52 protein-coding genes and 1 pseudogene (2 of these 53 cut by a window edge) are annotated in these 56,333 nt (G+C 63.6%); 30 read left to right on the forward strand and 23 right to left on the reverse strand.

Annotated features, from left to right (window positions below; translation table 11 throughout):
• The 4 genes from IB274_RS20165 to alr form a co-directional block, all read left to right on the forward strand.
• Positions 1–512, forward strand: the 3' portion of a protein-coding gene (locus tag IB274_RS20165) for a hypothetical protein (protein WP_192434109.1). It extends 358 nt beyond the left edge of the window; the window shows 512 of its 870 coding nt (coding positions 359–870); its start codon lies beyond the left edge, outside the window; its stop codon occupies positions 510–512.
• Between the two features lie 21 nt (positions 513–533).
• Positions 534–980: a 50S ribosomal protein L9 gene (gene rplI / locus IB274_RS20170; RefSeq protein ID WP_015479134.1), complete on the forward strand. Its 447-nt coding sequence runs from the start codon at positions 534–536 to the stop codon at positions 978–980.
• Between the two features lie 143 nt (positions 981–1,123).
• Positions 1,124–2,518 carry a replicative DNA helicase gene (gene dnaB / locus IB274_RS20175; RefSeq protein ID WP_192434111.1) on the forward strand — a complete coding sequence of 465 codons (1,395 nt, stop codon included), beginning with the start codon at positions 1,124–1,126 and terminating at the stop codon, positions 2,516–2,518.
• 68 nt (positions 2,519–2,586) lie between these two features.
• On the forward strand, positions 2,587–3,663 hold the full coding sequence (alr, locus tag IB274_RS20180) for an alanine racemase (RefSeq protein WP_192434113.1): 1,077 nt from the start codon (positions 2,587–2,589) through the stop codon (positions 3,661–3,663).
• Here the strand turns inward: alr and IB274_RS20185 are convergent, their stop codons facing one another.
• On the reverse strand, positions 3,664–5,556 hold the full coding sequence (locus IB274_RS20185) for a diguanylate cyclase domain-containing protein (protein WP_192434123.1): 1,893 nt from the start codon (positions 5,554–5,556) through the stop codon (positions 3,664–3,666).
• Between the two features lie 208 nt (positions 5,557–5,764).
• Here IB274_RS20185 and IB274_RS20190 point away from each other — a divergent pair, with 208 nt between their 5' ends.
• Positions 5,765–8,014 (forward strand): YgiQ family radical SAM protein, encoded by a 2,250-nt coding sequence (locus tag IB274_RS20190; protein WP_192434125.1) that lies wholly within the window; start codon positions 5,765–5,767, stop codon positions 8,012–8,014.
• 34 nt (positions 8,015–8,048) lie between these two features.
• Here IB274_RS20190 and IB274_RS20195 read toward each other — a convergent pair whose 3' ends face one another.
• On the reverse strand, positions 8,049–8,459 hold the full coding sequence (locus IB274_RS20195; RefSeq protein WP_192434127.1) for a bacteriohemerythrin: 411 nt from the start codon (positions 8,457–8,459) through the stop codon (positions 8,049–8,051).
• A gap of 177 nt (positions 8,460–8,636) precedes the next feature.
• Here IB274_RS20195 and IB274_RS20200 point away from each other — a divergent pair, with 177 nt between their 5' ends.
• The 3 genes from IB274_RS20200 to IB274_RS20210 all read left to right on the forward strand — a co-directional run bounded on the left by IB274_RS20200 (position 8,637) and on the right by IB274_RS20210 (position 11,967).
• On the forward strand, positions 8,637–9,884 hold the full coding sequence (locus IB274_RS20200; RefSeq protein ID WP_192434129.1) for a parallel beta-helix domain-containing protein: 1,248 nt from the start codon (positions 8,637–8,639) through the stop codon (positions 9,882–9,884).
• Positions 9,881–11,005, forward strand: coding sequence for an SO2930 family diheme c-type cytochrome (locus tag IB274_RS20205; protein ID WP_412548438.1), 1,125 nt, complete (start codon positions 9,881–9,883; stop codon positions 11,003–11,005). The genes IB274_RS20200 and IB274_RS20205 overlap by 4 nt, the downstream gene beginning before the upstream one ends.
• A gap of 110 nt (positions 11,006–11,115) precedes the next feature.
• Positions 11,116–11,967, forward strand: coding sequence for a mechanosensitive ion channel family protein (locus tag IB274_RS20210; RefSeq protein WP_192434131.1), 852 nt, complete (start codon positions 11,116–11,118; stop codon positions 11,965–11,967).
• A 42-nt stretch (positions 11,968–12,009) separates the two neighbouring features.
• Here the strand turns inward: IB274_RS20210 and IB274_RS20215 are convergent, their stop codons facing one another.
• The 5 genes and pseudogenes from IB274_RS20215 to IB274_RS20230 form a co-directional block, all read right to left on the reverse strand.
• On the reverse strand, positions 12,010–12,897 hold the full coding sequence (locus IB274_RS20215; RefSeq protein WP_192434133.1) for a hypothetical protein: 888 nt from the start codon (positions 12,895–12,897) through the stop codon (positions 12,010–12,012).
• Between the two features lie 148 nt (positions 12,898–13,045).
• The gene (locus IB274_RS20220) at positions 13,046–13,654 is read right to left on the reverse strand and encodes a hypothetical protein (protein WP_192434135.1); all 609 of its coding nucleotides are present in this window, start codon (positions 13,652–13,654) and stop codon (positions 13,046–13,048) included.
• Positions 13,655–13,778: 124 nt separating this feature from the next.
• Positions 13,779–14,147 carry an XAC2610-related protein gene (locus tag IB274_RS30175; RefSeq protein ID WP_412548439.1) on the reverse strand — a complete coding sequence of 123 codons (369 nt, stop codon included), beginning with the start codon at positions 14,145–14,147 and terminating at the stop codon, positions 13,779–13,781.
• Positions 14,148–14,380: 233 nt separating this feature from the next.
• Positions 14,381–16,675, reverse strand: a complete 2,295-nt coding sequence (locus IB274_RS20225) for a M23 family metallopeptidase (protein WP_192434137.1) — start codon at positions 16,673–16,675, stop codon at positions 14,381–14,383.
• Positions 16,676–16,696: 21 nt separating this feature from the next.
• Positions 16,697–19,069: pseudogene (locus tag IB274_RS20230) on the reverse strand (type VI secretion system Vgr family protein).
• Positions 19,070–19,575: 506 nt separating this feature from the next.
• Between IB274_RS20230 and IB274_RS20235 the strand changes: the two are divergent.
• The 6 genes from IB274_RS20235 (at position 19,576) to IB274_RS20260 (ending at position 25,644) form a co-directional block, all read left to right on the forward strand.
• Positions 19,576–19,869 carry a LasR-specific antiactivator QslA gene (locus IB274_RS20235; RefSeq protein WP_192434139.1) on the forward strand — a complete coding sequence of 98 codons (294 nt, stop codon included), beginning with the start codon at positions 19,576–19,578 and terminating at the stop codon, positions 19,867–19,869.
• A gap of 241 nt (positions 19,870–20,110) precedes the next feature.
• Positions 20,111–20,584 (forward strand): type IV pilus modification protein PilV, encoded by a 474-nt coding sequence (gene pilV / locus IB274_RS20240; RefSeq protein ID WP_192434141.1) that lies wholly within the window; start codon positions 20,111–20,113, stop codon positions 20,582–20,584.
• Between the two features lies 1 nt (position 20,585).
• Entirely contained in the window at positions 20,586–21,524 is a 939-nt protein-coding gene (locus IB274_RS20245) for a PilW family protein (RefSeq protein WP_192434143.1), read from the forward strand.
• 13 nt (positions 21,525–21,537) lie between these two features.
• Complete coding sequence (locus IB274_RS20250; protein ID WP_192434145.1) at positions 21,538–21,993, forward strand: PilX N-terminal domain-containing pilus assembly protein; 456 nt, start codon at positions 21,538–21,540, stop codon at positions 21,991–21,993.
• 47 nt (positions 21,994–22,040) lie between these two features.
• Positions 22,041–25,241 carry a pilus assembly protein gene (locus IB274_RS20255; RefSeq protein ID WP_192434147.1) on the forward strand — a complete coding sequence of 1,067 codons (3,201 nt, stop codon included), beginning with the start codon at positions 22,041–22,043 and terminating at the stop codon, positions 25,239–25,241.
• A gap of 1 nt (position 25,242) precedes the next feature.
• Positions 25,243–25,644: a type IV pilin protein gene (locus tag IB274_RS20260; RefSeq protein WP_192434149.1), complete on the forward strand. Its 402-nt coding sequence runs from the start codon at positions 25,243–25,245 to the stop codon at positions 25,642–25,644.
• A 7-nt stretch (positions 25,645–25,651) separates the two neighbouring features.
• Here IB274_RS20260 and IB274_RS20265 read toward each other — a convergent pair whose 3' ends face one another.
• Complete coding sequence (locus IB274_RS20265; RefSeq protein WP_192225241.1) at positions 25,652–26,239, reverse strand: TIGR00730 family Rossman fold protein; 588 nt, start codon at positions 26,237–26,239, stop codon at positions 25,652–25,654.
• 368 nt (positions 26,240–26,607) lie between these two features.
• Here IB274_RS20265 and azu point away from each other — a divergent pair, with 368 nt between their 5' ends.
• Positions 26,608–27,054 (forward strand): azurin, encoded by a 447-nt coding sequence (gene azu / locus IB274_RS20270; RefSeq protein WP_045216277.1) that lies wholly within the window; start codon positions 26,608–26,610, stop codon positions 27,052–27,054.
• Between the two features lie 125 nt (positions 27,055–27,179).
• Positions 27,180–27,806, forward strand: a complete 627-nt coding sequence (gene trhA / locus IB274_RS20275) for a PAQR family membrane homeostasis protein TrhA (protein ID WP_192434151.1) — start codon at positions 27,180–27,182, stop codon at positions 27,804–27,806.
• A gap of 52 nt (positions 27,807–27,858) precedes the next feature.
• On the opposite strand, the gene nadE is transcribed toward trhA, so the two are convergent.
• From nadE to IB274_RS20290, 3 genes are read right to left on the reverse strand one after another with little or no spacing between them, the layout of a single operon-like run.
• Positions 27,859–28,686: an ammonia-dependent NAD(+) synthetase gene (nadE, locus tag IB274_RS20280; RefSeq protein WP_192434161.1), complete on the reverse strand. Its 828-nt coding sequence runs from the start codon at positions 28,684–28,686 to the stop codon at positions 27,859–27,861.
• 32 nt (positions 28,687–28,718) lie between these two features.
• A complete protein-coding gene (pncB, locus tag IB274_RS20285) occupies positions 28,719–29,918 on the reverse strand; it encodes a nicotinate phosphoribosyltransferase (protein ID WP_192434163.1) in 1,200 nt (399 codons plus the stop codon).
• 2 nt (positions 29,919–29,920) lie between these two features.
• A complete protein-coding gene (locus IB274_RS20290) occupies positions 29,921–30,568 on the reverse strand; it encodes a nicotinamidase (RefSeq protein ID WP_192434166.1) in 648 nt (215 codons plus the stop codon).
• A gap of 167 nt (positions 30,569–30,735) precedes the next feature.
• On the opposite strand from IB274_RS20290, the gene IB274_RS20295 reads away from it, so the two are divergent.
• A complete protein-coding gene (locus tag IB274_RS20295) occupies positions 30,736–31,428 on the forward strand; it encodes an NUDIX hydrolase (protein WP_192434168.1) in 693 nt (230 codons plus the stop codon).
• Between the two features lie 10 nt (positions 31,429–31,438).
• Here IB274_RS20295 and IB274_RS20300 read toward each other — a convergent pair whose 3' ends face one another.
• Entirely contained in the window at positions 31,439–32,332 is an 894-nt protein-coding gene (locus IB274_RS20300; RefSeq protein ID WP_192434170.1) for a LysR family transcriptional regulator, read from the reverse strand.
• Between the two features lie 120 nt (positions 32,333–32,452).
• On the opposite strand from IB274_RS20300, the gene IB274_RS20305 reads away from it, so the two are divergent.
• The 9 genes from IB274_RS20305 to IB274_RS20345 all read left to right on the forward strand — a co-directional run bounded on the left by IB274_RS20305 (position 32,453) and on the right by IB274_RS20345 (position 43,281).
• On the forward strand, positions 32,453–33,943 hold the full coding sequence (locus IB274_RS20305; RefSeq protein WP_318652901.1) for an aldehyde dehydrogenase family protein: 1,491 nt from the start codon (positions 32,453–32,455) through the stop codon (positions 33,941–33,943).
• Between the two features lie 113 nt (positions 33,944–34,056).
• Positions 34,057–35,340 carry an NAD(P)/FAD-dependent oxidoreductase gene (locus IB274_RS20310; RefSeq protein WP_192434174.1) on the forward strand — a complete coding sequence of 428 codons (1,284 nt, stop codon included), beginning with the start codon at positions 34,057–34,059 and terminating at the stop codon, positions 35,338–35,340.
• 419 nt (positions 35,341–35,759) lie between these two features.
• Positions 35,760–36,896: a branched-chain amino acid ABC transporter substrate-binding protein gene (locus IB274_RS20315; RefSeq protein ID WP_192434176.1), complete on the forward strand. Its 1,137-nt coding sequence runs from the start codon at positions 35,760–35,762 to the stop codon at positions 36,894–36,896.
• Between the two features lie 134 nt (positions 36,897–37,030).
• Positions 37,031–37,945 (forward strand): ABC transporter permease subunit, encoded by a 915-nt coding sequence (locus IB274_RS20320; protein WP_192434177.1) that lies wholly within the window; start codon positions 37,031–37,033, stop codon positions 37,943–37,945.
• Positions 37,946–37,950: 5 nt separating this feature from the next.
• Positions 37,951–39,252, forward strand: a complete 1,302-nt coding sequence (gene livM / locus IB274_RS20325; RefSeq protein ID WP_192434179.1) for a high-affinity branched-chain amino acid ABC transporter permease LivM — start codon at positions 37,951–37,953, stop codon at positions 39,250–39,252.
• Positions 39,249–40,124, forward strand: coding sequence for an ABC transporter ATP-binding protein (locus IB274_RS20330; RefSeq protein WP_138524199.1), 876 nt, complete (start codon positions 39,249–39,251; stop codon positions 40,122–40,124). Before livM ends, IB274_RS20330 begins: the two co-directional genes overlap by 4 nt.
• Positions 40,121–40,837 (forward strand): ABC transporter ATP-binding protein, encoded by a 717-nt coding sequence (locus IB274_RS20335; protein WP_192434181.1) that lies wholly within the window; start codon positions 40,121–40,123, stop codon positions 40,835–40,837. Before IB274_RS20330 ends, IB274_RS20335 begins: the two co-directional genes overlap by 4 nt.
• 240 nt (positions 40,838–41,077) lie before the next feature.
• Positions 41,078–42,007 (forward strand): ornithine cyclodeaminase family protein, encoded by a 930-nt coding sequence (locus tag IB274_RS20340; RefSeq protein ID WP_192434183.1) that lies wholly within the window; start codon positions 41,078–41,080, stop codon positions 42,005–42,007.
• 509 nt (positions 42,008–42,516) lie between these two features.
• Positions 42,517–43,281, forward strand: coding sequence for an SDR family oxidoreductase (locus IB274_RS20345; protein WP_192434185.1), 765 nt, complete (start codon positions 42,517–42,519; stop codon positions 43,279–43,281).
• Positions 43,282–43,542: 261 nt separating this feature from the next.
• Here the strand turns inward: IB274_RS20345 and IB274_RS20350 are convergent, their stop codons facing one another.
• The 5 genes from IB274_RS20350 to IB274_RS20370 all read right to left on the reverse strand — a co-directional run bounded on the left by IB274_RS20350 (position 43,543) and on the right by IB274_RS20370 (position 46,782).
• Entirely contained in the window at positions 43,543–44,115 is a 573-nt protein-coding gene (locus IB274_RS20350) for a HupE/UreJ family protein (RefSeq protein ID WP_192434187.1), read from the reverse strand.
• Between the two features lie 58 nt (positions 44,116–44,173).
• Positions 44,174–44,788, reverse strand: coding sequence for an urease accessory protein UreG (ureG, locus tag IB274_RS20355; RefSeq protein ID WP_192434189.1), 615 nt, complete (start codon positions 44,786–44,788; stop codon positions 44,174–44,176).
• A 10-nt stretch (positions 44,789–44,798) separates the two neighbouring features.
• Positions 44,799–45,467 carry an urease accessory protein UreF gene (locus IB274_RS20360; RefSeq protein WP_192434191.1) on the reverse strand — a complete coding sequence of 223 codons (669 nt, stop codon included), beginning with the start codon at positions 45,465–45,467 and terminating at the stop codon, positions 44,799–44,801.
• Entirely contained in the window at positions 45,464–45,964 is a 501-nt protein-coding gene (ureE, locus tag IB274_RS20365) for an urease accessory protein UreE (protein ID WP_192434193.1), read from the reverse strand. The genes IB274_RS20360 and ureE overlap by 4 nt, the downstream gene beginning before the upstream one ends.
• Positions 45,965–46,146: 182 nt before the next feature.
• On the reverse strand, positions 46,147–46,782 hold the full coding sequence (locus IB274_RS20370; protein WP_192434195.1) for a TetR family transcriptional regulator: 636 nt from the start codon (positions 46,780–46,782) through the stop codon (positions 46,147–46,149).
• Between the two features lie 154 nt (positions 46,783–46,936).
• On the opposite strand from IB274_RS20370, the gene IB274_RS20375 reads away from it, so the two are divergent.
• Both IB274_RS20375 and IB274_RS20380 read left to right on the forward strand, forming a co-directional pair.
• Positions 46,937–48,037, forward strand: a complete 1,101-nt coding sequence (locus IB274_RS20375; protein WP_192434196.1) for a ferredoxin reductase — start codon at positions 46,937–46,939, stop codon at positions 48,035–48,037.
• A gap of 11 nt (positions 48,038–48,048) precedes the next feature.
• A complete protein-coding gene (locus tag IB274_RS20380) occupies positions 48,049–49,140 on the forward strand; it encodes a fatty acid desaturase family protein (protein WP_412548440.1) in 1,092 nt (363 codons plus the stop codon).
• Between the two features lie 6 nt (positions 49,141–49,146).
• On the opposite strand, the gene IB274_RS20385 is transcribed toward IB274_RS20380, so the two are convergent.
• On the reverse strand, positions 49,147–49,362 hold the full coding sequence (locus IB274_RS20385; protein ID WP_192434200.1) for a hypothetical protein: 216 nt from the start codon (positions 49,360–49,362) through the stop codon (positions 49,147–49,149).
• Positions 49,363–49,474: 112 nt separating this feature from the next.
• Positions 49,475–49,717 carry a DUF6868 family protein gene (locus IB274_RS20390; RefSeq protein WP_192434202.1) on the reverse strand — a complete coding sequence of 81 codons (243 nt, stop codon included), beginning with the start codon at positions 49,715–49,717 and terminating at the stop codon, positions 49,475–49,477.
• Between the two features lie 219 nt (positions 49,718–49,936).
• Here IB274_RS20390 and IB274_RS20395 point away from each other — a divergent pair, with 219 nt between their 5' ends.
• A complete protein-coding gene (locus IB274_RS20395) occupies positions 49,937–51,247 on the forward strand; it encodes an MFS transporter (protein ID WP_192434204.1) in 1,311 nt (436 codons plus the stop codon).
• Between the two features lie 81 nt (positions 51,248–51,328).
• On the opposite strand, the gene IB274_RS20400 is transcribed toward IB274_RS20395, so the two are convergent.
• From IB274_RS20400 to IB274_RS20410, 3 genes are all read right to left on the reverse strand, one after another.
• Positions 51,329–51,760, reverse strand: coding sequence for a phage infection protein (locus IB274_RS20400; protein ID WP_192434206.1), 432 nt, complete (start codon positions 51,758–51,760; stop codon positions 51,329–51,331).
• Between the two features lie 330 nt (positions 51,761–52,090).
• Positions 52,091–52,696 carry a hypothetical protein gene (locus tag IB274_RS30180; protein ID WP_192434209.1) on the reverse strand — a complete coding sequence of 202 codons (606 nt, stop codon included), beginning with the start codon at positions 52,694–52,696 and terminating at the stop codon, positions 52,091–52,093.
• Positions 52,697–53,030: 334 nt separating this feature from the next.
• The gene (locus IB274_RS20410) at positions 53,031–53,564 is read right to left on the reverse strand and encodes a ferritin-like domain-containing protein (RefSeq protein WP_192434211.1); all 534 of its coding nucleotides are present in this window, start codon (positions 53,562–53,564) and stop codon (positions 53,031–53,033) included.
• Positions 53,565–53,859: 295 nt separating this feature from the next.
• Between IB274_RS20410 and IB274_RS20415 the strand changes: the two genes are divergently transcribed.
• Positions 53,860–55,944 carry an AsmA family protein gene (locus IB274_RS20415; protein ID WP_192434213.1) on the forward strand — a complete coding sequence of 695 codons (2,085 nt, stop codon included), beginning with the start codon at positions 53,860–53,862 and terminating at the stop codon, positions 55,942–55,944.
• A 101-nt stretch (positions 55,945–56,045) separates the two neighbouring features.
• Here IB274_RS20415 and IB274_RS20420 read toward each other — a convergent pair whose 3' ends face one another.
• Positions 56,046–56,333 carry the 3' portion of a GyrI-like domain-containing protein gene (locus IB274_RS20420; protein WP_192434215.1) on the reverse strand. It continues 168 nt past the right edge of the window, so 288 of the gene's 456 nt are visible here — the last part of the coding sequence; the start codon falls outside the window, past its right edge — the gene reads right to left on this strand; its stop codon occupies positions 56,046–56,048.

A 56,333-nucleotide genomic window follows, 5' to 3' on the forward strand; every position in this document is an offset into this window, starting at 1 on the left:
CCGATGCATTCGGCAAGGCCCTGCCGCAGGTTCTGGCCGAAGCGAAGCTTTCGTCCGAACAGATGGCCGCCCTGCAGGCGGAGATGGTTCCGACCATCACCGGCCTGATGGCAGCCTCGCTGCAGACGATCAGCCTGTTGTGCCTGATGCTGGCGCGTTATTGGCAAGCGGTACTGTTCAACCCGGAAGGGTTTGGCCGCGAGTTCCGTGCACTGCGCCTGTCGCCGGGCACGGCTTTGGCGCTGCTGGTCGGCGTTGTGGCACTGCCCTTCGCAGGACCCGCGGCCACCATGCTGGCGCCGCTGTGCATGATCCCGCTGCTGTTTGCCGGGATCGCACTGGGGCACGGCCTGGCCGCGCTGAAGAGGCTTCCGGGCTTCTGGCTGGCACCGCTGTACCTGCTGGTATTCGTACTGGGCAATGTGATCTGTCTTGTCGCCGTAGTCGACAGTCTGTTTGATTTTCGCGGTCGCCTGGCCAAGCGCCAGAAAGCTGCGAACGGTGAAGGTTAAAAGTTAAGAGGTAAGACTCAAATGGAAGTCATCCTGCTGGAAAAGATCGCCAAACTGGGCAACCTGGGCGACAAGCTGAACGTAAAGGGCGGTTACGCTCGTAACTACCTGCTGCCGCAGGGCAAAGCCACCGCTGCCACCGCTGCCAACGTCGCTGCTTTCGAAGAGCGCCGTGCAGAGCTGGAAAAAGCCGCTGCTGAGAAAAAAGCCGCTGCTGAAGCTCGTGCTGCCCAGCTGGCCGAACTGATCGTGACCATCGGCGCCCACGCTGGCGACGAAGGCAAGCTGTTCGGTTCGATCGGCACCCGTGACATCGCCGACGCCGTTTCGGCTGCCGGCTACCCGCTGGAAAAGAGCGAAGTTCGCCTGCCCGACGGCGCCCTGCGCGCTGTAGGCGAATACAACATCGAAGTGCAACTGCACATGGATGTTGATGCAACCCTGCACGTGGTTGTAGTCGCCGAGTAAGCGATCCGTCGCTAGGACGATTCACACGGCTTGCCTGGGTGAATCAGTCCTATAACAATGGGCACGGTACCGATCCTCGGTCCGTGCCCTTTGTTTTTTCCGCCGTTTAATTCTCTCCTACGAAGAGCCGACACGAAGAGCCCATGAACGACATCACCATCCCCGAGCAATACGACCTGCAGACCGCTTCCCTCAAGGTGCCGCCGCACTCGATCGAAGCCGAACAGGCAGTGCTGGGCGGCCTGATGCTCGATAACAACGCATGGGAACGAGTCTCTGATGCCGTGTCCGACGGCGACTTCTACCGCCATGACCATCGCCTGATCTTCCGCGCCGTCTACAAGCTCGCCGAAGCCAACCAGCCGATCGACGTGGTGACCCTCTCCGAACAGCTCGAGCGCGAAGGGCAGTTGTCCCAGGTGGGTGGCCTTGCGTACCTCGCGGAGTTGGCGAAGAACACGCCCTCGGTGGCGAACATCAAGGCCTACGCGGGAATCATCCGCGAGCGCGCCACGCTGCGGCAGCTGATCGGTATCAGCAGCGATATTGCCGACAGCGCCTTCAACCCGGAAGGGCGCAGCGCCAACGAAGTGCTCGACGAAGCCGAGCGCAAGATCTTCGAAATCGCCGAAGCGCGTCCCAAGACCGGCGGACCGGTGGGCATCGGCGACATCCTGGTCAAGACCATCGACCGCATCGACCACCTGTTCAACACCTCGGACGCGCTGACCGGTATCACCACCGGCTTCACCGACCTCGACGAGAAGACCAGCGGTCTGCAGCCCTCCGACCTGATCATCGTCGCCGGCCGTCCGTCCATGGGTAAGACCACCTTCGCCATGAACCTGGTGGAGAACGCCCTGATGCGCAGTGACAAGGCGATCCTGGTGTATTCCCTGGAGATGCCCTCCGACTCCATCGTGATGCGTATGCTCGCCTCGCTTGGCCGCATCGACCAGACCAAGGTGCGTACCGGCAAGCTGGACGACGAAGATTGGCCGCGCCTGACCTCGGCGGTGAACCTGCTCAGCGACCGCAAGCTGTTCATCGATGACACCGCCGGCATCTCGCCCTCGGAAATGCGCGCGCGTACCCGCCGCCTGGCCCGCGAGCACGGTGAGATCGGCATGATCATGGTCGACTACCTGCAGCTCATGCAGATCCCCGGTTCTGCCGGCGACAACCGGACCAACGAGATCTCCGAGATTTCCCGCTCGCTCAAGGCGTTGGCGAAGGAATTCAATTGCCCGGTGGTGGCGCTCTCGCAGCTCAACCGCTCGCTGGAACAGCGGCCCAACAAGCGTCCGGTGAACTCCGACCTGCGTGAATCCGGAGCGATCGAGCAGGACGCCGACGTGATCATGTTCGTCTACCGCGACGAGGTGTATCACCCCGAGACCGAGTTCAAGGGCGTCGCCGAGATCATCCTCGGCAAGCAGCGTAACGGCCCCATCGGCACGGTGCGGGTGGCCTTCCTCGGCCGCTACAGCCGCTTCGAGAACCTCGCGCCCGGCATGTACAACTTCGAAGACGAGTAACGATGCCGCATTCCGCGTGACCGACGGGCGCCTTAAGATAGGCGCCCGTTTTCATTGCAGAGGCCGCCATGCGCCCGCTCGTCGCTCACGTCGATCTAGCCGCCATTCGCCACAACTACGCCGTCGCCAAGCGCTGCGCGCCGGGGCGTGAAGCCTTCGCGGTGGTCAAGGCGAACGCCTACGGGCATGGCGCGCGGGAAGTGGTGAGTAGCCTGTACGACGAGGCGGACGGCTTCGCCGTGGCCTGCCTGGAGGAAGCCGCCGAGGTGCGCGCGCTGCACGCCGGTGCGCGCATCCTGCTGCTGGAGGGCTGCTTCGAGCCGGCGGAATACCTGATTGCTGCCCAGCTGCGCCTGGACGTTGCGGTGCAAGGGCCCGAGCAGGCCCAGGCGCTGCTCGCCGCGCAGCTGCCCAGCGCGCTCAATGTGTGGATGAAACTGGATACGGGTATGCACCGCCTGGGTTTCTCGCCAGATGCGCTGCGCGACTGGCATCCGCGCCTGCGCCAGGCACCGCAGGTGGCCGAGCTGAACCTGATGAGCCACTTCGCCAACGCCGACCTGCGCGGCGACGAGCTTACCGAAGACCAGGTAGCCTGCTTCCTCAGTGTGCTGGACCTGGATTTCGACCAGCGTTCGCTGGCCAACTCCGCCGCTGTGCTGACCATTCCCGCCGCGCACATGGACTGGGTTCGCCCCGGCATCATGCTCTACGGCGCGACGCCGTTCGCCGACATCGGTGCCGCCGAGCTTGGCCTGCGTCCGGCCATGAGCCTGGAGGCTCAACTGATCGCCGTGCGCGAGGTGGCGGTCGGGGAGAGTGTGGGCTACGGCGCAACCTGGGTGGCCGAGCGGCCTTCGCGCATCGGTACCGTGAGCTGCGGGTATGCCGATGGCTATCCGCGCCACGCGCCGAGCGGTACGCCGGTGCTGGTGGATGGTCAGCGCGCGCCGTTGGCTGGGCGCGTGTCAATGGACATGCTGGCGGTGGACCTGACTGACCTGCCCAGGGCAGCCGTGGGCGACCGCGTCGAGCTGTGGGGTACCAACCTGCCGGTAGACGAGGTGGCAGCCCACGCCGGTACCATCGGTTACGAGTTGCTGACCAAGGTCACCGCCCGCGTGCCGCGCCGCTACCGTAGCTGATCAGGCGCGGTCTTCGCTTTCCAGCCATTGATTTTCCAGCCATTCTTTTTCCGGCCAGAGTTCGCTGGTCTCGCCGGCGGCTTCGCTAGCCATGGCATAGGCCGCCCGGCCATTGCCCTTCACTTCGTAGAGCGCTTGGTCGGCGGCCTTGTACAGCTTGCTGAACTGCATTGCGTGGCTGGGGTAGATGGCCACGCCGATGCTCGGTGTGACGCGCAGTTCCAGGCTCTCGAACTTCACCGGGCGCGACAGCTCGTTGAGGATGCGGCAGGCGATCTCCTTGGCGTGCCCCTCAGCATCGGGTCCCGAAATCAGCGCTGCGAATTCATCGCCACCCAGTCGCGCAACGCAGTCGCTCCCACGCACGCACTGACGCAGGCGATTGCCGACGTTCTGCAACATGAAATCCCCGGCGTCGTGACCGTAGCTGTCGTTGATCGGCTTGAAGTGGTCGAGGTCGATCAGCATCAGCGCCAGGGTTTCGCCGTTTTGCTGGGCATTGGTCAGGGCTTGCTCGGCGTGCTCCACAAGATAGCGACGGTTCGGCAGGCCGGTCAGTGGGTCGTAATGTGCTGCGTGCTGCAGCTGCACTTCGCGCTCGCGCAGAAGCTGGTTGCTCTGGGTGAGTTCGGCAGTGCGCTCGGCCACGGCGGTCGCCAGATCCTGCTGGGCGCTCTGCATCAGCGTCAGGCGTGCGCTTTTCTCCCGGTCGGCCTGCTCCAGCGCCTGGGCCCGCTCGCGCTTGAGGCCCTGGATTCGCGAGGTGAGGGCGAAGGAGAACAGCACCGACTCCATGGCCACGGCGATGGGGAAGATGTACGACGTCAGGGGAGATGGCTGCACCAGACCCGTGGCACGCAGCACCGAGATGCTCACGCTGGTCAGCACCAGGCCAAATCCGAGCAGGTAGAGGAAGGCCGGGAACGAGCCCTGGCGCCAGCGCACCAGGGCGCCACCCAGGGCCGCCGGGACGCCGATCAGGGTGATTGCCACCAGCATCCAGCTGGCTACGCCACGCAGGTGCAGGGCGCCGAGAACAATGGTCAGCACATACAGCGCGCAGTTCAGGTTCAGCAGCCAGTGGGACCAGCGCACGTGGCGGCGGGTCTGCAGCAAGGTGATGGTGAAGCGATGCACGCACAGGCCCCAGAGCGAGGGCAGTGTGATGCGGTCCAGCCACCAGGGCACCGGATGGTCCGGCCAGAAGTACTCGAAGCCGTGGCCGCTCATCCCCAGGCTGAACAGCAACGCGCTGGCGGTGGTCAGCACGTACCAGAAGTACGCCGGGTCACGCAGGGTCAGCAGGATGAACAGGTTGTACAGCAGCAACGCGGCGATCAGACCATAGATGAAGCCGAGGAACAGGCTGGTATCGGCGCGATGATCCTGCAGGTCGTCCAGCGACCAGATGCGCAGCGGGAAGGAGTTGCCGGCCGGATCGTAGACGCGGGCGTACAGGCGAACCGGTCCGGTGCCCTCGGGCAGGTGGAAGACCGGGCGGCGGTAGTCGCGGTCGCGGCCCTGGGCGAAAGGCACTGCCTCGCCTGAACGCGCTTCCCGGTAGGCGCCTGATTCGCCGGGTATGTACAGGCGAAGGTCCTGCAGGTTGACCGCGTCAACTTCCAGCCACCAGCCGCCCTGCGGGGTAGTGCGGCGGTCGAGGTCCAGGCGCAACCACCAGCCGTCGGAGCTCTGGCCGACACTGGTGCGGCCGTTGGCCGGGACGAAGTCATGGCTGGCTTGCACGGCCTCCAGCGACAGCGGACCGTCACGCTCCTGCAGCAGTTCGAGGTGATCGTTGAGCCAGGCGCCGCTGGCCTTGTCGTCCAGTTCGAAGGCTAGCGCCGTGTGGCAGAACAGCAGGGCAAGCAACAGCACGAAGGCACGACGCACGACACGGCTCCCTGGCCTGGTCGGGATGGCCAGGCGTACTGCTAATAGTGGCTGAAGTATAGCCAGATGATGGCATTGGCAATCTACCGCGCGCCGGTTAAATCGCCAGCTAAATCTGAGCTTGCTGGTCGGATTTGTACAATTTTTGTGCTATATTCCGCGCCCGCGTTTTTCCGCGATACCCACATAGAGATACCCGGTGCCCGTGATGCAAGCCGCCAAGCCGTTGTTCGACTATCCCAAGTTCTGGGCCGAGTGTTTCGGCCCGGCGCCGTTCCTGCCCATGAGCAAGGAAGAGATGGATCAGCTGGGTTGGGACTCCTGCGACATCATCATCGTCACCGGGGATGCCTACGTTGACCATCCGTCGTTCGGCATGGCCATCATCGGCCGCCTGTTGGAGGCCCAGGGCTTCCGCGTGGGCATCATTGCCCAGCCGGACTGGCGCTCGAAGGACGACTTCATGAAGCTCGGCCAGCCGAACCTGTTCTTCGGTGTGGCGGCGGGCAACATGGACTCGATGATCAACCGCTACACCGCGGACAAGAAAATCCGCAGTGATGACGCCTATACGCCGGGCGGCCTGGCCGGCAAGCGCCCGGATCGCGCCAGCCTGGTCTACAGCCAGCGCTGCAAGGAAGCCTACAGCCAGACTCCGGTGATCCTCGGCGGCATCGAGGCTTCGCTGCGCCGCATCGCCCACTACGACTACTGGCAGGACAAGGTGCGCCGCTCCATCCTGATGGACGCCACCGCCGACATCCTGCTGTACGGCAACGCCGAACGCGCCGTGGTGGAGATCGCCCAGCGCCTGGCCGCTGGCGAGCAGGTCGAGCAGATCACCGACGTACGCGGCACTGCCTTCGTGCGCCGCGACACCCCCGAAGGCTGGTTCGAGGTGGACTCCACCCGCATCGACCGTCCGGGCAAGGTCGACAAGATCATCAACCCGTACGTGAACACCCAGGACACCGCCGCCTGCGCCATCGAGCAGGAGAAGGGCGAGCAGGAAGACCCGAACGAAGCCAAGGTCGTGCAGCTGCTGGCGCACCCGCGCCTGGAGCGCGATCGTACGGTGATCCGCCTGCCGTCGTTCGAAAAGGTGCGCAGCGACGCGGTGCTCTACGCCCACGCCAACCGCGTGCTGCACCTGGAGACCAACCCAGGCAACGCCCGCGCCCTGGTGCAGAAGCACGGCGAAGTGGACGTGTGGTTCAACCCGCCGCCCATCCCGATGAGCACCGAGGAAATGGACTACGTGTTCGGCATGCCCTATGCGCGCGTGCCGCACCCGTTGTATGGCAAGGAGAAGATCCCGGCCTACGAGATGATCCGTTTCTCGGTGAACATCATGCGGGGCTGCTTCGGTGGCTGCACCTTCTGCTCGATCACCGAGCACGAGGGGCGGATCATCCAGAACCGCTCCCACGAGTCGATCCTCGCCGAGATCGAGGAGATGCGTAAGGTGCCAGGCTTCACCGGCGTGGTTTCCGACCTCGGCGGCCCGACCGCCAACATGTACCGCATCGCCTGCAAGGACCCGGAGATCGAGCGTCACTGCCGCAAGCCGTCCTGCGTTTGGCCGGGCATCTGCGAGAACCTCAATACCGACCACTCCTCGCTCATCGAGTTGTACCGCAAGGCCCGCGCCCTGCCGGGCGTGAAGAAGATCCTGATCGCCTCCGGCCTGCGCTACGACCTCGCCGTGGAGTCGCCCGAGTACGTCAAGGAACTGGTGACGCACCACGTCGGCGGCTACCTGAAGATCGCCCCGGAGCACACCGAGGAAGGCCCGCTGTCGAAGATGATGAAGCCGGGGATCGGCACCTACGACACCTTCAAACGCATGTTCGAGAAGTTCTCCAAGGAGGCGGGCAAGGAGCAGTACCTGATCCCGTACTTCATCGCGGCGCACCCTGGCACCACCGACGAGGACATGATGAACCTCGCCTTGTGGCTCAAGCGCAACGGCTTCCGCGCGGACCAGGTGCAGGCGTTCTATCCCTCGCCGATGGCCAGCGCCACCGCCATGTACCACTCGGGCAAGAACCCGCTGCGCAAGGTCACCTACAAGAGCGACGGCGTGACCATCGTCAAAAGCGACCAGCAGCGTCGCCTGCACAAGGCCTTCCTGCGCTACCACGACCCGAAGGGCTGGCCGATGCTGCGCGAAGCGTTGGAACGCATGGGGCGCGCGGACCTGATCGGCAACGGCAAGCACCACCTGATCCCGACCTACCAGCCGCAGACCGACGAGTACCAGAGCGCGCGCCGCAAGAACTCCACCCCGGCCGGCAGCAAGAAGGCTGGCCAGCCGCTGCTGACCCAGCACACCGGCCTGCCCCCGCGCGCCAGCAATGGCTCCAAGCCGTGGAACAAGACCGAGGAAGGCAAGGCCACCGGCTACGCCAAGGGCAAGAAACGCACCACCAAGCGGCAGCCGAATATCCCGCGCTGATCCGTCTGCCCGTGCTGTGAAAAAGGCGTGCCCGCTATGCGGTCACGCCTTTTTGCTGGAAGAAGCTCACGTAAGCCTTGTCCACCTTGAGAATGTGGTGGATCAGCCAGGCCTTGAGCAGCTCCAGCGCCTCGACCGAGACCACCTCGCCATCCTCGTGACGGTACAGCAGGTCGATGATCTGCCGGTTGAAGCGGTCGTGCTCGGCGCGGTGCGCTTCCTCCTCCGGGTAGCCCAGGCGCTGGAACAGCACCTCCTCGACGATGAAGTGGTTCATCGTGTACTCCACCAGTTGCTCCAGCAACTCGCCGATGGGCTGGCCCTCGCCATCCGCGCCGTTGAGGCTGTCGTACAGCGCATTGGTGAGGTCGACCAGCCAGCGGTGCTGTTCATCGATCCGCTCGATTCCGATCACGAACTCGTCGTTCCAGGGCATGAAGCTCATCCGTGCACTCCTTGGGGTGGAAGCGCAGATCATCCCGATCCGCCATCGCGAAGCAGTGACGCCAATCAATCAAAGTGCGAAGTGTCTGAAGGGCTGGCGTGGCGCGGGATGTAGGAGTATTCTCCGACTTAGTTGGTACGATAGTTCCATATCATAAGAACAAGACTGGAGCCCGCCATGCGTCTCGCCACTCTCTCCCTTCTCGCATTCTCCGTTGCGCTGGCCGCCTGCGGCGAAGGCGACAAGCCCACCGCCGCCGTCAGCAGCGATTTCCAGAAGGACCTGCAGGCCCGCCTGATCAAGGCCAAGGCCGGCGATGTCATCGACATTCCCGCCGGCACCTACCACCTGGACCGCAGCCTCAGCCTGAAAGTGGACGGCGTGACCATCCGCGGGGCCGGGATGGACAAGACAATCCTCAACTTCAAGAACCAGAAGGCCGGCGCCGAAGGCCTCTTCGTCGACGCCTCCGACTTCACCGTGGAAAACCTCGCCATCGAGGACACCAAGGGCGACGGCGTGAAGGTCATCGGTGGCAAGAACATCGTCATCCGCAACATCCGCACCGAGTGGACCAACGGCGCCTCCACCGAGAACGGTGGCTACGGCATCTACCCGGTGCAGACTGAGAACACCCTGCTCGAAGGCAACGTCGCCATCGGCGCCTCCGACTCGGGCATCTACGTCGGCCAGTCGCGCAACGTGGTGGTGCGCAACAACCGCGCCGAGCGCAACGTCGCCGGCATCGAGATCGAGAACACCATCGGCGCCGACGTCTACAACAACGTCGCCACCGACAACACCGGCGGCATCCTCGTCTTCAACATGCCCAACCTGCAGCAGCCGGGGCGCGGTACCCGCGTCTTCGACAACGACGTGCAGGGCAACAACCACGAAAACTTCGGCCACAAGGGCACCCCGGTAGCCAGCGTGCCGGCGGGCTCGGGAGTGGTGGTGAACTCCAACGACGACGTGGAGATCTTCAACAACAAGATCGGCAACCACAAAACCGCCAACGTCATCATCAGCAGCTACTTCAGCACCAACTATTCGGAGAAGGCCACGCAGCCGAACTTCGACCCCTATCCCGAGGGCATCTTCATCCACGGCAACACCTTCGGCCCCGGTGGCGACAGCCCCGACCACCTGGAGCTGAAAGCGCTCAAGGTCGCTAAGTTCGGCCTCACCGGGCGCCTGCCGGACATCCTCTGGGACGGCTACTTCAACGAGAAGAAACTGGTCGACGGCAAACTGCCCGAAGCCCTGGCCATCTGCATCGACAACGGCAGCGCCGGCATCGTCAACGTCGACGGCCCCAACGGCTACAAGAACATCAGCACCGACATGACCTCGCACCAGTGCAAACTCCAGCCGCTGCCGAAGATCGAACAGGCCGGCCTGGGCGACAAGGGCAACAAGGCATGATGAAACCTGCTTCGTTCCTGTTGTCGCTCGCCCTGGCCACCTTGGTGGCCGGGTGCGGGCAGGAGAGCAAGCCGCGTTATCAGCCCGAAGGCGACGACTACCCGGAAAAGCTCAGCGGCTGGGGCATGCTGCACCTGGCGGGCGGCCACCTGACGCCGGCCGCCGAGGTGCTGCCCTATGACCTGAACACCTCGCTGTTCACCGACTACGCGCACAAGCTGCGCACCGTGTGGATGCCCGAAGGACAATCGGCGCAGTACGCCGAGGACCGCTTCGACTACCCCGTCGGCACCGTCCTGACCAAGACCTTCTATTACCCGAAGGACGCCCAGGGCAACCTGCTGCAGAACAGCCAGGACGACCGTGATCCGAAGGCCGGGCTCGACATGGCCAAGGTTCATCTGGTGGAAACCCGCGTGCTGGTGCGGCAGAAGGATGGCTGGGCGGCACTGCCCTACGTGTGGAATGCCGAGCAGAGCGAAGCGACCCTGGAGGTCGCGGGCGACAGCCCGGCGCTGGAGCTGACCGCCGAAGACGGCAGGAAGACCGCCTTCACCTATATGGTGCCGGACGCCAATCAGTGCTCCGAATGCCACGCCGAGCAGAAGGGCGGCGGCATCGCCCCACTGGGCCCCAAGGCGCGGCATCTGAACAAGGACTTCGCCTATGCCGAAGGCAGCGACAACCAGCTGCAGCACTGGCAGGCGCGCGGCTTCCTCAAGGGCCTGCCGGCGCTGGTGCAGGTGCAGCAGAACGCTTTGTGGGGGCACCCGCGCCCTGGCGAAGACCTGGAGAAACAGGCCCGCAGCTACCTCGACGCCAACTGCTCGCACTGCCACAACCCCAAGGGCGCGGCGCGCACTTCCGGCCTCTACCTCGACCCGCACACGCCGGTCTCCATCGCCTACGGCATCTGCAAGCCGCCGGTGGCAGCGGGCGGCGGCACGGGCGGGCGGCTGGAAGACATCCACCCCGGCAGCCCGGAGAAGTCCGTGCTCAGCTACCGCGTCGGCAGCGACAAGCCGGGCGACATGATGCCCGAGCTGGGGCGCGCCCTCGTGCACCGCGAAGGGCTGGAAATGCTCAACCGCTGGATCGCCTCGCTGCCCGGCGACTGCTAGTGCAATAGCGCCCGGAGCCCGCCAGGGCTCTGGGCTGCGCGCCGCGACGAGCAAACGGCTGGGGCCGTGCTAGCGTTCATCTGGTCCCTTTCTCTCGCAGGTGCGCTTCCATGGACGATACGAACATCATCAATGTGGGTACGGAGAAGTTCAACGCACTGTGGGCGACGGTTTCGCAGTACGCGCTCGCTTTCGGTGTGAAGATCCTCGTCGCCATTCTCTTCTGGGTTCTCGGCCGCTGGCTGATCAGCTTCGCCGTCGGCCTGGTGGAGAAGGCGCTGGCCCGGCAGAGCGTCGATCCGACGGTGCTGCGCTACGTCGGCTCCTTCATCACCGTCACCCTGAACATCCTCCTGGTCGTCGGCATCCTCGGCTACTTCGGCGTACAGACCACCAGCCTCGCCGCGCTGATCGCCGCGATCGGCCTGGCCATCGGCATGGCCTGGTCCGGCCTGTTGGCCAACCTCGCGGCCGGTGGCTTCATCATCGTGCTGCGGCCGTTCAAGGTCGGCGACTTCGTCTCCGCCGGCGGCGTGACCGGCACTGTCAAGGAGATCGGCCTGTTCGCCACCGCCATCAACACCCCGGACAACGTCCTGACCCTGGTGGGCAACAACAAGATCTTCGGCGACACCATCCAGAACTTCACTCACAACCCCTACCGCCGTGTGGAACTCAAGGCCCAGCTCTCCGGCGCTGCCGACTACGCCGCCGCCGTCGCGGTGCTCAAGCAGCGCATCGCGGCCATCCCCAACGTGCTGAGCGACCCGCCGGTGGATGTGGAAATCCTCGAGTTCAACCTCGTCGGCCCGGTGCTGGCGGTGCGCCCTTACTGCCACAACGACGCCTACTGGCAGGTCTACTTCGACACCAACCGCACCATCAAGGAAGCCCTGGGCACCGACTTCCCGGCACCGATGCCGGCACAGACGGTGATCGTCCAGCAGTCGGCGAACAGCTGACGGCTCGTGCTCCAGAAAAGGCCATCGTAAGGTGGTCTTTGTTTATTTGTCACCCCAAGAGCTGAAGCTTTGTATCATGGACAAAACAGCACAAGTTAGAACGGTCATGGATATATAGTTGGATTGAAGCGGGTAGTGCTCTTCTTTTATTTTTGGGAGGTACAGTCTATTTAAGATTTTAAGCATGGCGTCGTATTTTTTAATGGAAGTATAGAGCTTTGGGGACTCGTTGAGAGCGAAGTCATCTAGCTCGCACTCTTCTAGTACCTCGTCAATGCGTTCGATACTATTCATAAGGGAAACATCAAGGTTCTTCTTGGTCCTTCTTAGTAACTCTGTTTTTTCTTGGATTATTCTCATTATTCTAATGCGGTCTGCTGATGATGTTCGATTGATCAAGCTATAAATCAGCTCGCAAAAATATATGTCTTTTGTAAGTTCGAGTTCATGGCGGTGATTGGGGTTTGTTCTGTACTGCTCCATAAGGTGGCAGCGGAAATTTTCTCTACCAGAATAGTTTATTTGGCTACTTACTTCACTCTCGACGTAGCGAAATCCCTGAAGGCGGTTCGTGATATCCTCCGCATATTTCCAATCCAGCTGGCCTTTAAATGAGTAGTAAATCAGTTCGGCGCAGTCGCGCAGCAAGTGGCGCAGATGGCGAGCCTCTTTCTTATTTAAGTCGAAGCTGTCGAAGTGGCTTGTGATCTCGTTGAGTGAGTCTTCAGCAAGCTTGCTGAGTTTGTATATTCCTTCTTTGTTATTGCGGCGAATTTCGTTAAATTCAACTCTGTATTTGGCGTGACGCTCAGAAACTTGGGCTCTGTAGCTGTAGTAAGCGCTATCACTCAGACGCCGTGTGTGGCGCAAGCTTATCAGAGAGACTATTAGCGCGGTAATGGAAAGGATACTTGGTATGACGGTTTTCATATCATGATCGCCGAGGAAAAGGAAAGTGGCCAATTTTTCTATTCTATGAAAGAGGGCAAATTTATTTCCTACTCTAAGGCTGGGTGGTGATGGTTCAGGAAAGGCGCTTGAAAAATAAATCCGTCCCCTTTTTTGCCACTAATTCTCGCTATTTTCCTAATCGAGAATCTATGTTGTCTCTTAAGTCTTCGCACCTCTCTTTTTTGGCTAAAAATTTCCTATCGCCCGATTGCCACGCACAGATAGGTTTTTCATAGGTTCCTGTCAGTGCGGTGCATTTTTTTGAATTTTCATTTTTGTATATGCATTGCTCGTCAAAGAATATGAGCTCATAGCCTGGATAGGCTGTTAGCTTTCCATCTTTAATAATGTATTTTGTCTCAAAGAGAGAGCCTCCAACTTGCGCTATATCTCGAAATGTCTTGTTTTCAATAAAATCTGATCTCGCGGGCACTGAACCAATATTGATTGCTTTCCGACTTCCAGGAGCAGCGAGGTAGATTTCATTCTGCGCGTTTATTCCAAGCTCATCCGAGCTTGGGCCGGCCAGAATGACTATGCCCCCGTCGCCTGAGTCTATAAATGAATAATACCTATCACAAGTTTTGCTATTGTCTCCAAGTTGGTAGGATGTTCCATTTGCATAGATTTCAATTTTTGTGTTTGACTCGGTTTTTCTGCAGTCTGCCTGTTCGTATATTGAGCCTGCGTTCGCATTTGTTGTCACCAAGATAATGATCGCTAATGGGTTTTTCATGGTCTTTGCACATGTTTACAGCAGAAAACAGACAGAATGGACGTATTTTTCTGTTCTAAGCATAGAGCCGACTGGTTCAGGCTGGAGTCTTGGAGGCAAATATTCCATTTTTAATTTTTGTTATTTATAGCCTTGTATGGCAAACCCGTGGCGTGTTGTTTTTGAAGTAGGTGCTCGAAACCGTTTTGCTTTTTCTGTCTAGATTTAGATTTATAAATTCATCTCCGCAATTCGGATTGGCTTCAGTGAATTTTTTTATCTTGGGTTTGAATATAAAAACTCTATAAATTAAGTATGTCCCCATGCCCTCGTCCATGTGCCAGACTGAAAAATCAAGATTTCCATCAAAATTATAGTCTGCTATTTCTATGTTTAATTTACTCTCTGTGTCTATATTTATAGTTTCTTTTTCCTCGTTATCTCCCGTAATGATGATTGAGCTTCCTTCTGTTGTGATTGTGTACTTGCTTCTTCCTTCTGGGAAGAAATCCACATTCCCGGCATGCGCTAATTACGATAGAAAGATGATGAATAGGAGTAGTATGGTTTTTTTTGGACGCATATTATTCAGGATCCTGCATGTTTGCTCGAATTGGGTGTTTGGGATGTGGGGGCGTAATGGTGACTTCGCGCGATGTGTCTACGGAGTCAGTAAGACTTCGCAGCATATAAACGGTGTACGCCTGCCTTTCGTAATATCCGTTACTGCCACCGTTAACTAGCCGGTTAACCAGCCCAATGTTTGATGGTGAGTAAGGTCTGTCCGCGACTCTGTTGATGTTTATTCCTTCTGAGAATGGCTTTGATATCCAATAGAACCCCCCCAGAATCGCAAGCTTCATACGGACTCTCTCCTATGATGTCTGGGTCGAATCTCGGCGACCAGGTGAATAAACTGCCATTGTTATTTGGGTGTGCTGAGTAATGTTGTGAAGTCGGTGTAAGTCGAGCGTCCGTGTTGGGGCGTCGTTCGGTATAGGTTGTAGTAGAGTTTGGCGGGAACGCCCTGTAGTTTCCATGTTCTCTATAGTTTCCCGCCCAAGTTAACTGCATTATTCCTCTACCATAAAATATCGTATAGAACTGTGTCGCAGGATTTGCTGCTGAGTATGCACCGAAGCCCCACTCATGCATGAGGCGCTTTGAGCCGCCTAAATCTCTCCATTGTGCGGTTTCCAATAGTGTTTGCGCCAGAAATATAGAAATTCGATGCTTATTTCCTCCTAGGTATTTTCTAATAACTTTGTTAAGGCTGGGGCTGTGCCTTGCGATCCTTTCCTTTGCTCGTTCCCTGCTGATTGTATAGGTGTCGCTATTGGTTGTTATGGGGGTTATTGGGTTGGAGTTAGTGTTGTAAAACATATGCTTAGGGAATGTCATTGCAAATTCATTAGCTGTGAGCCAACCACATCCTCTGAAGATGCTAATGATTTCCCTGGGAGGAAATTGCCAGTGCTTTTTATCTATATCAGTTAAATTGGAATCCTCCCAAAACGCCAACGCCTCGTGGTGCTTCTTAAGGTCCTTGAAGTCATCCTCCGACATAGGCCCACCCTCTGCGACCTTCGTTAGCCAGCCATAGCGTGCTTTGAAATCTTCGCTCGACCATTCGGTGGGGAATTTGCAGATCAGGCGCTTGAGCGTGCCCTTGGCGGTGGCATCCACGAGATAGGTGGTGTTGCGCAGCCGGTCGTCCATGTATTGCTCCGAGAGCCTTCGTTTGTCCCCCTCAGGCATCGAGTCGTAGGCGTCGGATTGGGCCCGGCTGACGGCATCTTCGCGACGGGGCAATTGCACGGCGTAGAGGCTGGGCGGTTCGAGGAGGTCGCGGATATAGGTGGATTGGCAGTGACTGTCGGAGTCCTGGTCGTCGTCGATCAGGCGCCAGCCCATCCAGTGCGGGAAGTCGGCATCGTTGAAGCGGGTGACGCCGGGGGCGTTGAGGTTGAACCAGGCGCTGCGCTCCGCTTCGCCAGCTTCGGTACGGGGCGGCAGGCTGATCTTGCGCCAGTGCGCGGCGTCGGCCGGTTGGAGTACATCCGGCCCCAGCACCCGGCCGAAGCGCAGCAGTTCGTAGCCGGCACTGGGGCAGGCGGGGTAGCGGCGGGTGGCGGTGGTGTAGAGGTTGTACTCGAAGTCCGCTTCTTCGCTCTGGCTGCCGATGAGTTCGCCGGTCAGGTGGTAGGTGGTCAGCTGGCACTGGCCTTTGTCGTAGCGCATGCGAACGATAAGACCCTGCTGCATCTGCTTGACCATTTCCGGGCGGTAGCCATCGATCTGGGTGGTGGTGATGGCGAGTCCGCTGGGGCTTCCGCTTGGCGTGAGCCAGCCTGCTGGCAGGGCGGGGAAGCTGAAGGAGACAGCGCCCGTGATGGTGGGCGAGGCGAAGTCGCTCGGTGGCGCGGCGAAGCCTTGTAGAGTGCTGGGGACGTAGAAGTACATGTCGCCCCAGCAGCTGTCGGTGCGGCCGTCTCGGGTGCGGTAGTCCAGCTCTCGCGTGCTGCGGCCGGTCAGGTGCTCGACCTGAGTGTCGCTGGCGATGATCTCGAAGTGAATCTTGCCAGCGCTGCCGTAGATTTCCCCAACCTCGCCGATGTTGTCCTTGCGGTAGATGCGCTGCTTGAGCTGCGGGTTGGCGATGTTGATTTTCGACAGGTGCATGTAGATCGAATAGAACACCACCTGGCTGCGTGCGCCTTCGCCGATTTCGGTTTCGTGGCGCAGCACGATGCAGCCGTTGTCCGTCCAGCCATCGCCGTAGTTGAGCGCGTTGTTGGGATCGTCGGTTTTCTCTGCTGGGGCGCGGAAGTACGCGAGCGTACCGTCGGCAATCGCGCGGACGGGCAGGTTCTTTCCGTTCTCCTGCGGGGCGCGCAGATGCAGGCCGCCATGCCAGTTGAGGTCGAAGCTCAGGGGGTAGGCGCCATCGCCCAGGTTGCCGCCGGGCATGGCGCGCTCAACGAAGGCTTCGTCGGTTTCCCTGGCCACCGGAGCGGGAATGAAGGGAGGACTGATGATCATGTGCAGGCTTCCTTGGCCTAGTCAGAGCGACAGTGGGTAGATGGATTTCTTCTTCGCTTCGCCGGTGGATTCGCGCGGCAGGAACGGGATGTCCGGGTGCAGACTGGCCGGCCCTCGATACTCGTAATGCGGCGACTTGATCAGGTAGTCACCCTGGGTGCCGTACTCGATGCTGTGCTGATCCATGCGGAGGTAGCTGCCGCCAGCGTTGATGACGATTGCCTTCTTGGCGGTGATATGGATTTCGTTCTCGGTGCTGGTGATGTCCACGGCCTTGCGGGCGAGCAGTTCCATGCGGTCGTTCTGTGCCTGGATTTGCACCGCGCCGTGGTTGGCGAAGATCTTCATGCCGAGCTTGCGGACGAACAGGCTCATGCCTTCGCCGATGCCGGCGAACAGGCGCTTGGCGACGCTGATGTCCGCCTCGGCGCCGGCGTTGAGCATCAGGTTCTGCTGGGCGGCCACCTGCAGGTGCTGGCCGCTGGTGAGGGCGATGCCTTGGGGCGCGCTGAGCAGGGCGACGGCGCCTGCGAGCTGGGCTACCTCTTCACGCATGAAGGCGATTTGCGCGAGATAGTTGGCCGCGTCGGCCTGGGACATTTCGGCATCGCTGGAGAGCTGCTGCATCTCGTCGCCAGCCTGTTCCAGGCGAGCGATGGCTTCCTGCATGGCCAGTACCTGACCTTGTGCGCCGGGCTGCACGTCTGCGCTGATGAACACACCCTTGCCGGCGCGCACTGCGCCCCAGCCGTCGGTGCGCAGTTCGAAGCCCTCGCCGCGCTGCTACCGTTGCGCATCCACCAGATGGCCGAGATTCAGCTGGCTCTTGCCGCTGTATTCGGTGCTGAGCTTGATGTGCTCTTTTCCGCGCGAGTCATCCAGGCGCAGCTTGTTGTTGGCCGATGTGCGCAGGACGTTGCGCTTGTAGTTTTTCAGGGTGACGTGGTCGGGATGTCGAGAGTCGTGAATGGCGTGGGCGATGTAGGGGCGGTCGGGGTCGCCGTTTTCGAAGGCGATGCGTACTTCGGTGCCTTGTATCAAAGGTAGGTGCAGGCCGTAGGTATCGCCCGCGTAAGGCCGAGCGAGGCGCAGCCACAGTGACTCGCGGCCTGCCGGCCAGGTGTCGCGGTCGAACAGGAAGTGACACTTGTAGCGGCCGTCTTTATCGATGTGACCATAGAGATCGTTCGGCTCCGGGCTGGTGATGCGGGCGGGGATGGTGCCGGCGATCACAGGTTTGGCTGGCACTTCGGGGCGGAAGCAGACCTGCTCGTCGTAGAGGATGGCTTCGAATTGCACTTCGAAGCCGCGGTCGCGGGCGGCACTGCTGTGCAGGCGGACGATCACCGCGCCCGGTGCGAAGTTTTTGTCTACGCCGTCGAGCTTGAGTATCTGCCCGGGTAGCAGCGCGGGGCTGCTGGTGTGGCCGGTCAGGCGCGTGCGTTCGTTGAGGTAGCGTTCGTGGGCGAGGCGCGCGTAGAAGTAGCCGCTTTCGCTCTCCAGGTCTTCGTCCTGGGCGTAGGCGTCGCCGAGTTTCTGGTGGGGCTCGCCGTAGTGGTAAGCCTCGCCGTAGGTGGTTTTCGGCGATTTGAGCAGGTCGACGTTCGCGTCCAGCTCAGCGCCGGCGTCGCGGTAGTCGTAGGCGCGGTTGCTGACCTGTTGCACGACCAGCCCATGGCCGGTCTGCAGGTTCCAGACGGCATCCTGGCCGCTGGACTCCAGCGAGGAGAGCGGGCGCAGTGGCAAGGGCGGTGCGGGCAGGTAATGACGCTGGTCGTCGTGGAATTCCAGCACCTCGATGCGCAGGCGCTCATCCATGCTGAAGCGATACCAGATGCCCACTTCGGCGGTGAGGCGCTGGATGAAGGCCAGATCGTCCTCGCCGTACTGCATCACCTGTTCGCGCTGCGGATATTCGCGGGTCAGCTGGAAGAGGAAATCCTGGCCTGCGAGCTCATTGCGGCGCAGCACCTGCTCGACGATCTCCGGCACGCTTTGGTTCTGGTAAATGCGGTACTGGCGAGCGAGGCCCAGCAGCTTCAAACGGGGGACGAAAATCACCTCGTAGCGGGATACGTCCCGTGACATGGCAAGCAGGGAAAAGCGGCTGATCGTGCCGTACAGCGTACGCAGCGGCGGAGCGAGCGGCGGCGTGTAGCCGGGAATACCCAACTGCTCGGGTGGCGCGCGCAGGCTGAAGCTGGCGTCCTTGCAGAGGAACGAATCAGCGGGGAGGTCGAGGTGGGTACTGGTGAATTCGATGCGGTAGGTGAAGGGCTGGCTGAGGGCCTCATCGCCGCTGAAGGCCAGGACATCGAGCGGTGCGGCGACGTCCCTGACTTTGAGGGTATGGCGGCTGTGGTCGAAGAAGCGGTGGGCGGCATCGATGAGCATGGCGGACGTCCGTTCCAGAGGAATGGTCATCCCACCAGTTAGGCTGTCGCCTTGTCAGTCGGACCGGTCCGGGGAACTCGTGCGATTGGTCGATGGAAGCACGAGGTTTGTTTTCTGCCCTTGGGGAAAAGATAGAGCCGACAGCCGCAACCCTTCACTTACGTCAGACTCAGCCGATAGCCCTTCTGCGCGGGCACCTGTTCTTGCCCGCTCGGAAGGCAGCCCCTATGCTGCGCCCGTCACGGCCAAATCCGTGGCCGGGTTTGACAGCCCGACGAAACGGCGCGATTGCGCCAGCAGGTGCATGCGAAAAGCGGCGAACGCTTTTCGTAGGCCTTGTCACGACTGCGATTTCTGATTGCAGGGTTTATGGCAGATCGCGCGGGGAGACCTCCTCGTGGGGTCTGCCGGTTCCGTTTCCCGGTCTGTCAACCCCGCGTGGTCTGCCTCCATTGTTTGACAGCAATGGCGGCAGCTCCTGACCTCAATGAAACGGAGTTACGCAAATGTCTTCAGACGACAACACCCTCGATCCCGCCTCAAACCGGTTCCATCCTCTACCGGGCAGCGACCGCCCCCTCAGTTTCGAAATCCCGCCGGGTTGGCCGGAGGAATCCCATCTCATCATGAACTACGGCGCGCTGGTCGCCCGCGAATGGCTGTTCGCCCCGGGCGGAGAAACGCTCTGGAGCAACTTCACCAAGGGCCGCACGCTGCAAAGGTCCATGCTCGACCGCATGGCTTTTGAGATCGGCTTCCTCGCCCAACTGGAACGACGGCTCGAACGCCCTACGCAGTAGCTGCGCCACGCGAACACTCGCAGCGAAAGCTGCGAGTGTCTGAATTGAGTGGCCGACAGGGATCGGTGGTTGAATCTCGCGGACAAGCGGCCAGATGGCTCAGGCGCTTTCCTAACCACTTCCGTCTATCACTATTGGCGCGCGGACTTTTCCCTTCGATCTCCCAGCAAATGTCTGGCTGACCGCGCCGCGTTGCGCCTTGCACTCTTGAGGCCTACCCCTCAGCGGCGAGGCGATGAGCATGGACGGTGGCAAGCGCAGCGAAGGATTCACCCTAGTGGAAGTTCTGATCTCGGTGCTCATCCTCGGCATTGGCCTGCTGGGGTTGGCGGGATTGCAGAATGTCGGTATCAGCGCTGGTTACAGCGCGCTGCACCGTTCCCAGGCATCCTGGCTGGCCGGCGAGATGGCGGAGCTGCTGCGCGCCAATCCCGACTCCGCCCGTGCTGGCGCCTACGACCTGAACTTCATCGACGGGGCCGCCGGCTGCCCGAAGGGCGGGGGCTCGACACGCGCGCAGCTCGATCTTGGCCAATGGCAGGCCGATGTCTGCGAGACGCTCGGTGGATCGGGTAGCGGCTCGGTGACGGTAACCCGCAGCGGCGATCTGTATAGCGCGGTGATCGCTGTGCGCTGGAGCGAACGGCGTGCTCGGCAGCGACTGGCGGAGGCGGGCAATGCCTGGGAAACCTTCACCTACCGGACAGGCCTCTGACATGCGCCAGCGCGGGCTTTCGCTGGTCGAGCTGCTGGTCGCCATGGCGCTCGGCCTGCTGCTCCTGGCGGGCGTCATCCAGGTCGTCGTCGGCAGCAAGCGCAGCTATCAGAGCGGTGTGGCGCTGGCCGAGCTGCAGGAGAATGGCCGCTTCGCGCTGGAGGCCATGGCACAGGACCTGCGTAATGCCGGATTCACAGGCGCCTGTACCGGCGCCCTGATCAATGCCAGTGGCGTCGGTGACGCGCAGTACGCCGTGGAGCGCTCGCCAGTCGAAGGGTATGGCGCGGGAATGCCGGCAGCCGCCTGGGTGCCTTCCGGGCGTCTGGCGAACACGGACGCTGTGCTGCTGCGCTACGCGTCCGACCCTGTTCTCGAGGCGCGTTCGATCAGCGCGAACCGAATGTTCCTCGTCTCATCGAGTGCGGTCGCAGGAGCCTTCTATCTGCTCAGCGATCAGCAGTCCTGCTTGCTGCTGCGCAATGCCGGGAATGCGGCGAGCCTGTTGGCGGATCGTTCTCTGGAGCACTTCCTGGCGCCCGCCACGCGGGTCTACCCCTACCGCTACGCGATCTACTGGATCGGCCGTGGCGTCGACGGGACGCCGGGGCTGTTCGTGACCGACAACAGCCAGACCTCCTTCAAGCCGAACACCGAAGAACTGGTCAACGGCGTCGCCGGCATGAGCCTGCGCTATGGCGTGGCAGGGGCGGGCAGCGAGGCGGTGGCGGCCTACAAGGCGGCGCGGGAAATGACCACGGGCGACTGGCGGCGGGTACGTACGGTGCGCGTCAGCCTGTTGCTGCAGAGCCAGACCCGCGAGGTCGACGAGGCGCCCAAGGCGCTGCAGTTCGACGGCCGAACCGTTCCACCGAATGCGGAGCGACGACTGCGGCTGGTGATGAGCAGCACCATTACGCTGCGCAATCTTTTGCCATGAAGGGAGGTCTGCGATGCGCCATGAAACCGAGTGCGGGGCGGTGCTGCTGGTCTCGCTGGTCATGCTGTTGCTGCTCACACTCATTGGCCTGGCGGGCATGCACATGGTGCAGCTGGAAGAACGCATGGCCGGCAACCTGCGTGATCGGCAGATGGCCTTCCAGGCGGCGGAAGCAGCGCTGCGGGCCGGTGAAACGGCGGCACTGGCGCGCTATCGGCGCGACGGCCCGATGACCTCTCTGGACGCAGCCGAAGGCGTGTCTGCTGGCTTTGCCGCGAGCGCGGCGCAGCCGGTCTACCGGCTGCGCTTCCTGCGCTGGCTAGCCAGCGAAGGGCTGGAAGTCGGCAAGGGCGGCTCGGCCAGTGGTGTCGCCATCGAGGTGCGTGCCGAAGGCTTCGGCGCCCGTCGCCAGCCTTCAGGGGAGCCAGTTTCCAGTGTCCGGCTGAGCAGCATCTATTTCATCCGTTAGCGCGTACCAAGGAGGTGGCCGTGAGGCTCGGAAGACTCTGTTCCCTGATGGCGGGTGCCACTCTGGCGGGCGCGCTGTCGGCAGCGCCGGTCAGCCAGGTACCGCTGCAGGTCGCCAGCGGTGCTCCAGGCAACATCCTGCTGCTTCCGTCCTCGGCCCACGGGGCGACGGCGGCGGCTGCCAATCCGAGCCTTGTCTACGCCACCGGCGAGCGGTACTTCGGCTACTTCGACCCGGACAAGTGCTACGCCTACCGCTTTGACGAAGCCGGGACGGAGCGCTATTTCCAGCCCGTCGGCCCGGCACTGACCCATCTCTGTCGGCAGGCCTGGAGCGGTAACTTCCTCAACTGGGCAACGGCGCAGAACATCGACGTGTATCGCTCTGTGCTGACCGGGGGCGATCGTTTCATCGACAGCGTCGGGCTGACGGTGTTGCAGAAGGGGCGGAATCTCGAGTGGGACGGCGTCTTCCCGGATCGTCTTCTGCCTTTCGACACCGTGGAGGGTGCTACGCCGTTCTCCGGCATAACGCTGTACCTGCGTGTAGCGGGAGAGGAGCGCAACCTGTTGCTGAGTCGCAGTCCGGAGTTTCCTGGCGAGCCGCAGGAGTTCTTGCCCGTAGAGCCGCTTTTGCCAGCGACGACCTACCGGCTCGCGGTGCGCGTGCAGGTCTGTGTTGCCGGCCAGCTGGAACGTAACTGCCAGCGCCATGGTGAGCACCACAAGCCCGAGGGATTGCTGCAGCAATACGCCGGGCGCCTGCGCTTCAGCCTGTTTGGCCGGTCTGATAGCGAAACGGGAGCGGTGCTGCGCGCGCCGCAGAAGTTCGTCGGTCCGTGGCTGGATGATGGGCGGGATAACCCGCTCAAGGAGTGGTCGGCACAGACCGGAGTCTTCATCGACCGGCCGGCTGGCGTGATCGCCACGCTCCACCGCTTCGACGAGGCCCCGTTACTGCCCTTCGATGACCCAGGTGAGTTGCTGCATGCCGGCACCCGCTATCTGCGCCATCAGGGAGATCACGCGGACCCGCTCACCTACGCCTGCCAACGCAACGCCATGCTCGGAATCGGCGGCGCGGGCGAGGGCGAGGCCGGCGCGAGTTTGCTCCGTCTTGGCGATCCAGCGCTTGCTCAGGCGACGCAGCAGGTGACAGCCATGCAAGGGGGCGCAGGCTCCGCCGCTTCACTCGCGCTGGCAGGCCTGGCCTATGACGCCCATGTGCGCGATCTGCGCCCGGACCTGCCCGGTCGGCAGAGCGCCTCCACCTACTGGCTTGCATCTTTCCGTGATGTGTCCGGACCGGGCAGCGCCCTGTGGCTGGCGGCCCAGTACGGCGGCTTTGCCTTCTCGCGTGGCCACTCCTATGTGCGCACATCACCGCTGCCGGACAGCACGTGGCAAGGCGCGGATGGCTGGCCGGCCAATCTGCTGAGGCTCGCCGAGCCCGAGCAACTACGTGATGAGCTAAAGCAGGCATTTGCCCGAGCGGCCGACGATGACCCTCGGAGCATTGGCAATTTCAGTGCCGGCCTGAGCCCCGGCGAGTGGTTCAGTACCTTGCTGGCGCGGCGGCATTGGAGCGGAGACCTGCAACTATGGCGCGAAGGTGAGCAACAGCCGCGATGGTCCGCAGCACGGAATCTGGATGCGCTGAGCGAAGCGCAACTGGCTGGGCGGAACATTCTCACAATGCGGCCCGCCGCGGCCGGGGCGGATGGGGGGCTGATCGCGCGCGCCGGCATGTCCTTCGCCTGGAGTGCCCTGGATGACGAGCAGCGCCGCAGACTGGGAGGCGAGCAGGGCGAGTTGCTGGTCGACTACCTGCGTGGCTCGCGCCTCCACGAACGCCAGGAGCCGGGCAGCAATTTGCCGTTCCGCCTGCGCACCGGCAGGCTGGGCGACATCGTTGGCTCGCGCCCGGTCTATTCCTGGCACGACCCGCAGCCCTACGGTGAGCTGCCCAAGCCATTAGGCGCTGGCTACCGGGAGTTTCTTGCCAGCGAGCAATACCAGCAGCGCGCGCCGCTGGTGGCAGTGGGCGCCAACGACGGCATGCTGCATGGCTTCGATGCGCGCGATGGGCGCGAGTTGTTCGCCTATGTGCCGGCGGCTGTGCTGGGGCATCTTCGCGAGCTGGCCGATCCCGGCTATGCCCACCGCTTTTACGTCGATGGGTCACCTGTTGTGGGTAACGCCTGGATCAGCCGGGAGTGGCGGACCCTGCTGCTGGGCAGCACCGGAGCGGGTGGTAACAGCCTGTTTGCGCTGGACGTGACCGACCCGGAGCGCGTTCGGCCCGGCAGTGTGCTCTGGGAGTTCGCCCACCCTGATCTCGGCTACACGCTGGGGCGGCCAAGCCTGATGGCCCTCGGGCGGGGACGGTTTGTGGTGGCGGTGTCCTCCGGCGCCAGGGACCCGGAAAGCCGGGGCGGGGACATCTGGTTGCTCGATGCGGCGGATGGTCATGTGCACAAGCGCGTCCATCTGCCCGAGGCCGGCGACCTGGGACCGGTGACGGTCATCAGCAGCACGGGCGACGTAACCGCCAACCGCCTTTATGTGGGTGACAGTCTCGGGAATCTCTGGCGCGTGGATTTGGCGGACGAAGAGGACGGCGGCTCAGCGATCCCTCCGTCGCTGGCCGGCAAGCCTCTGTTCCGGGCGCTGGCGCCAGATGGGGCTCCGCAGGCAATCAGCGCGCCGGTGGCGGCCGCCCTGGATCGTAGCGGACAAGTGCGAGTGTTGTTCGGCACCGGCCGCTTTTACCGCGTGGGTGATGACGAACCGTCGGCGAAGACTGAAAGTCTTTATGGCGTTCTCGACGATGGGCGGGCCATGGTCGGGCGGTCTGATCTTCTACCGGTGCCCGACACGGATGGTGCTCGCGGCTGGTATCTCGACCTGCCGGCGGATGGCTCGCGCGTGGTGGAGCAGCCGCAGATACGCGATGGGAAGCTGGTGTTGTTCAACCTGATCGCACCGGGAGACGACCCCTGCAGCGACCCTCTCGCTTACGCTTCAGTGGTACTGGATATCGGCAGCGGAGAGCGGCTGGCAGGTGGCCTGTCGGGCGCTGTCATGACGGGCGGCGACGCAGCGCAGCGGACCAGCGGAGCGCTTCTGCAATCCGATCCGGGCGGTGCTCTGCGCATCATGGATGTGGATCGCGATGGCAGGCCGCAGGAGCAGAGAATCAATGTACCCCGTGATTCCGGGCGCAAGGCCTGGTGGGAGTCTCGGTGAAATGACATCGCCGAACGAACGCGCTGGCGGCTTCACGCTGGTGGAGTCGCTGGTCTGCCTGACCCTGATCGGGGTCCTGCTGGGTATCGCCCTGCCGGCGTATCAGGATCACATCCAGCGGGTGCGCCGGGTGGACGCGCAGAAGTCGCTGGTGGAGTTGGCGCAGTCGCTGGAGCGCTTCTACACCAGTCGTGGCAGCTACGTTGGCGCAACGCTTGCATTCGACCAGTCGCCACGCGATGCAGGGAAGGCGTTCTACCGCCTGGGTTTCGCCAGTGACCCGGATGAGTCTGGCTATGTCCTGCAGGCCGAGCCGGTCGGGGCGATGGCGGGGGATGCCTGCGGGGTGCTGACGCTGGCCAGCAGCGGGCTCCGAGGCGCGAGCTCGGAGCGCTGCTGGTAGTCGTGCATCAGGTTGGCGTACGGTCGACCCACTTGGGCGCGGCCAGGGGCTTCCAGGCGGCCAGGGCGCTGACCAGCTCGGCGGGCGAGGCGGCGCGTTGCAGCATGTCGCGGTGCGGCTGGCGCACGAAGCGCTCCTGCACCAGATGGTCGAGGAAGGTCAGCAGCGGATCGAAGAAGCCGTTCACTTCCAGCAGGCCCAGCGGCTTGGCGTGGTAGCCCAGCTGGCCCCAGGTCCAGACCTCGAACAGTTCTTCCAGGGTGCCCAGGCCGCCCGGCAGGGCGATGAAGGCGTCGCTCAGTTCGGCCATGCGGGCCTTGCGTGCGTGCATGCCGTCCACCACTTCCAGGCGCGTCAGGCCGCTGTGGCCGACTTCGGCATCTTTCAGGCTCTGCGGGATGATGCCGATGACTTCGCCGCCAGCGGCCAAAGCGGCATTGGCGACCATGCCCATCAGGCCCACGGCGCCGCCGCCGTAGACCAACTGGATGCCGTTCTCGGCGAGGTGGCGGCCGAGGGCTTCGGCGGCTTCCTGGTAGATCGGGGTAGCGCCGGGGCTGGCGCCGCAGAATACGCAGATGGAACGCAAGGTCATGGAACTGTCCTCTTTCAGCAGGCCGTCAGGTTACCGGCTGCGAGGAAAGCGACCAAGCCGAATTCAGTTGTCCTGGCAGCCGCCGGCGGAGGCACCGAGTGCGTAGCAGGCGAGCAGGTTCTGTAGCAGCGGGCTTTGTAACAGCGCAAGACGGTGCATGGGTGCGAGCTCCTGTGGGGCCGGGGGATGACGTCTATGCTAGGCGGAGTGCGCTGTTCTGCCTCGTTGATCCTGCTGATCGACCTGATAGACAGTTCGGTGCTTGGCACGTGGCCGACGGCCATTGATGCAGATCAGGGGAACCCCGATCACGTTCGGGCAGTCTTCCCCTTCAGGATTCTCCGCCCAACCTGCCTAGGAGGCATGTCATGTTCCGTAAACTCGCCGCTGTATCCCTGCTTGGCCTGTTCAGTGCCCCGCTGCTGGCCGCCGAATGCTCCGTGGACATCCAGGGCAACGACCAGATGCAGTTCAGCACCAACGCCATCAGCGTCGACAAGAGCTGCAAGACCTTCACTGTGAACCTGTCCCACCCGGGCAGCCTGCCGAAGAACGTAATGGGTCATAACTGGGTCCTGACCACCGCCGCTGACATGCAGGGCGTGGTGACGGACGGCATGGCCGCTGGTCTGGACAAGAACTACGTGAAAGAAGGTGACACCCGCGTGATCGCCCACACCAAGATCATCGGCTCCGGCGAGAAGGATTCGGTGACCTTTGATGTGTCCAAGCTGAAGGCTGGCGATGAGTACGCCTTCTTCTGCTCCTTCCCGGGCCACTCGGCCATGATGAAGGGCACCCTGGCGGTGAAGTGATCCGGCTTTCTTCGAAAATTGGCTGATCGAGAAAGCCCGACCCTTGGTCGGGCTTTTTATTTCACGGTTTTTATTTCATAAATCGGAGTCAGGTGCTGCGTGGTTGAAAACGTAAGGGGGGATGCATGTACCACGGTGAACGCTTCAACGCCTGGACCCACCTGATCGGCGCTGTACTGGCGCTGGTGGGCGGCATCTGGCTGCTGGTGGCCACCAGCCTGGTGGGCGAGCCGCTGCGCATCGTCAGCGTGGCGGTGTATGGCACGACGCTGACCATGCTCTACAGCATTTCGACGCTCTACCACAGCGTGCGGGGGCGGGCGAAGGTCATCCTGCGCAAGCTCGATCACCTGTCGATCTACCTGCTGATCGCCGGGAGCTACACGCCGTTCTGCCTGGTGACGCTGAAAGGGCCCTGGGGCTGGACGCTGTTCGGCATCGTCTGGTCGATGGCGGTGATTGGCATGCTGCAGGAGATCAAGCCGCGCTCCGAGGCGCGGGTGCTGTCGATCATTATCTACGCGGTGATGGGCTGGATCGTGCTGATCGCGGTCGGCCCGCTGTACCGCGCGCTGGGCGGAGCGGGGTTCGCCTGGCTGGTGGGCGGCGGGGCTTGCTACACCATCGGCATCATCTTCTTCGCCTACGACAGCCGCTTCCGCCACTGGCACGGCATTTGGCATTTGTTCGTGATCGCCGGCAGCCTGCTGCACTTCATCGCCATCTGGCGCTACGTCATTCCCCAGCACTGAATCCTTGAGCCGTTGACGCGGGACTGCTTCCGCGCCAACGGCTGCCGTTCGCTTACGGCGCGGTGGGCAGTGCGCGCTTGTGGCGGGTCTTCTCGAAGGTGCGAACGATGATGTCGAAGGCCTCCTGGCCGACGTCCTGGCCGTGCAGGAAGGCATCGATTTCCTTGTAGGTCACGCCGTGGGCGTGCTCGTCCGGCTTGCCGGGGGCGAGGTCTTCGAGGTCGGCGGTCGGCACTTTCTCCACCAGATGCTCCGGCGCGCCGAGGCTGCGGGCAATGCTGCGCACCTGGTTCTTCACCAGGCCGGTGAGCGGGGCGAGGTCGCAGGCACCGTCGCCGAACTTGGTGAAGAAGCCCATCACCGCCTCGGCGGCGTGGTCGGTGCCGACCACCAGGCCGGCACGGGCGTTGGCGATGGTGTACTGGGCGACCATGCGCACACGCGCCTTGGTGTTGCCCAGGGCGAAGTCGCGGGTGGCCGGGGCCAGGTCTTCCAGCGCCTGGGTCTCGGCGGCCAGCGCTTGTACGGCCGGGCCGATGTTTACGGTGTGGCGCTCGTCGGGGGCGATGACGTCCACCGAGTCCTGGGCGTCCTGCTCGTCGCCCTGCACGTTGTACGGCAGGCGTACGGCGAGGAAGCGGTAGTCCTGGTTGCCGGTCTCGGCGCGCAGGCCTTCCACGGCCCGCTGGCATAGCATGCCGGCGGTGAGCGAGTCGACGCCGCCGCTGATACCCAGCACCAGGGTCTTCATCCCCGAACCCTTAAGGCAGTCCTGGATGAAGCGCACGCGCCGCTGGATCTCGGCCTGCAGCTCGGCGTCGGACTGGAAGGGTGGCTGCACGTTGAGTTCTCTGGCGATGGCGGCCTGTGTGTCTTTCATCTGGAGGGCTCCTGTGGAAAGCGGAAAAAGGGTTACACCGGCACCTTGAAGACGTGGCGCAGGTAGGCGACGAAGTTCTCGTCGCGGCATTGGGTCTTGCCCGGCGTGTCGGAAATCTTCGCCACGGGGTGGCCGTTGCAGGCCGTCATCTTGATCACGATGTTCATCGGTTCCACACCGGGAATGTCGCAGGTCAGGTTGGTGCCGATACCGAAGCTGGTGTTGATCTTGCCACGCAATGCGCGGAAGAGCTGCAACGCCTTGGGCATATCGAGGCCGTCGGAGAACACCAGGGTCTTGGTCATCGGGTCGATGCCCAGGCGGCGGTAGTGGGCGATGGCCTTTTCGGCCCAGACCAGCGGGTCGCCCGAGTCGTGGCGCAGGCCATCGAAGAGCTTGGCGAAGTACAGGTCGAAGTCGCCCAGGAAGGCGTCCATGGTAATGCAGTCGGTCAGCGCGATGCCCAACTGGCCACGGTACTCGCGTACCCAGCAGTCCAGCGCGGCGATCTGGCTGTCGATCAGCCGCGGGCCGAGTTGCTGGTGCGCCATCAGCCATTCGTGGGCCATAGTGCCGATGGGCTTCACGTCGAACTCGCGGGCCAGGTGTACGTTGCTGGTGCCGACGAAGCGGCCGGGGAAGTCGCGCTTGAGGATGTGCACGACTTCTTCCTGGGTGCGGTAGGAGAAGCGCCGGCGGGTACCGAAATCGGCGACCTGGAATTCCTTCAGCTCCTCCGCGCTGGCGTTGCCGGCGAGCCAGTCGAGCTTGCGATAGAGCTGCTCGCCGACCTGCTCCAGCACCACCTCGCGGTAGCGATAGCGGTTGCGCACCTCGCTGACGATGGCCAGCAGCGGCACCTCGAAGAGGATCACGTGCAGCCATGGCCCGCGCAGGCGGATGGCCAACTGGCCGTCCTCGATGCTGGTGTGCACGTAGCGCAGGTTGAAGCGGAACAGGCTGAGGAAGCGGATGAAATCCGGCTTGATGAACGGGATGCGTTCGAGGAAGGCCAACTGGTCCGGCGTGGCTTCCAGCTCGGCCAGGCGCTCGATCTGGTAGCGGATTTCCGCCAGGTACGGGCGCAGGTCTTCTGCGTTGCGGCAGCGGAATTCCCACTCTACTTCGGCGTTGGGGTAGTTGTGCAGCACAGCCTGCATCATCGTCAGCTTGTAGAAGTCGGTGTCCAGCAGGTTCTGCACGATGCTGTCGGCAAACACGCTCTCGGCCATGATCAATTCTCCCTGATGCCCATGAGGGCCTCGTCCAGTTCGTTCTCGTCCGCGCAGAGCAGAATCCCGGCGCTGCGCATTTCGGCACAGGCGATCTTCGCGGTTTCCTCCGCAATGGCGCGGCAGGCCGGCAGGTACAGCAGCACCTGGAAGCCGGCACGGCGCAGCTGCAGAGCGGTGGTCTTCACGCAGTAGTCCAGCGCCAGGCCGCCCACCAGTACATGGCTGACAGCGTTCTGCCGCAGGTATTCGATCACACCGGTGCTGCGCCGTTCCGCCAGGTCGTGGTAGCACGCACCGTAGGGGTGCAGGTCCGGCTCCACGCCCTTCCAGATGAAGAAGTCGTAGTCCATCGGCTTGGGCAGCTCGTCCAGCAATTCGAAGCCCTGCGTGCCCGGCACGCAGTGGCTGACCCAGGTGAGGTTGGCGTTGGGCAGGGCGAGCGGTTGCAGCATCTGTGCCGGCTCGCTCACTACCCAGGGCGCTTGCGGGCTGTGGGCGTCCTTGCTGCCCAGGCGCAGGCTGGCGCGTTCGGCCATCAGGTTGAGGGCGCCGCCGATGGCGTCACCGCCGGGCACCGGTAGCTCGTTGGGGCAGAGCGGGGTGAAGCTCTTCTGGGCGTCTACATCGAAGCTGGCGATCAGGTTCATGGAAGCCTCCGCTTGACCGTTTGTGGCCTGTCGTGGCTACATAATTCACGACATGAAATAAGTCGTCAAGCAGAAAGATAAAAATACTCGGAGGTGGAAGATGCTTTCTGTACATGGTGAAATAAGTCTCAGGCTTCTTCCTGCGAGGAAGCATTTGAGGAGCATCGATGAGTACCGCTGAAGTGCTGGCCACCGTGGATATCGTGGCGCTGCGCCTGAATCCCGAGCACGGATTGGAGCTGCTGTTGATCCGCCGCACCCAGGCGCCGTTCGAGGGTCAATGGGCGCTGCCCGGCGTGCTGATCAACGGCCGCTGTGCCGACCATGGCCTGGATGATGCCGCCCTGCGCGCCCTGCGCGAAAAGGCGCGGGTGAAGCCGGCGTACATGGAGCAGGTGGCGACTGTGGGCAATGCGGTACGCGACCCGCGTGGCTGGTCGCTTAGCGTGTTCTATTTGGTGCTGGTGGCGCCGGACACTGAGTTGGCCGCCGACGACCTGGACTTCGTGCCACTGGATGCCGTGCGCAGTGAGCGCTTTGCCTTGCCTTTCGACCACACCCAACTGGTGCAGCAGGCCTGTGAGCGGCTGGCTGGCAAGTCGGTGTACAGCGCGTTGCCGCTGCACCTGCTGCCGGAGCGCTTCACCGTGGCTGAGGCGCTGAAGGCCTTCGAGTGGTCCATCGGTGAGGAAATCCAGCATTCCAGCCTGCGCGGTCGGCTGGAGCGGATGAAGGCGGCAGGTTGGGTGGAAGACACCGGTGAACGCCACCAGCCGCCGATGGGCCGGCCGCAGCATGTCCTGCGCTTCACGCCGCAGGGGGATGGGGCGTTCGTGTTTGATCGGAGCCTGCTGGTCTGAGCGCTGGGCGCTAGCCCTCCATCCGCTCCCCGATCCACTCCACGAACGCCCTGACCTTGGGTACCGCCGCCGCATGCTCGGGGTAAGCCAGGTAGTAGCCGCTGCGGCTCTGCAGGCCGTGCTGCCAGGCGATCACCAGCTTGCCCTCGTTCAGTTCTTCTTCCACCAGGAAGCGCGGCAGCAGCGCCACGCCGCAGCCGGCTTGCGCTGCGCGGATGCACATGTAGAAGGTGTCGAAGCGCGGCCCGTGGTAGCTGTGCTCGCTGTGCTGGCCGAGGCTGAGGAACCACTCGTGCCAGGCTTCCTGGCGCGTGGCGTTCTGCAGCAGGACCAGGTCCGCCAGCTGGGTCGGATCGGCCAGCGGCTGCGGCGGCAGGATCGTCGGTGAGCACACCGGCACCATCTCCTCGCCGAACAGCGCCACGCATTCCGCGCCCGGCAGAGTGGCGGCACCGAAGAAGAACGCGATGTCGCAGCGCGACTGCAGCAGGTCGCCTGGTTCCAGTTCCTGGCGCAGGTCCAGGTGGATGTTCGGGTGGCGGTGACGCCAGCCGTTCAGCCTTGGGATCAGCCAGCGCGCGCCGAAGGTCGGCGGGGTAGCCACGCGCAGCACCTCTGTCTCGCCGCCGTAGGACAGCAGGTAGTGGGTGGACATCTCCACCTGCGTGAGGATCTTGCGCACTTCCACCAGGTACAGGTCGCCCGCCGGGGTCAATTGCAGGCGACGGCGCACACGGCGGAACAGCAGATGCTGGAGCATTTCCTCCAACTGCGCCACCTGCTTGCTGACCGCGCTCTGGGTCAGGTTCAGCTCTTCGGAGGCACGGGTGAAACTCAGGTGCCGCGCCACCGCTTCGAAGCATTGCAGGGCGGTCATGGACGGCAGGTGGCGTTTGCTCAGCATGGCGGGCAGTTCATGAATTTACGGAATGATATGCATAGGAAACGTCGTTTGTTGTGCCTCCGCAAGCCGTTTATTACTGCTGGCATTCCGTCAGGTCATCTGAAACGAACTGGAGTCCGCATGATTTCCGCATTGCTCGAATCCCTCGGCGTCGACGCCCGCCTGGTTACTGGTGGCGATCAGGTTATCCACTCTCCCATCGACGGCAGCCGCCTGGGCGCAGTGCGCCTGGAAAGCGCCGCCGAGGTGGAGCAGAAGATCGGCCGCGCCGCCCATGCCTTCGACGCCTGGCGCAAGGTGCCGGCGCCGCGCCGTGGCGAACTGGTGCGGCTGTTCGGCGAGGAGCTGCGGGCGAGCAAGGCGGCGCTCGGCGAGCTGGTGTCCTGGGAGGCCGGCAAGATCACCCAGGAAGGCCTGGGCGAAGTGCAGGAAATGATCGACATCTGCGATTTCGCCGTCGGCCTGTCGCGCCAGCTCTACGGCCTGACCATCGCCTCCGAGCGCCCCGGCCATCACATGCGCGAGACCTGGCATCCGCTGGGGGTGGTCGGCGTGATCAGCGCCTTCAACTTCCCGGTCGCCGTTTGGTCTTGGAACACCGCGCTGGCGCTGGTCTGCGGCAACTCGGTAGTGTGGAAACCGTCGGAAAAGACCCCGCTGACTGCTTTGGCCTGCCAGGCGCTGTTCGAGCGCGCACTGAGCAAGTTCGGTGACGCCCCGGCGTATCTCAGCCAAGTGGTGATCGGCGATCGCAGCGCTGGCGAAACACTGGTGGACGACGTGCGCGTCGCCCTGGTCAGCGCCACCGGCAGCACCCGCATGGGCAGCGAAGTCGGCCCGCGCGTGGCGGCCCGTTTCGGCCGTAGCATCCTCGAACTGGGCGGCAACAACGCGATGATCCTGTCGCCCAGCGCCGACCTCGACATGGCCGTGCGCGCCGTGCTGTTCAGCGCCGTCGGCACCGCCGGGCAGCGCTGCACCACCTTGCGCCGGCTGATCGCCCACGAGTCGGTGAAGGACGAGTTCGTCAGCCGCCTGAAGACCGCTTACGCCAAGGTGCGTATCGGCCATCCGCTGGAGGGCAACCTGGTCGGCCCGCTGATCGACGAGCGCAGCTTCCTGGCCATGCAGGGAGCACTGGAGCAGGCGCGCGGCGAGGGTGGCGTGGTATTCGGCGGCGAGCGCCAGCTGGCCGACAAATTCCCCGAGGCCTATTACGTGTCGCCGGCCATCGTCGAGATGCCCGAGCAGAGCGACGTGGTGCGCAGCGAGACTTTCGCGCCGATCCTCTACGTGGTGCCCTACCAGGACTTCAACGATGCGCTGGCGCTGAACAACGGCGTGCCCCAGGGCCTGTCGTCGTGCATCTTCACCACCGACCTGCGCGAGGCGGAAGCCTTCATCTCGGCGGTGGGCAGCGACTGCGGCATTGCCAACGTCAACATCGGCCCCAGTGGCGCGGAGATCGGCGGCGCCTTCGGTGGCGAGAAGGAAACCGGCGGCGGCCGCGAATCCGGCTCCGACGCCTGGAAGGGCTACATGCGCCGGCAGACCAACACCGTGAACTACTCGCGGGAACTGCCGCTGGCCCAGGGCATAGTCTTCGATTGAGGCAGAGTTTCCGCGCGCTCAACGTAGGGCGAATAACCCCTTGCGGTTATCCGCTCTATGAAAAACACGCAGTACAGAATCATTCACAAAGGTTCGCGTAGAAGGATCGCTGGATGTCGCTTCGCCAAGAGTGTCTGTGGGAACACCTGACTCCCGCCCGCCCGGAAGCCCCGGAGCTGCGCGGGGATCGCAAGGTCGACGTGTGTGTCATCGGCGCGGGCTTCACGGGCCTGTCCGCCGCGCTGCACCTGCTGGAGCGCGGGCAGAAGGTCTGTGTGCTGGAAGCCCACACCACCGGGCATGGCGGCTCAGGGCGCAACGTCGGGCTGGTCAACGCCGGCCTGTGGATTCCCCCGGACGAGATCGAAGCGGGCATGGGCGCGGAGATCGGCCAGCGGGTCAACCGCATGCTCGGCAACGCACCGTCGCTGGTGTTCTCCCTGATCGACAAATACTCCATCGATTGCCAGGCGCGTCGCGAAGGCACGCTGCACATGGCGCACAACGCCCGTGGCCTGGCTGACCTGCGCAGCCGCTGCGAGCAATGGGGCCGCCGTGGCGCGCCGGTGGAACTGCTCACCGGTACTGATTGCGAGCAGGCCTGCGGCACCGACAGGATCGCCGGCGCGCTGCTTGACCGCCGCGCCGGCACCCTCAACCCCATGGGCTACGTCAGCGGCCTGGCCCGCGCGGTGGTCGGCCTGGGGGGTGAGCTGTACCACCATTCCCCGGTGGTTGGCCTGGTGCGCGTGGGCAGTGCGTGGAACGTGATTACCGCCGGTGGCGTGGTGACCGCCGACAAGGTGGTGATCGCCTCCAGCGCCTACACCGAAGGCGAGTGGACGCAACTGCGCCGCACTTTCTTCCCCGGTTACTACTATCAGGTTGCCTCGCGCCCGCTGGAGGGCGCGGAAGCGGCGCGCATCCTGCCGGGCGGGCAGGGCTCCTGGGATACCCGCCAGGTGCTCAGCAGCATCCGCCGCGACGCCGACGGCCGCCTGCTGCTCGGCAGCCTCGGCAAGGGCACGGGCAAGCCGGCGTGGTTCCTCAAGAGCTGGGCGGACCGCATCCAGCAGCACTACTTCCCCCGGCTGGGCAAGGTGGACTGGGAATTCACCTGGACCGGCTGCATCGACTTCACTCCCGATCACCTCATGCGCCTGTTCGAGCCGGCGCCGGGGCTGGTCGCCATGAGCGGCTACAACGGTCGTGGCGTCACCACCGGCACGGTGGTGGGCAAGGCCTTCGCCGACTTCCTGCTGGACGCCGACGCCAGCGCCTTGCCGATGCCGCTCAGGCCCATGGAGGAAATCTCCGCCGTGGGCTTGCGTAGCTGTCTGTACGAAGCCGGCTTCTCCCTCTACCACGCCGGGCAGTGCCTGCGGGTGGTGATCTGACGCTGCTCAAGGCGGGGCGAGGGCCGCCCCGGTTTGACCCACCAACGCTCGCTGCACTTTGGTCTAGCCTCTTATGGTGCGTTACCCCGACGGGTCTGCACCGCGGATGTGCAGTTCGGTGACAGCAATGGTTACGGTTGGGGTTGCGCCTGTGGTGGCTGGAAAAAGCTAGTTCACGGGAAGGTAGGTTGCACCCTGTTGTCTTCTCGGTTGCACCTTCTTCTTTCAGTGGGTTGCACGTGTCTAGCACTTGATGTCTGCCAGCTCGGGCTGTTTTCGCTGTAGGACTTGGTTAATAACAAAAACGAATGGCACGCCGCTTGCTGTTGATTGATCGCTAAGTCGCTGAATCGCTACACGAGAAATCGCCAACAAGAAATACAACGCGCCATTACAAAAACCCTCAGGAGCAAAACTCCATGTCGCAGAAGATTTTCAGAAAAGGCTTTCTGGCTCTGGCGGTCACCACCGCACTGGGCATGTCTTCCGTTGTACAGGCCGATGTCGTTATCGGGGTCGCAGGTCCGCATACCGGGGCCAACGCCTCGTTCGGTGAGCAGTACTGGCGTGGGGCAAGCCAGGCCGCGGAAGACATCAACGCCGCCGGTGGTATCAATGGCGAGAAGATCAAACTGGTGAAGGCGGACGACGCCTGCGAACCGAAACAGGCCGTGGCCGTGGCCAACCGTCTGGTGGATCAGGACAAGGCGGTCGCCGTGGTCGGCCACTTCTGCTCCTCCTCCACCATCCCCGCCTCGGAGGTCTACGACGAGGCCGGCATCATCGCCATCACCCCCGGCTCCACCAACCCGCAGGTCACCGAACGCGGCCTCTCCGGCATGTTCCGCATGTGCGGCCGTGATGACCAGCAGGGCGTGGTCGCCGGCGACTACATCGTCGACGTGCTGAAGGCCAAGAAGGTCGCGGTGATCCACGACAAGGACACCTACGGCCAGGGCCTGGCGGACGCCACCCGTGCGCAGCTGAACAAGCGCGGCGTGAAGGAAGTGCTGTACGAAGGCCTGACCCGTGGCGAGAAGGACTTCAATGCCCTGGTCACCAAGATCCGCGCCTCGGGCGCAGAAGTCGTCTACTTCGGCGGCCTGCACCCGGAAGCCGGCCCGCTGGTACGGCAGATGCGCGAGCAGGGCCTGACCGCCAAGTTCATGTCCGACGACGGCATCGTCACCGACGAACTGGTCACCACCGCTGGCGGCCCGCAATACGTCAAGGGCGTGCTGATGACCTTCGGCGCCGACCCGCGCCTGATCCCGGACGGCAAGGCCGTGGTGGAGAAATTCCGCGCCAACGGCTTCGAGCCCGAGGGTTACACCCTCTACGCCTACTCCTCGGTACAGGCCCTGGCCGCCGCCTTCAATGGCGCGGGCAAGACCGACCCGGCCAAGGCCAGCGCCTGGCTGAAGGCCAATCCGGTGCAGACCGTGATGGGCAAGAAGGAGTGGGACAAGAAGGGCGACCTGAAAGTCTCCGACTACGTGGTCTACGAGTGGGACGACAAGGGCAAGTACCACCAGCTCGACGCGTTCAAGAAGTAACCGCCTGACCAGCCGGCGCCGCTACCCGCGGCGCCGGCTTCCCCGCAGGTCGACGAAACGCGCGCAGCTGGTCACGAGCCGGTGATTGCGCGAGCCGTCCGCCTTTCCTGCCCAGCTTGCGCGAGTACTCAATCGTGGACGGTATCTTCCTCCAGCAAATGATCAACGGGCTGACCCTGGGGTCGGTCTACGGCCTGATCGCCATCGGCTACACGATGGTCTACGGCATCATCGGCATGATCAACTTCGCCCACGGCGAGGTGTACATGATCTCCGCCTACCTCTCCGCCGTGGGCCTTGCGCTGCTGGCCTTCTTCGGCCTGCAGTCGTTCCCGCTGCTGATCCTCGGCACGCTGGTCTTCACCATCTTCGTCACCGGCATCTATGGCTGGGTGATCGAGCGCATCGCCTACAAGCCGCTGCGCAACTCCACGCGCCTGGCTCCGCTGATCTCCGCCATCGGCATGTCGCTGATCCTGCAGAACTACGTGCAACTGGCCCAGGGCCCGCGCCAGCAAGGCGTGCCGACCCTGCTCGACGGCGCGTTCAAATTCCACATCGGCGAAGGCTTCGTGCAACTGACCTACACCAAGGTGTTCATCCTCATCGCCGCCTTCGTCGGCATGGCGGTGCTCACCTACGTGATCCAGTACACCAAGCTCGGGCGCATGTGCCGCGCGACCCAGCAGGACCGCAAGATGGCCTCGATCCTGGGGATCAACACCGACCGGGTGATCTCCTACGTGTTCATCATCGGCGCCGCCATGGCCGCGCTGGCCGGCGTACTGATCACCATGAACTACGGCACCTTCGACTTCTACGCGGGCTTCATCATCGGCATCAAGGCGTTCACCGCCGCAGTGCTCGGCGGCATCGGCTCGCTGCCCGGCGCCATGCTCGGCGGGCTGATCCTGGGCGTGGCCGAGGCGCAGTTCTCGGGCATGGTGAACACCGACTTCAAGGACGTGTTCGCCTTCGGCCTGCTGGTGACCATCCTGATCTTCCGTCCGCAAGGGCTCCTGGGGCGTCCCCAGGTATCGAAGGTGTAAGCATGATGTCCGCGACCCAGACCTCAGCCGCGCCCAAGGCGGCGCGCATCGATATCAAGAAGAGCCTCGTCGACACCGTGCTCGCCGGGCTCATCGCCCTGATCGTGTTCGGCCCCATCGTCGGCATCGTGCTCGATGGCTACAGCTTCAAGGTCGAGCCGGTCCGTCTCGCCTGGATGATCGGCGCGGTGATGCTCGGCCGGCTGCTGCTCAGCCTGTTCCTGCAGACCCCTGCCGGCTCCCGCGTGATGGACCGCTTCGAGACCTCCGACTCGGGCATCAGCGTGCTGCCGCCGGGCTACAAGACGCGCCTGCGCTGGATAGTCCCGCTGGTGATCCTCGCCGCGGTGATCTTCCCGTTCTTCGCCAGCAAGTACCTGCTCACGGTGATCATCCTCGGGTTGATCTACGTGCTGCTGGGCCTGGGCCTGAACATCGTGGTCGGCCTCGCCGGCCTGCTCGACCTGGGCTACGTGGCCTTCTACGCCATCGGCGCCTATGGCCTCGCGCTGGGCTACCAGTACCTGGGCCTGGGCTTCTGGACGGTGCTGCCGCTGGCGGCCATCGTCGCCGCGCTGGCGGGGGCGCTATTGGGCTTCCCGGTGCTGCGAATGCACGGTGACTACCTGGCCATCGTGACCCTGGGGTTCGGCGAGATCATCCGTCTGATCCTCAACAACTGGCTGTCCTTCACCGGCGGCCCGAACGGCATGCCGGTGCCGTCGCCGACCTTCTTCGGCCTCGAGTTCGGTCGCCGGGCGAAAGAGGGCGGCACGCCGATCCACGAATTCCTCGGCATCGATTACAACCAGAACTTCAAGTTCCTGTTCATCTACGTGGTGCTCTTCCTGGTGGTGCTGCTGGTGCTCTACATCAAGCACCGGCTGACCCGCATGCCGGTCGGCCGCGCCTGGGAAGCGCTGCGCGAGGACGAGATCGCCTGCCGCGCCATGGGCCTGAACCACGTGCTGGTGAAGCTCTCGGCGTTCATGCTCGGCGCCTCTACCGCGGGCCTGGCCGGGGTGTTCTTCGCCAGCTACCAGGGCTTCGTCAACCCGTCGTCCTTCACCTTCTTCGAGTCGGCACTGATCCTCGCCATCGTGGTGCTGGGCGGCATGGGTTCGACGGTGGGTGTGGTGATCGCCGCCTTCGTCCTCACCGTGGCGCCGGAACTGCTGCGCAGCTTCGCCGACTACCGCGTGCTGCTGTTCGGCATCCTCATGGTGCTGATGATGATCTGGCGTCCGCGCGGGCTGATCCGCATCAGTCGCTCGGGCTTCGCCGTCCGCAAGGGGGTGGCGCCATGAGCGGTGACAAGATCCTCAGCGTCGAGCACCTGATGATGCACTTCGGCGGCATCAAGGCGCTCAATGACGTCAACCTCGACGTGGAGCGCGGTTCCATCACCGCGCTGATCGGCCCCAACGGCGCCGGCAAGACGACGGTGTTCAACTGCCTCACCGGCTTCTACAAGGCCACCGGCGGCAACATCCTGCTCAACACCCAGGGTGGCACCACCGATGTCATCAAGGTGCTCGGCCAGCCGTTCCAGGGCGGCGACTTCGTCAACCCGGCGCAGTTCGGCAACCGCCTCTACTACAAGATGTTCGGCGGCACCCACCTGGTGAACCGCGCGGGCCTTGCGCGCACCTTCCAGAACATCCGGCTGTTCCGCGAGATGTCGGTAGTGGAGAACCTGCTGGTGGCCCAGCACATGTTCGTCAACCGCAACCTCATCGCCGGCGTGCTCAACACCCCCGGCTACCGCCGTGCGGAAAGCGAGGCGCTGGACCACGCCTTCTACTGGCTGGAAGTGGTGGACCTGGTGGACTGCGCCAACCGCCTGGCCGGCGAGATGTCCTACGGGCAGCAGCGCCGCCTGGAGATCGCCCGCGCCATGTGCACCCGGCCCGAGCTGATCTGCCTCGACGAACCTGCCGCCGGCCTCAACCCGGCCGAAACCCAGGCGCTGGCGCGCATCGTGCGCTACCTGCGCGACCACCACGGCATCACCGTGCTGCTGATCGAACACGACATGGGCATGGTGATGAACATCTCCGACCACATCATCGTGCTCGACCACGGCGTGGTCATTGCCCGTGGCGCGCCGGACGAAATCCGCCACAACGAGAAAGTGATCGCCGCCTATCTCGGCGCAGACGAAGAGGAGTTGGCATGACGGCGCCGATGTTGGAATTCCGTGAGGTCGATGTGTTCTACGGGCCGATCCAGGCGCTGAAGAAAGTCTCGCTGACGGTCAACGAAGGGGAGACCGTGGCGTTGATCGGCGCCAACGGCGCGGGCAAGTCGACGCTGCTGATGTCGATCTTCGGCCAGCCGCGCGCGACCGGCGGCGCGATCCTCTACAAAGGCCAGGACATCCGCCACAAGTCCGCGCACTACGTGGCCTCCAACGGCATCGCGCAGTCGCCGGAAGGGCGCCGGGTGTTCCCCGACATGACCGTGGAGGAGAACCTGCTGATGGGCACCATCCCCGTCGGCATGGAGCATGCGCAGGAGGACATGCAGCGCATGTTCGACCTCTTCCCGCGCCTGAAGGAGCGGCGCAACCAGCGCGCCATGACCATGTCCGGCGGTGAGCAGCAGATGCTCGCCATCGCTCGCGCGCTGATGAGCCGGCCCAAGCTGCTGCTGCTCGACGAACCCTCGCTGGGCCTGGCACCCATTGTGGTCAAGCAGATCTTCCAGACCCTGCGCGAGCTGGCGCAGAGCGGGATGACGCTGTTCCTCGTCGAGCAGAACGCCAACCACGCGCTGAAGCTGTCCGACCGTGGCTACGTGATGGTCAACGGCGAGATACGCCTGAGCGGCACCGGCGCCGAGCTGCTGGGCAACCAGGAGGTTCGCAACGCGTATCTGGGCGGGCACTGACCCATCACCTTACGTAGCGGTATTTGTCGTTCTATGGAAAACCGGTGCCGCGTCCTGCCCTCACCCCAACCCTGGCTGCGCGCCCCGCTCCGGAGGGAGAGGGGGCAGATCGTGCCGGCTGACGCCATAGTTTCATCCTGCTCCGAATGGTCCCCTCTCCCGCTTGCGGGAGAGGGTTAGGGTGAGGGGTTCCTGATCTTGGGAGCGGACTACCCAGCGTTCTCTTCAAGAGGGGTTTCCATGCAAGACCTCCGCTTCCTCACCAACGCCGACGTCGCCGAACGCCTGAGTTATCCCCAACTGATCGAAGCCCTGCGCATCGGCCTTGCCGGAGCCTGCGAAGCCCCGGTGCGCGCCTGCCATGAATTGCCCGCCAACGCCTCGCTGCTGACCATGCCGGTGTGGCGGCCGGGGCAGGATATCGGCGTGAAGCTGGTTACCGTGTTCCCCGACAACGGCGCGAAGAGCCTGCCGGCGGTGGCCGCCCTGTTCTGCCTGTTCGACGGCGAAACCGGCCGTCCGTTGGCCATGCTCGAAGCCTCGGAAATGACCGCCCGGCGCACCGCCTGCACCTCCGCACTGGCCGCCGATTACCTGGTGCGCCGCGATGCGCGCCGGCTGCTAGTGGTCGGCAGCGGCACCCTGGCGCCGCACATGGTCCGCGCCCACTGCTCGGTGCGCGAATACGAGGACATCGCACTCTGGGGGCGCCAGGAAGACAAGGTGCATGCGCTGGTGAAGCAGTTGCAGGACGAAGGCTATCCCGTCCATGCCTGCGTCGATCTGCGCGGCGGCGTGGCGGCAGCGGACTGCATCAGCTGTGTCACCACCTCGCGCGAACCCATCGTCCATGGTGCCTGGCTGCGCTCGGGCTGCCACCTCGACCTGGTCGGCGCCTTTCTGCCGAGCATGCGCGAGACCGACAGCGAAGCCGTGCGCCGTGCGCGCATCGTGGTCGATACCCGCGAGGGTGCGCTGGAAGAGGCGGGCGACCTGCTGATTCCCATGGATGAAGGCGTGATCGATGAGCGCGCGATCGATTGCCAACTGGCCGACCTCCTGAACGGTCGCGGTGCACGCAAGGACGACAGCGAGATCACCCTGTTCAAGTCCGTGGGATATGCACTGGAAGACCTGATCGCCGCGCGCCTGCTGCTTGCCGTGAATTAATCCAGAAAATCTGTGGGCGGGCCTGTGGATAACGTCTGGGAGAACTTCCCCAGGCCCCGTGGCCGCAGGCGCCGCCCGCGGCGGTCGATTTCTGTTCGGTCGCCCCGCAACTCCTGTATGGATGGACAGGTACGGCTTAGCGCAAAAGTTCCGCGCCTCCGATAGTTGTCCCCGCCAGCCGTTGAAATATCTGTGGATAACCTTGGGAAGAACTTCTCCAGCGCAGCGGCGGCGGGGCTTGCGGCGGGGCGCTCGAAAAACGCTCAGGGAAAACCCCGGTTCTGCTTGCCCACAGAATCCGTGGAGCAGCCTGTGGACAAGGTGGGTGCAACTCGCTCCAGCCCCGTAGCCATGGGGCTTTCAAGTGGCTGTGCGGGTTTTATCCAGCATGGCTGTAACGCAACGCGGCGGGTTCGGGCTGTTATGCTCGGCCGACCGACAAGAACGCGCACCGCACCAGTCCCCGGCATGTATCGGCGACGGCAGTGCCCAGCATGAGGATTTCAGTGATGACCACACCCACTCTGTTCATTACCGGTGCCACCTCCGGTTTCGGCGAAGCCTGTGCGCGGCGTTTTGCCCGTGACGGCTGGTCGCTGGTGATCACCGGCCGCCGCGAGGAACGCCTGAACGCATTGGCCCAGGAGCTTTCCGAGGAGACCGATGTGCTGCCGCTGGTGCTGGACGTGCGCGACCGTGCGGCGATGACCGCCGCCGTGGACGGCCTGCCGGAGAGGTTCGCCAAGCTGCGTGGCCTGATCAACAACGCCGGCCTCGCCCTGGGTACCGACCCTGCGCAGAACTGCGAGCTGGATGACTGGGACACCATGGTGGACACCAACATCAAGGGTCTGATGTACGCCACCCGCCTGCTGCTGCCGCGCCTGATCGCCCACGGCCCGGGCGCAAGCATCCTCAACCTGGGTTCGGTGGCTGGTCACTGGCCCTATCCTGGCGGCCACGTGTATGGCGCGACCAAGGCCTTCGTCGAACAGTTCTCGCTGAACCTGCGCTGCGATCTGCAGGGCACTGGCGTACGCGTTACCAACCTCGAGCCGGGCATGTGCGAGAGCGAGTTCTCCCTGGTGCGCTTCGGCGGTGACCAGGCGAAGTACGACAAGACCTACGCCGGCGCTGAGCCGATCCAATCCGCCGACATCGCCGAGACCATCCACTGGATCCTGAACCAGCCGCCGCACATCAACATCAACACCCTGGAGATCATGCCGGTGAGCCAGGCGTGGGCAGGGTTTGCGGTGCATCGCAAGGGGTGATGTGCGGTGGGCTAACCGTCGTACTCCGGGGGGGCGTGCCGGGACTTCTCCCTCACCCCAGCCCTCTCCCAGAGGGAGAGGGGCGGTCCGAGCCGGCTGACATCGAGGCTTCATCCTGCACCAAACTGACTTCTCTCCCTCTGGGAGAGGAGCCGTCCGTACCGGCTGACGCCGAGGCTTCAACTCGCGCCGAACGAGCCCCTCTCCCGTTTGCGGGAGAGGGTTAGGGTGAGGGCTGTTGATCTTGTAGAAGTGAGCAGGTCAGCCCGCGAGCAACCAGGCGCCGGCGCCTGCCGAAGCCAGGCCGGCGAAGCGCACCAGCGGCGCCGCCGCCTGCGGCAGCAGGCGAACGATCCCGTAACCCGCTGCATGCAGTGCGGCGGTTGCGCCGACGAAGCCGGTGGCATACAGCCACGGGCTGCTCAGGTCCGGCAGTTCCAGGCCGTGGGCCACGCCATGGGCCAGGGCGAACAGTGCGGTCGCGCCCATTGCGAGAAACAGCGGCGGGCGCACCGCCAGTGCAACGCACAGCCCCAGCGCCAGCACGGAAGCGGCAATGCCGGTCTCCATGAACGGTATCTCCAGCCCCTCGAAGCCCAGCAGCCCGCCGATCAGCATGGTCACGACGAAGGTGCACGGCAGCGCCAGCCGCGAGGCGCCTTTCTGCTGCGCGGCCCAGAGTCCTACGGCGAACATCGCCAGCAGGTGGTCGAGGCCGGTGACGGGGTGGGCGATGCCGGCGATCAGGCCGTGGTCGCCGTGGCCCGGGTGGGCGAAGGCCACGGCCGGGGTGAGGAACAGCGCCAGGCTGTAGATGGCTTTGCGCAGTTGCATGGAAGACTCCCTGGTGATTGTCGTGGGTCGGCCGGCGTCCGCGGCCGCGAAGAACACATCAGGCTGCGGTCAGCAGGCCCTGGCGCTCGATGAAGGTGATGATCTCGGTCAGGCCCTGGCCGGTCTTCTGGTTGCTGAAGACGAAGGGCTTGTCGCCGCGCATGCGCGTGGCGTCCTGGTCCATCACTTCCAGCGAGGCGCCCACCAGCGGGGCAAGGTCGATCTTGTTGATCACCAGCAGGTCGGACTTGCAGATGCCCGGCCCGCCCTTGCGCGGAATCTTGTCGCCGGCGGACACGTCGATCACGTAGAGGGTCAGGTCCGATAGCTCGGGGCTGAAGGTGGCCGAGAGATTGTCGCCCCCGGACTCCACCAGGATCAGGTCGAGGCCAGGAAAGCGGCGGTTGAGCTGGTCCACGGCTTCGAGGTTGATCGAGGCGTCCTCGCGGATCGCCGTGTGCGGGCAGCCGCCGGTTTCCACGCCGATGATCCGCTCCGGCTCCAGCGCCTCGTTGCGCACCAGGAACTGCGCGTCCTCCTGGGTATAGATGTCGTTGGTAACCACGGCGATGTTGTAGCGCTGGCGCAGGGCGCGGCACAGCGCCAGGGTCAGGGCGGTCTTGCCGGAGCCCACCGGGCCGCCGATGCCGACGCGAAGAGGTTGAGAGTTCATGGCAGTTCTCCTAGGAGCGGAACAGACGGCTGTATTGGGTTTCGTGGGTCATGCAGGCCAGCGCGAGCCCGAAGGGCGCGCCGCCGTGGGGATCGTTTTCCAGCGCGGCCCGGCAGGCGGCGTCGAGGTCGGGGAGCAGTTGCGAGGTGAGCTTCTGCGCAGCCATCTGGCCCAGCGGCAGGGTCTTCATCAGCACCGCCAGCTGGTTCTCCAGCCAGCTCCACAGCCAGGCGCCGAGTGCCTGCTCCGGGGAGAGCCCCCAGGCGCGGGCGGCCAGCGCCCAGGCGGCGGCGAAGGAGGGTTCGTGTTGCTCGGCGAGCCACTGGCGGGCGGGCTCGTCCAGCTCGGGCAGGGCTTCGAGCAACTGGCCGAGGGAGAACCCCATCTGCCGGTTCTCCAGGCCCAGCTCACGGGTTTCGCGGCTGGCGCGATGACGCTCGGCAGCGTCGCGCAGGGCGTCCCAGTCAGCGTTCTGTGCGGCACGCAGCAGCTCGGCCAGCAGCGGGCCCTCGAAGCGAGCGAGGTTCAGGTGCAACTGATCGGCGAGCCAGGTGCGGGCGCCGTCGGCATCCTTCACCTGGCGCTGGTCGATGGCGCTCTCCAGGCCCTGGGAATAGCTGTAGCCGCCGATGGGAAGCTGTGGGCTGGCCAGGCGCAGCAGTGACCAGATGGCGCTCACCGGCGCACTCCGAACTGGTGCAGTTTCGGCGCGTAGTTGAATTCCTCTTCGCCGTGGTGCGAGTTGTGATGGCCGCCGCCGTAGGCGCCGTGCTCCGGCTGGAAGGGCGCTTCGATGGCCTCCACCGTGGCGCCGAGCTGGTCGAGCATGGCCTTGAGCACGTAGTCGTCGAGCAGCCGCAGCCAGCCGTCACCGACCTGCAGGGCGACGTGACGATTGCCCAGGTGGTAGGCCGCCCGATTCAGTTCGCGGGCGCTGGCGCAGGTGACGTGGAGCAGCTTTTCCGGCGCAGCGCAGACGCGCACGATGCGTCCGTCGTTGGCGAGCAGGCATTCACCATCGATGAGCGGCGACTGGCCGCGTTCGAGGAAAAGGCCGACGTCTTCACCGGTGCTGGTGAAGCAGCGCAGGCGGCTCTTGCTGCGTGCCTCGAAATTCAGGCGCAGCTCGGCGTCCCAGTGTTCGCGGGGTTCGATTCGTTGGTGGATGACCAGCATGGCAGCGTCCGGCAGTAGCAATGACGGTGCTACAGCAAGGGGCTTGCCAGTGCGGGGGCGCGTCAGTGCTGGCGCGGGCTGCAGCCCTTGTCCGAACGGTCAGCAATGGTGCGTGCGCGCAAGGATGGTGCGCACGAAAACGGTGCGCACCAAGGTGGGGCGCTTCATTGCGTAGGGCGCCGTCAGGGGCGCGAGCCGATCCCGGTCCAGTGCTTGGCGCCGATCATGATGAAGCGCAGTTGCTGGGTGATCTTGGCCTGAGGCGACAGGTGCGTCGGCAGGCTGTCGGCCGGCGGGTCGATCAGCTCGGGGAGGGTGGCGAAGACGGTCTTCACCACCAGGTCGGCGATCACGTCGATGTCCTGGGCGGTGAGGTGTGGCAGCTTGTTGAGCAACACAAGGTCTGCGGCAAGGTCGTCGGTGATGCGTTGACGCAACTCGCCGACAGCATGGCGGATCGGGTGCGAGCCGCCGTATTGCTCGCGGGCGAGGAAGAGGAACTGGGTGCGGTTGGCGGTGACGGCGTCGAGGAAGATGCGCACCGAGGCCTCGATCACGCCGCCCAGCTCGAACTCGTTGCGACGCACCACGCGCAGGGTCTCGCGGAAGGTCTCGTCAACGTCGGCGACCAGGGCAAGGCCGAGTTGGTCCATGTCGGCGAAGTGCCGGTAGAAACCCGCCGGAACTATGCCTGCCGTCTTCGCCACTTCCCGCAGGCTCAGGCTGCCGAAACCGCGGCCGCTGTCCATCAGGCTGCGCGCGGCCTCCATCAGGGCCAGGCGGGTCTGTTGTTTCTGTTCGGCGCGGGGAGTGGCCATACGGCAGTGCTATCCAGGGCAAAGGCGCAGGCACTCTAGCAAAAGCCGGTCGGCGCGGGGGAAGTTCCTACGGCAAATAGTGAACGAATGTTGACTGAAAACTCCTGCCCATGAGATTTTAAGTGAACATATGTTTACTGTTCGGTGCGTGTCCATGTCCCTGCTTCCCTTTGCCGGCCTGCGCTACATCTCGCCGCTGTTGTCACCGCTGCGCGCCCTGGTGCGCGGTCAGTGGCTGCGCGAGTCGGATGTCGATGCCGTACTGCGCGCCGGCAACCGTGGCTGGTCGCTGCGCCGCGTGTTTGCGCGGGTCGAGGCGCGGCAGTGGGTGGCCGACGACATGCTCGAACTGCGCCTGCGCCCCAACGCGCACTGGCACGGCGCGCAGCCTGGCCAGCACCTGCAGCTGTTCGTCGAGCGCGACGGTGTGCGCCACAGCCGCAGCTACAGCCTGACCCGCGTCGCTGAGGACGGCTGCCTGGAGTTCGCCGTGAAGCTTCAGCCGGGCGGGCGCATATCTACCTTCCTGTTGCAGCAATTGTGCGTCGGTGACGTGCTGGAGCTGGGCGAGCCCGACGGCGACCTGAGCTGGCCGACTGACGAGCAGGGCGTTCTGCTGCTGGCCGCGGGCAGTGGCCTGACGCCCTTGCTCGGCCTGCTGCGCGAGGCGCTGGCGCGCGGCTACAGCGGCCCGGTGACACTGCTGCACTACATCCGCCAGCACGGCCAGAAGGCCTTCGTCGACGGGCTTCAGGCGCTGGCGCGGCAATACCCGAATCTCGAACTGCGCTGGGCGCTGAGCGGCGATGCCGCGCTGGACGGCGAGTTGTCCGGGCGCTTCCAGCGCGCTCACGTGGCCGATCTGGATGGCCGTCATGTGCTCGCCTGCGGCCCCGGTGGTTTCGTCGAAACCGTGCGCGAGGCACTGGGCGCGAGCAGCCGCAGCCTGCAGGTGGAAAGCTTCAGTCCGCCGATCTGGGACGACCGCGAGCCTGCAAAGGCCGTGAGTCTGCGCTTCGCTCGTAGCGCGCTTCAGGTGGCCGGTGACAGCCGCCGCAGTCTGCTGGAGCAGGCCGAAGCCAATGGACTGCGCCCAGTGCACGGCTGCCGCCAGGGCGTCTGCACCCGTTGCACCTGCACGCTAGTCAGTGGCTGCGTGCGCGACCTGCGCAGCGGCGAGCTGTTCAGCGAACCGGGCCAGCCCATCCGTATCTGCGTCAGCGCGCCCCAGGGCGACTTGACCGTCGATCTCTGATCTTCAGGAGAATGTCCATGCGCGAAGATCGCGACCTCAGCGCCGCCGAACTGGCGGCCTTCGGTGCCGAGCTGGACGCCCTGCGCCAGCGCACCCTGCATGACCTGGGCGAGAAAGACGCCCGCTACATCCGCCGCATCCGCGCGGCGGTGCGCTTCTGTTGCTGGAGCGGCCGCGTGCTGCTGATGGCCGGCTGGTTCCCGCCGACCTGGCTGCTGGGCACCTTCCTGCTTGGGCTGGGCAAGATTCTGGAGAACATGGAGCTGGGCCACAATGTCATGCATGGCCAGTACGACTGGATGAACGATCCGGAATTTTCCGGGCGCAGCTACGAGTGGGACATCGTCGGCCCCTCGGACTTCTGGCGGCACACGCACAACCACGTGCACCACACCTACACCAACGTGCTGGGCATGGACGACGACGTCGGCTATGGCGTGGTGCGACTGTTTCCTGAGCAGAAGTGGAAGCCGTTCTACCGCTGGCAGCCCCTCTGGGTGACCCTCCAGGCGCTGCTGTTCCAGTACGCCGTGGCGGTGCAGCACCTGCGCCTGGACAAGTACGTGAAGGGGCGGATGAGCAAGGAAGAACTGCGCCCGCTGCTGCGCCAGTTCAACGCCAAGGTCGGGCGCCAGTGGATTAAGGATTACCTGGTGTTCCCGCTGCTGGGCCTGTTCACCGGCGCATTTGGCGCGGTGCTGCTGGGCAACGTCATCGCCAATCTGATGCGCAATCTGTGGACCTTCACCGTGATCTTCTGCGGCCACTTCACCGAGAAGGCGGCGGTCTTCCCGCCCGAAGTAGTGCAGGGCGAGACGCGCGGCCACTGGTACCTGCGCCAGCTGCGCGGGTCGAGCAACCTGGAAGGCGGCCCGCTGTTCCACATCCTCACCGGCAACCTCAGCCACCAGATCGAGCACCACCTCTATCCGGACCTGCCGGCGCGCCGCTATGCGCAGCTGTCGAAGGAAGTGCAGGCGATTGCCGCGCGCTACGGCCAGACCTACAACAGCGGCCGCCTGTCGGCGCAGTTCGCCACGGTGCTCAAGCGCATCTGGGTATACCGCAAGCCAACGATGCCGGCACTGCCAGCCAGTGCCTGAGGCGAATCAGGCGCGGCGGGTCAGCGGCGAGACGATATCCTCGCGCAGGGCACGCAGGTCGGCGGCGTCCTGATTGAGGTGGTGGATGGCCTTGAGCAGCTTCTGTCGGAGCAGGTCGTCCTGGACCTGCTCGACTGCCCGCATGACTTCCAGGGCCGTTGCCTCGTTGTTGGCGGCGACGGCGTCGAGAGTCTTTCGCAGGCTGCGGGTTGCGTGGTGCATGTGGGTGATCTCCTGAAAACTGCGTGCACCCTACGACCCGAGTATTTCCAATAAATTTCAACAAGTTGCTTTCCGATCAGCGGTCATGGTGTCGCACCAATGGCGCAACGATTCAAGAAAGCATGCACAGCGCCAGCAGTGGCGCCAGGTTGAGCAGCAGCACGCCGATCTTGTAGACGGCCATGCCGCCGTAATGAATCGCGTCGAAGGTTTCCACCGGCAGGGCGAACCAGCGCGAATGCAGGCGGTAGACGAAGTCATGGGCAAGGGTGAAGACGGTGAACCAGATCAGCAGGATGACGTAGTTGATCAGGGTGCAGTAGAGCAGGAAGGGTTTCAGGTCCAGGAGCGGCATGAGGATTCTCCGGCCACATACTGCATTGGAGTAGCCATCTGGCGCAGGGTTTCACCGGTTTGCCGGCGGGCGCGCGTCCGATAGCCGGCGCACTGGCCGCCGGCCATAATGCGCACCTGCTGCAAACCATGTGATCTTTGCCGCATGACCGCTGTCCGATGTGCGGACGGCTAACCTTGCCGCAACACCCTTCTTCCTCCTCTGCCTGCCGGACTCGCCATGTTCAGCCCGCTCGTCACGTTTCCCGCGCTCTACACCGCCACACTGCTGATGCTCGCCGGCTCCGGCCTGTTCACCACCTACATGGGCCTGCGCCTGACCCAGGAAGGCGTCAGCGACCTCTGGGTCGGCGGCCTGATGGCGGCGTACTACTTCGGCCTGGTCTGTGGCGGCAAGTTCGGCCACAAGCTGATCGCCGGTTTCGGCCACATCCGTTCCTACGTCGCCTGCGCCGGCATGGCCACGGTGATCGTGCTGATCCACGCGCTGGTCTCGCAGCTGGAAGTGTGGATCGTCCTGCGCTTCGTGATGGGCGCAGTGATGATGAACCAGTACATGGTGATCGAGAGCTGGCTCAACGAGCAGGCCGAAGGTCACCAGCGCGGCAAGGTGTTCGCCGGCTACATGGTGGCGGTGGATGCCGGCCTGGTCGTTGGCCAGGGCCTGCTGGCGCTGAGCCCGGCGCTGGATTACAAGCCGTTGCTGCTGGTCGCCATGTGCTTCTCGTCGTGCCTGATCCCGCTGGCGCTGACCCGCCGCGTCCACCCGGCCAAGCTGGTGGCGGCGCCGTTGGAGATCGGCTTCTTCTGGAAGCGCGTGCCGCAATCGCTGGGCACCATCTTCGTCGCCGGCTTGATGGTCGGCGCCTTCTATGGCCTGGCGCCGGTGTATGCGGCGCGCAACGGCCTGGACACCGCGCAGTCGAGCTTCTTCGTCGGCATGTGCATCGTCGCCGGCTTCTGCGCGCAGTGGCCGCTTGGCTGGCTGTCCGACCGGGTGAACCGCAGCTGGCTGATCCGCGCCAACGCCTTGCTGCTGTGCCTGGCCGCGGTGCCGATGTGGGGACTGATCGAGCTGCCCTATACGCTGCTGCTGGCGAACGGCTTCGTCACCGGCATGCTGCTGTTCACCCTCTATCCGCTGGCGGTGGCGCTGGGCAACGACCACGTCGAGCAATCGCGCCGGGTGGCGCTGTCGGCGATGCTGCTGACGACCTACGGCGTCGGCGCCTGCATCGGGCCGCTCTTCGCTGGCGCGATGATGCGTCACTTTGGCCCGGGTATGTTCTACATGCTGGTGTCGGCCTATGCGCTGATCCTTATCTTCTGGGTGCAGCCCAAGCGCGTCACCGGTGTGCATCGCGTCGACGAGGCGCCGCTGCACCACGTGGCCATGCCCGATACCGTCAGCCCGATGGCCGCCGCGCTGGACCCGCGTGTCGAGGAAGTGCCGGAGGAACTGGTGGTGGATGCGCCGGCAAGCATTGGCCGCTCCGATGGCGAACCAGACTCTGGCGAGACGAAGCACTGATCGCATTACGTTAACGCAGGAATGAGAAAGCCCGGCAGATGCCGGGCTTTTCTTTCGCCTGTCAGGCGTATTTCGTCTGGATCAGGAAACACGCTTCAGGTGGGCATCGAACACGGTGTCACCACCGGACTCGGCGACCATGTTGCTGTGCAGTTGGTCGATGGTGTGTTCGGAGCCGTTCTCGGCTACGCGGACGTCATCCATCTGCTTGTGCAGGCGGTCGATGGTGCGCTCGGAGCCATTGTCGGCAACGCGGGCGTCGTCCATTTGCTTGTGCAGGCGGTCGATGGTGCGTTCGGAACCGTTGTCGGCAACGCGGCCTTCACTCATTTGCTGGTGCAGGCGATCAATGGTGCGCTCGGTGCCGTTGGCGGCGACGCGTGCTTCGGCGCTCTGCTGCTGGAGTTGCTGGTTGCTGCGCGGCCCGTTGTTGAGGATGGCCGGGGCGGCGAACACGGCGCTGGCGGTCATCAGGGAAGTGAGTGCAAGGCTGAGGGCGATCTTGGTTTTCATGTTCAGTGGCTCCGAAAGGGGGGCGGTATGTTTTGGCTACGGGGCTATTTTCCCTTCGGATAAATCGATTTAAAAACGATGCTGCGTAATACAGAGCATCAGTGATGTCGATTATTTAGCCGGCTAATTTCTACTATCGCTGTCAGTGATGGAACGACAAAAACCGCTCTGGGGCGGTGTTTTTCGGTGAGTTTCAGGAGGTTTAAGGCAAGACGCCGTTACAAAACAGGGCTGGCTTGTCGTCGATGGCGGGGTTCGCGGGTTCCGAGTGATAAGAAAGCCCGGCGGGGCCGGGCTTTTCTCTCACCTTGCGGTGTACTGCCTGGAGCGTTACGCCTTCAGGTGGGCGTCGAAGACGGTATCGCCACCGGATTCCGCGACCATGTTGCTGTGCAGCTGGTCGACGGTGTGCTCGGAACCGTTTTCGGCCACGTTCATCTCTGCGTGCAGGCGGTCGATGGATTTGCTCGAACCGTTTTCAGCCACGCCCAGTTGCTTGTGCAGGCGGTCGACGGTCTGGCTGGAGCCGTTCTCGGCGACGTTCATTGCCTGGTGCAGGCGATCAACCGACTTGCTCGAACCGTTTTCGGCAACGCTCATCTCGCTGTGCAGGCGGTCGATGGTCTTGCTCGAACCGTTTTCAGCCACGCCCAGTTGCTTGTGCAGACGGTCGACGGTCTGGCTGGAGCCATTCTCGGCCACGTTCATTTTCTGGAGCAGGCGATCGACCGACTGGCTGGAACCGTTTTCGGCGATACGGGCCTTGGCCGCGTCCAGTAGTTTCTGCTGCTGACCCAGGCTGCGTTCGGCGCCGTCCTGAACCAGGATCTGGGTCTGGCTGGCGTTGATCACTGGGGATTCCTGCTGGGAGCCGGCGAAAGCGGCATTGGCAGCAAGTACGGAGAGGGCAAAGCCAAGTACGAGGGTGCGTTTCATGATGCGGCTCCAGAAAGAGTGGGGAGTTCGTTGGACACGGGCTCAGTATCTGTTCTGGATTATCGATTGGAAAACGATGCTGGAAGATAGTCGCTATCGATGTCGATGATTGTTTAATTTTTCATTTAAAATCATATAGTTAATTATGAAAACTGACTTATATCAACGCCTTCGATGGCCGGTATTGGTGTGATTGTTAATATCTGATTATTCGATGTATTGATCGAATAATCCTGGCTCAAGGGCTCTGGGATGCGGGTTTTGGCCGTATGGCGGAGCCCGAAAGCACGACGCCCGGCCGGAGCCGGGCATCGATCAGGGCAATGGAAAGGGGTTACTTGAGATCCTGCAGGAGGTCGGCCATGTCGTCGGCGTGCTCCTCCTCCTGGGCGAGGATCTCCTCGAACAGGCGGCGCGTGGTCGGGTCGTCATCACCCAGGTAGACGACGATCTCGCGGTAGCTGTCGACTGCAATGCGTTCGGCGACCAGATTCTCGGTGATCATCTCGCGCAGGTTGGCGCCGGCCACGTATTCGGCGTGGGAGCGTTCTGCCAGGCCTTGGGGGTTGAAGTCCGGCTCGCCGCCCAGCTGCATGATGCGCTCGGCCAGTTGGTCGGCGTGCTGCAGCTCCTGGGTGGCGTGCTCGAGGAATTCGGCGGCGGCCACGCTGGCCTTCAGTCCGGTGGCCATGAAGTAGTGGCGCTTGTAGCGCAGGTAGCAGACCAGTTCGGTGGCCAGCGACTCGTTGAGCAGACGCAGCACGGTCTTGCGGTCGGCATGGTAGCCCTCGGTCACTGCGCCATCCTCGATGTTCTGGCGCGCCCTCTGGCGCAGGGTCTGGACGTCGGTCAGTTGTGCCTGGTTCATCAGATGTCTCCTTACGGCGGGCCTTGTTGCGGGCCGGCGCTGCGGTGGCGCGCGGCGTGTTTCGGGTCACAAGGGTGTGAGTCGCAGGTCATCGGGAAAGTTTGGTTTTTTTTGCCTGGAGCGCCGCTGCTCAGAATTGCCCCGCAGATTGCGGGAGCCATCACCTCGCTATGCTGGTCCAAGACGACAGGCCAAGGGAGAATGCCGGCCCGGCATGCTCAGGCGGCCGATGATGACCGGCAGCGGCGTGGGGACGTCGCTGCTTCCACCGACGCGGCAAGCAGGGAGTTCAGGTATGACGCGCGGGAAAAGAATCTGCCTCTGGAGCTTCACGGGTTTCATCGCGGTGATCGCCGCGCTGGTGGTGTTCATCGCCACCTTCGACTGGAACCGCGTGAAGCCGACCATCAATGAGAAAGTCTCGGCCGAGCTGGGACGCCCCTTCGCCATCAATGGCGACCTGCAGGTGTTCTGGCGCACCGAGCCGGAAGAGGGCGGTTGGCGTGCCTATGTGCCGTGGCCGCACTTCAGCGCGGCGGACATCACCCTGGGCAATCCCGAATGGGCCGCTGGCAAGACGCGTTCGACGAACTTTGCCAGCCTGGAAAAGGTGGAATTCCGCCTCGCCCCGCTGCCGCTGCTGTGGCAGACCGTGAATATCCCGCAGATCGTCCTCACCCGCCCCAGCGCCGATCTGCTGCGGCTCGCGGATGGGCGCGCAACCTGGACCTTCGAACTGCCGAAAAAGGAAGAAGATCCCAACGCCCCGCCCGAGCAGTCGTCTTGGAAGCTGGATATCGGCGAGATCGGCTTCGACAAGGGCAGCGTCACCCTCGATGATCAGCACCTGAAGACCCGCCTGGAGCTGCTGGTGGACCCGCTCGGCAAGCCGGTGCCGTTTGGCGAACTCGCAGGCAAGGCGCTGGCCGGCGGTGACAAGGCCGAGACCCAGGACTATGTGTTCGGCTGGAAGCTCAAGGGCCAGTACAAGGGGCTGCCGCTCAACGGCTCGGGCAAGGTCGGCGGCATGCTTGCCCTGCAGAATGCTGCCAAGCCCTTCCCGGTGCAGGCTGATGTCTCCGCCGGGAGCACCCGCGCGAGCATCGTTGGCACGCTGGTCGACCCGCTGAATCTCGGCGCGCTGGACCTGCGCCTGAAGCTGGCTGGCACCAGCATGGCCAATCTCTTCCCACTCACCGGCGTGACCCTGCCCGATACGCCGGCCTACGAGACCGACGGCCGTCTGAAAGCCGAGTTACACGATTCGGCCGGCGCGCAGTTCCACTATGAGAACTTCAACGGCAAGGTCGGCGACAGCGATCTGCATGGCGACCTGGTGTTCGTCAATCGCCAGCCGCGGCCCAAGCTCTCCGGCAAGCTGCGCTCGGACCAGCTGCGCATGGCCGACCTCGGTCCGCTGATCGGCGCCGACTCCAACAAGGAGAAGCAGGCGCGTGGCCAGAGCACCCGTCAGCCGGCGGACAAGGTGCTGCCGGTGGAGGAGTTCCGCACTGACCGCTGGCGCGCCATGGACGCCGACGTGGAGTTCACCGGCAAGCGCATCGTCCACAGCGACAAGCTGCCGATCAGCGACCTCTATACCCACCTGGTGCTCAATGACGGCCTGCTCACCCTGGAGCCGCTGCGCTTCGGCGTGGCCGGCGGCACGCTGGATTCGCACATCCGCCTGGACGGCGGCAAGACGCCGCTGCAGAGCAAGGTCCAGTTACAGGCGCGCAGTTTCAAGCTCAAGGAGCTGTTCCCCAGCTTCGCGCCGATGCAGTCGAGCTTCGGCGAGCTGAACGGCGACGCGGCCATCAGCGGCACCGGCAATTCGGTGGCAACCATCCTCGCGGGCGCCAACGGCGAGATGAAGCTGCTGATCAACGACGGGCGCATCAGCCGCAGCCTTATGGAAATTGCCGGGCTCAACGTGGGCAACTACGTGGTGAACAAGTTGTTTGGCGATGACGAGGTGAAGATCAATTGCGCCGCCGCCGACGTGGGCATCGCCAGTGGCGTGGCCAAGCCGCGGGTGTTCGCCTTCGATACCGAGAACGCGATCATCACGGTGGACGGTACGGCCAACTTCGCTACCGAGCAGTTGGACCTGGACATCACTCCACAGAGCAAGGGCGTGCGCATCTTCTCCCTGCGCTCGCCGCTTTATGTGCAGGGCACCTTCAAGAACCCAAAGGCGGGTGTGCATGTATTGCCACTGGCGGCACGCGGTGCGGGGATGGTCGCCCTGGGCGTGGCCGTGGCCCCTGCGGCTGCGCTGTTGGCGCTGATCGCGCCGAGCAAGCAGGACGACAATCAGTGCGCCGCCCTGCTGGGGCAGATGAAGCAGCCGGCGAAAGCGCCCACGAAGGGCAAATGAGCTCCTGCCGGTGACGCTATTGCGTAGGGCGGATAACCCGGTACGGGTTATCCGCCATTCAGGCGGATAACGCCTTAGGCGTTATGCGCCCTGCCGGCTGATCAGTAGATCGGCACGTACAGATCGGTTTCCGAGGCCGGGTCCTGCGGGCCGAGGAAGCGCTCGGTGTAGCGCTCCAGGTCCACGCCTTTCTTCGGCTCCAGACCGTGGCGGGCCAGCAGGCTGGAATAGATGGCCTGGAAACTGTCGGCGATGGCGCTGACCGGGCCGATGTGGGTGAACACCGCGTACTTCTGCGCAGGCACAGCGAAGCTGAGCATGCCCTCTGGTACGGCCGCGCCGGCGTCCACCGGCAGGCCGGCGATGTAGTGGAACTCGCCGCCCGGCAG

This window comes from Pseudomonas sp. PDM18 (genome assembly GCF_014852585.1).
Lineage (GTDB): Bacteria > Pseudomonadota > Gammaproteobacteria > Pseudomonadales > Pseudomonadaceae > Pseudomonas.

Coding starts and splice junctions, on each gene's coding strand:
- IB274_RS20215 (WP_192434133.1), bottom strand. CDS start 12,897: ATGAAAACCGTCATACCAAGTATCCTTTCCATTACCGCGCTAATAGTC.
- IB274_RS20305 (WP_318652901.1), top strand. CDS start 32,453: ATGATTTCCGCATTGCTCGAATCCCTCGGCGTCGACGCCCGCCTGGTT.
- IB274_RS20255 (WP_192434147.1), top strand. CDS start 22,041: ATGGCGGGTGCCACTCTGGCGGGCGCGCTGTCGGCAGCGCCGGTCAGC.
- IB274_RS20265 (WP_192225241.1), bottom strand. CDS start 26,239: ATGACCTTGCGTTCCATCTGCGTATTCTGCGGCGCCAGCCCCGGCGCT.
- IB274_RS20415 (WP_192434213.1), top strand. CDS start 53,860: ATGACGCGCGGGAAAAGAATCTGCCTCTGGAGCTTCACGGGTTTCATC.
- IB274_RS20210 (WP_192434131.1), top strand. CDS start 11,116: ATGGACGATACGAACATCATCAATGTGGGTACGGAGAAGTTCAACGCA.
- IB274_RS20390 (WP_192434202.1), bottom strand. CDS start 49,717: ATGCCGCTCCTGGACCTGAAACCCTTCCTGCTCTACTGCACCCTGATC.
- IB274_RS20310 (WP_192434174.1), top strand. CDS start 34,057: ATGTCGCTTCGCCAAGAGTGTCTGTGGGAACACCTGACTCCCGCCCGC.
- IB274_RS20340 (WP_192434183.1), top strand. CDS start 41,078: ATGCAAGACCTCCGCTTCCTCACCAACGCCGACGTCGCCGAACGCCTG.
- IB274_RS20410 (WP_192434211.1), bottom strand. CDS start 53,564: ATGAACCAGGCACAACTGACCGACGTCCAGACCCTGCGCCAGAGGGCG.
- IB274_RS20315 (WP_192434176.1), top strand. CDS start 35,760: ATGTCGCAGAAGATTTTCAGAAAAGGCTTTCTGGCTCTGGCGGTCACC.
- IB274_RS20300 (WP_192434170.1), bottom strand. CDS start 32,332: ATGCTGAGCAAACGCCACCTGCCGTCCATGACCGCCCTGCAATGCTTC.
- alr (WP_192434113.1), top strand. CDS start 2,587: ATGCGCCCGCTCGTCGCTCACGTCGATCTAGCCGCCATTCGCCACAAC.
- IB274_RS20345 (WP_192434185.1), top strand. CDS start 42,517: ATGACCACACCCACTCTGTTCATTACCGGTGCCACCTCCGGTTTCGGC.
- IB274_RS20375 (WP_192434196.1), top strand. CDS start 46,937: ATGTCCCTGCTTCCCTTTGCCGGCCTGCGCTACATCTCGCCGCTGTTG.
- IB274_RS20400 (WP_192434206.1), bottom strand. CDS start 51,760: ATGAAAACCAAGATCGCCCTCAGCCTTGCACTCACTTCCCTGATGACC.
- IB274_RS20245 (WP_192434143.1), top strand. CDS start 20,586: ATGCGCCAGCGCGGGCTTTCGCTGGTCGAGCTGCTGGTCGCCATGGCG.
- IB274_RS20260 (WP_192434149.1), top strand. CDS start 25,243: ATGACATCGCCGAACGAACGCGCTGGCGGCTTCACGCTGGTGGAGTCG.
- IB274_RS20235 (WP_192434139.1), top strand. CDS start 19,576: ATGTCTTCAGACGACAACACCCTCGATCCCGCCTCAAACCGGTTCCAT.
- IB274_RS30180 (WP_192434209.1), bottom strand. CDS start 52,696: ATGAAACGCACCCTCGTACTTGGCTTTGCCCTCTCCGTACTTGCTGCC.
- pilV (WP_192434141.1), top strand. CDS start 20,111: ATGGACGGTGGCAAGCGCAGCGAAGGATTCACCCTAGTGGAAGTTCTG.
- IB274_RS20290 (WP_192434166.1), bottom strand. CDS start 30,568: ATGAACCTGATCGCCAGCTTCGATGTAGACGCCCAGAAGAGCTTCACC.
- IB274_RS20200 (WP_192434129.1), top strand. CDS start 8,637: ATGCGTCTCGCCACTCTCTCCCTTCTCGCATTCTCCGTTGCGCTGGCC.
- rplI (WP_015479134.1), top strand. CDS start 534: ATGGAAGTCATCCTGCTGGAAAAGATCGCCAAACTGGGCAACCTGGGC.
- IB274_RS20385 (WP_192434200.1), bottom strand. CDS start 49,362: ATGCACCACGCAACCCGCAGCCTGCGAAAGACTCTCGACGCCGTCGCC.
- IB274_RS20225 (WP_192434137.1), bottom strand. CDS start 16,675: ATGATCATCAGTCCTCCCTTCATTCCCGCTCCGGTGGCCAGGGAAACC.
- trhA (WP_192434151.1), top strand. CDS start 27,180: ATGTACCACGGTGAACGCTTCAACGCCTGGACCCACCTGATCGGCGCT.
- dnaB (WP_192434111.1), top strand. CDS start 1,124: ATGAACGACATCACCATCCCCGAGCAATACGACCTGCAGACCGCTTCC.
- IB274_RS20350 (WP_192434187.1), bottom strand. CDS start 44,115: ATGCAACTGCGCAAAGCCATCTACAGCCTGGCGCTGTTCCTCACCCCG.
- IB274_RS20330 (WP_138524199.1), top strand. CDS start 39,249: ATGAGCGGTGACAAGATCCTCAGCGTCGAGCACCTGATGATGCACTTC.
- IB274_RS20205 (WP_412548438.1), top strand. CDS start 9,881: ATGATGAAACCTGCTTCGTTCCTGTTGTCGCTCGCCCTGGCCACCTTG.
- IB274_RS20195 (WP_192434127.1), bottom strand. CDS start 8,459: ATGAGCTTCATGCCCTGGAACGACGAGTTCGTGATCGGAATCGAGCGG.
- IB274_RS20220 (WP_192434135.1), bottom strand. CDS start 13,654: ATGAAAAACCCATTAGCGATCATTATCTTGGTGACAACAAATGCGAAC.
- IB274_RS20250 (WP_192434145.1), top strand. CDS start 21,538: ATGCGCCATGAAACCGAGTGCGGGGCGGTGCTGCTGGTCTCGCTGGTC.
- livM (WP_192434179.1), top strand. CDS start 37,951: ATGTCCGCGACCCAGACCTCAGCCGCGCCCAAGGCGGCGCGCATCGAT.
- IB274_RS20335 (WP_192434181.1), top strand. CDS start 40,121: ATGACGGCGCCGATGTTGGAATTCCGTGAGGTCGATGTGTTCTACGGG.
- pncB (WP_192434163.1), bottom strand. CDS start 29,918: ATGGCCGAGAGCGTGTTTGCCGACAGCATCGTGCAGAACCTGCTGGAC.
- IB274_RS20190 (WP_192434125.1), top strand. CDS start 5,765: ATGCAAGCCGCCAAGCCGTTGTTCGACTATCCCAAGTTCTGGGCCGAG.
- azu (WP_045216277.1), top strand. CDS start 26,608: ATGTTCCGTAAACTCGCCGCTGTATCCCTGCTTGGCCTGTTCAGTGCC.
- IB274_RS20380 (WP_412548440.1), top strand. CDS start 48,049: ATGTCCATGCGCGAAGATCGCGACCTCAGCGCCGCCGAACTGGCGGCC.
- IB274_RS20395 (WP_192434204.1), top strand. CDS start 49,937: ATGTTCAGCCCGCTCGTCACGTTTCCCGCGCTCTACACCGCCACACTG.
- nadE (WP_192434161.1), bottom strand. CDS start 28,686: ATGAAAGACACACAGGCCGCCATCGCCAGAGAACTCAACGTGCAGCCA.
- IB274_RS20370 (WP_192434195.1), bottom strand. CDS start 46,782: ATGGCCACTCCCCGCGCCGAACAGAAACAACAGACCCGCCTGGCCCTG.
- IB274_RS20295 (WP_192434168.1), top strand. CDS start 30,736: ATGAGTACCGCTGAAGTGCTGGCCACCGTGGATATCGTGGCGCTGCGC.
- ureE (WP_192434193.1), bottom strand. CDS start 45,964: ATGCTGGTCATCCACCAACGAATCGAACCCCGCGAACACTGGGACGCC.
- ureG (WP_192434189.1), bottom strand. CDS start 44,788: ATGAACTCTCAACCTCTTCGCGTCGGCATCGGCGGCCCGGTGGGCTCC.